The organism is Micromonospora sp. CB01531 (assembly GCF_001905095.1).
Lineage (GTDB): Bacteria > Actinomycetota > Actinomycetes > Mycobacteriales > Micromonosporaceae > Micromonospora.
Genome location: NZ_LWLS01000109.1, coordinates 1 through 40,700, shown reverse-complemented (window position 1 = coordinate 40,700; position 40,700 = coordinate 1). Strand labels below are relative to the sequence as shown.

Annotated in this window: 29 protein-coding genes, 1 tRNA gene and 3 pseudogenes; 24 read left to right on the top strand and 9 right to left on the bottom strand. The window is 72.3% G+C overall.

Annotated elements, in window-relative coordinates; all coding sequences use genetic code 11:
- Positions 1 to 111 precede the first annotated feature (111 nt).
- A complete protein-coding gene (locus tag A6A27_RS33595; RefSeq protein WP_073838683.1) occupies positions 112 to 3,852 on the top strand; it encodes a S8 family serine peptidase in 3,741 nt (1,246 codons plus the stop codon).
- A gap of 44 nt (positions 3,853 to 3,896) precedes the next feature.
- Here A6A27_RS33595 and A6A27_RS33590 read toward each other — a convergent pair whose 3' ends face one another.
- A complete protein-coding gene (locus A6A27_RS33590; protein ID WP_083673087.1) occupies positions 3,897 to 4,883 on the bottom strand; it encodes a helix-turn-helix domain-containing protein in 987 nt (328 codons plus the stop codon).
- A 90-nt stretch (positions 4,884 to 4,973) separates the two neighbouring features.
- Here A6A27_RS33590 and recN point away from each other — a divergent pair, with 90 nt between their 5' ends.
- The 9 genes from recN (at position 4,974) to A6A27_RS33545 (ending at position 17,721) form a co-directional block, all read left to right on the top strand.
- Complete coding sequence (recN, locus tag A6A27_RS33585) at positions 4,974 to 6,731, top strand: DNA repair protein RecN (protein ID WP_073838681.1); 1,758 nt, start codon at positions 4,974 to 4,976, stop codon at positions 6,729 to 6,731.
- Between the two features lie 118 nt (positions 6,732 to 6,849).
- A complete protein-coding gene (gene steA / locus A6A27_RS33580) occupies positions 6,850 to 8,028 on the top strand; it encodes a putative cytokinetic ring protein SteA (protein ID WP_073838680.1) in 1,179 nt (392 codons plus the stop codon).
- 27 nt (positions 8,029 to 8,055) lie between these two features.
- Entirely contained in the window at positions 8,056 to 9,009 is a 954-nt protein-coding gene (locus A6A27_RS33575; RefSeq protein ID WP_073838679.1) for a copper transporter, read from the top strand.
- Positions 9,010 to 9,067: 58 nt separating this feature from the next.
- Positions 9,068 to 9,931, top strand: coding sequence for a hypothetical protein (locus tag A6A27_RS33570; protein WP_073838678.1), 864 nt, complete (start codon positions 9,068 to 9,070; stop codon positions 9,929 to 9,931).
- Position 9,932: 1 nt separating this feature from the next.
- The gene (gene murJ / locus A6A27_RS33565) at positions 9,933 to 11,618 is read left to right on the top strand and encodes a murein biosynthesis integral membrane protein MurJ (protein WP_073838677.1); all 1,686 of its coding nucleotides are present in this window, start codon (positions 9,933 to 9,935) and stop codon (positions 11,616 to 11,618) included.
- A gap of 55 nt (positions 11,619 to 11,673) precedes the next feature.
- Positions 11,674 to 12,807 carry a glycosyltransferase family 4 protein gene (locus A6A27_RS33560; protein WP_073838676.1) on the top strand — a complete coding sequence of 378 codons (1,134 nt, stop codon included), beginning with the start codon at positions 11,674 to 11,676 and terminating at the stop codon, positions 12,805 to 12,807.
- Positions 12,807 to 15,134, top strand: a complete 2,328-nt coding sequence (locus A6A27_RS33555; RefSeq protein ID WP_073838687.1) for a hypothetical protein — start codon at positions 12,807 to 12,809, stop codon at positions 15,132 to 15,134. The genes A6A27_RS33560 and A6A27_RS33555 overlap by 1 nt, the downstream gene beginning before the upstream one ends.
- Before the next feature lie 150 nt (positions 15,135 to 15,284).
- Entirely contained in the window at positions 15,285 to 17,039 is a 1,755-nt protein-coding gene (locus A6A27_RS33550) for a CTP synthase (RefSeq protein ID WP_073838675.1), read from the top strand.
- Between the two features lie 76 nt (positions 17,040 to 17,115).
- On the top strand, positions 17,116 to 17,721 hold the full coding sequence (locus A6A27_RS33545) for an NUDIX domain-containing protein (protein ID WP_073838674.1): 606 nt from the start codon (positions 17,116 to 17,118) through the stop codon (positions 17,719 to 17,721).
- A gap of 69 nt (positions 17,722 to 17,790) precedes the next feature.
- On the opposite strand, the gene A6A27_RS33540 is transcribed toward A6A27_RS33545, so the two are convergent.
- Positions 17,791 to 18,045, bottom strand: coding sequence for a TM2 domain-containing protein (locus A6A27_RS33540; protein WP_083673085.1), 255 nt, complete (start codon positions 18,043 to 18,045; stop codon positions 17,791 to 17,793).
- 288 nt (positions 18,046 to 18,333) lie between these two features.
- Between A6A27_RS33540 and ald the strand changes: the two genes are divergently transcribed.
- The 9 genes from ald (at position 18,334) to A6A27_RS33495 (ending at position 27,084) form a co-directional block, all read left to right on the top strand.
- On the top strand, positions 18,334 to 19,449 hold the full coding sequence (ald, locus tag A6A27_RS33535) for an alanine dehydrogenase (protein ID WP_073838673.1): 1,116 nt from the start codon (positions 18,334 to 18,336) through the stop codon (positions 19,447 to 19,449).
- Entirely contained in the window at positions 19,446 to 20,453 is a 1,008-nt protein-coding gene (locus A6A27_RS33530) for a site-specific tyrosine recombinase XerD (protein WP_241825582.1), read from the top strand. Before ald ends, A6A27_RS33530 begins: the two co-directional genes overlap by 4 nt.
- 190 nt (positions 20,454 to 20,643) lie before the next feature.
- The gene (locus A6A27_RS33525) at positions 20,644 to 21,567 is read left to right on the top strand and encodes a ParA family protein (protein WP_073838671.1); all 924 of its coding nucleotides are present in this window, start codon (positions 20,644 to 20,646) and stop codon (positions 21,565 to 21,567) included.
- Between the two features lie 41 nt (positions 21,568 to 21,608).
- Positions 21,609 to 22,586: a segregation and condensation protein A gene (locus A6A27_RS33520; protein ID WP_073838685.1), complete on the top strand. Its 978-nt coding sequence runs from the start codon at positions 21,609 to 21,611 to the stop codon at positions 22,584 to 22,586.
- A 31-nt stretch (positions 22,587 to 22,617) separates the two neighbouring features.
- Positions 22,618 to 23,703 (top strand): SMC-Scp complex subunit ScpB, encoded by a 1,086-nt coding sequence (gene scpB / locus A6A27_RS33515; protein ID WP_073838670.1) that lies wholly within the window; start codon positions 22,618 to 22,620, stop codon positions 23,701 to 23,703.
- Positions 23,690 to 24,460, top strand: coding sequence for a pseudouridine synthase (locus A6A27_RS33510; RefSeq protein WP_073838669.1), 771 nt, complete (start codon positions 23,690 to 23,692; stop codon positions 24,458 to 24,460). The genes scpB and A6A27_RS33510 overlap by 14 nt, the downstream gene beginning before the upstream one ends.
- 297 nt (positions 24,461 to 24,757) lie before the next feature.
- A complete protein-coding gene (gene cmk / locus A6A27_RS33505; protein ID WP_073838668.1) occupies positions 24,758 to 25,438 on the top strand; it encodes a (d)CMP kinase in 681 nt (226 codons plus the stop codon).
- Complete coding sequence (gene der, locus A6A27_RS33500) at positions 25,435 to 26,841, top strand: ribosome biogenesis GTPase Der (RefSeq protein ID WP_073838667.1); 1,407 nt, start codon at positions 25,435 to 25,437, stop codon at positions 26,839 to 26,841. Before cmk ends, der begins: the two co-directional genes overlap by 4 nt.
- A gap of 169 nt (positions 26,842 to 27,010) precedes the next feature.
- Positions 27,011 to 27,084: transfer RNA gene (locus A6A27_RS33495), tRNA-Pro, on the top strand.
- A gap of 84 nt (positions 27,085 to 27,168) precedes the next feature.
- On the opposite strand, the pseudogene A6A27_RS47230 reads toward A6A27_RS33495, so the two are convergent.
- Positions 27,169 to 27,971 (bottom strand): annotated as a pseudogene (locus A6A27_RS47230) (tyrosine-type recombinase/integrase); the annotation flags it as partial.
- On the opposite strand from A6A27_RS47230, the gene A6A27_RS33485 reads away from it, so the two are divergent.
- Positions 27,906 to 28,823: an IS701 family transposase gene (locus A6A27_RS33485; RefSeq protein ID WP_083673084.1), complete on the top strand. Its 918-nt coding sequence runs from the start codon at positions 27,906 to 27,908 to the stop codon at positions 28,821 to 28,823. The pseudogene A6A27_RS47230 and the gene A6A27_RS33485 overlap by 66 nt on opposite strands.
- Before the next feature lie 4 nt (positions 28,824 to 28,827).
- On the opposite strand, the gene A6A27_RS33475 is transcribed toward A6A27_RS33485, so the two are convergent.
- The 3 genes from A6A27_RS33475 to A6A27_RS33465 all read right to left on the bottom strand — a co-directional run bounded on the left by A6A27_RS33475 (position 28,828) and on the right by A6A27_RS33465 (position 31,385).
- Positions 28,828 to 29,556 (bottom strand): DJ-1/PfpI family protein, encoded by a 729-nt coding sequence (locus tag A6A27_RS33475; RefSeq protein WP_073838665.1) that lies wholly within the window; start codon positions 29,554 to 29,556, stop codon positions 28,828 to 28,830.
- Positions 29,543 to 29,938, bottom strand: coding sequence for a hotdog domain-containing protein (locus A6A27_RS46445; RefSeq protein ID WP_241825579.1), 396 nt, complete (start codon positions 29,936 to 29,938; stop codon positions 29,543 to 29,545). Before A6A27_RS46445 ends, A6A27_RS33475 begins: the two co-directional genes overlap by 14 nt.
- 490 nt (positions 29,939 to 30,428) lie before the next feature.
- Positions 30,429 to 31,385, bottom strand: coding sequence for a helix-turn-helix transcriptional regulator (locus A6A27_RS33465; RefSeq protein ID WP_073838664.1), 957 nt, complete (start codon positions 31,383 to 31,385; stop codon positions 30,429 to 30,431).
- A 91-nt stretch (positions 31,386 to 31,476) separates the two neighbouring features.
- Between A6A27_RS33465 and A6A27_RS33460 the strand changes: the two genes are divergently transcribed.
- On the top strand, positions 31,477 to 32,466 hold the full coding sequence (locus A6A27_RS33460) for an MDR family NADP-dependent oxidoreductase (RefSeq protein ID WP_073838663.1): 990 nt from the start codon (positions 31,477 to 31,479) through the stop codon (positions 32,464 to 32,466).
- A gap of 35 nt (positions 32,467 to 32,501) precedes the next feature.
- Positions 32,502 to 33,587, top strand: coding sequence for a winged helix DNA-binding domain-containing protein (locus tag A6A27_RS33455; protein ID WP_241825578.1), 1,086 nt, complete (start codon positions 32,502 to 32,504; stop codon positions 33,585 to 33,587).
- A gap of 54 nt (positions 33,588 to 33,641) precedes the next feature.
- Here the strand turns inward: A6A27_RS33455 and A6A27_RS33450 are convergent, their stop codons facing one another.
- Both A6A27_RS33450 and A6A27_RS33445 read right to left on the bottom strand, forming a co-directional pair.
- Complete coding sequence (locus A6A27_RS33450; protein WP_073838661.1) at positions 33,642 to 33,893, bottom strand: hypothetical protein; 252 nt, start codon at positions 33,891 to 33,893, stop codon at positions 33,642 to 33,644.
- 44 nt (positions 33,894 to 33,937) lie between these two features.
- A pseudogene (locus A6A27_RS33445) lies at positions 33,938 to 34,489 on the bottom strand (site-specific integrase); the annotation flags it as partial.
- A gap of 223 nt (positions 34,490 to 34,712) precedes the next feature.
- Here A6A27_RS33445 and A6A27_RS47810 point away from each other — a divergent pair.
- Positions 34,713 to 34,824 (top strand): annotated as a pseudogene (locus A6A27_RS47810) (winged helix-turn-helix domain-containing protein); the annotation flags it as partial.
- A 208-nt stretch (positions 34,825 to 35,032) separates the two neighbouring features.
- Positions 35,033 to 37,951, top strand: a complete 2,919-nt coding sequence (locus A6A27_RS33435; protein WP_073838659.1) for a M20/M25/M40 family metallo-hydrolase — start codon at positions 35,033 to 35,035, stop codon at positions 37,949 to 37,951.
- Positions 37,952 to 38,654: 703 nt separating this feature from the next.
- On the opposite strand, the gene A6A27_RS33430 is transcribed toward A6A27_RS33435, so the two are convergent.
- Entirely contained in the window at positions 38,655 to 40,124 is a 1,470-nt protein-coding gene (locus A6A27_RS33430) for a HEAT repeat domain-containing protein (protein WP_073838658.1), read from the bottom strand.
- Positions 40,125 to 40,700 lie beyond the last annotated feature (576 nt).

Genomic DNA, 40,700 nt, shown 5'->3' with positions numbered 1-40,700 from the left:
ACAACAACACAACATAACAAAGCACTACTAGTGACCTTCCGATAATCTCCGTCGCAGACTCCGAGCGGTCGGTCTCCTGGGACCGGCCCTCGAAGTAGAGGAGCGCATCGCATGCACTGGCCCCCACGCTGGCTCGCCGCTGGCGCGGTCGGCGCGCTGGTGGTCGGGTTCGCCGCACCGGCGTCCGCCGACCCGCCCGCCCGGACCACCGCCCCGGCACCGGCCGCGTCCATCCCGGGTGCCGCGCCCGCCCGCATCACCCTCATCACCGGCGACCGGGTCGAGCTGGCCCAGGCGGCCCCCGGCCGGGTCGCCGCCACCGTCCACCCCGGCCCCGGCCGCGAGCGGATCACCTTCCAGACCGTGTCGGCCGACGGCGGGCTGCGCGTCCTGCCCAGCGACGTCGTGCCGTACGTCTCCGCCGGGGTGCTCGACGCCGACCTGTTCGACGTGCAGAAGCTGGCCGCCGAGGGGTACGGCGACGCCGCGCAGGGGGCACTGCCGCTGATCGTCCGCTACCAGGAGCCGGCGGCCGGCCGGCTCCGACCGCTGGCCGGGGCCACCGCCGCCCGGCCGCTCGAGAGCATCAACGGCGCGGCGCTGCGCGTCGCCAAGGGCGACCTCGGCCAGCTGTGGAGCACGCTGAAGGTCGCGCCGGCCGCGCGGACCGCCGCGAACGGGCCGGTCCGGCTCGGCGCCGGCATCGCCCGGGTCTGGCTGGACGGGCGGGTCCACCCGGCGCTGGAGCACAGCGTGCCGCAGATCGGGGCCCCCGCCGCCTGGGCGGCCGGCCGGGACGGCGCGGGCGTCCGGGTCGCGGTCCTCGACACCGGAGTCGACGCCACCCACCCCGACCTGGCCGGCCGGATCGCCGAGACGCAGGACTTCACCGGCGGCGGCAGCGCCCGTGACGGGCACGGCCACGGCACCCACGTGGCGGCCACCATCGCCGGCAGCGGCGCCGCGTCCGACGGGCTGCGCAAGGGCGTCGCGCCCGGCGCGAAGCTGCTGATCGGCAAGGTGCTCGACGACGGCGGCAGCGGCTACGACTCGGGGATCATCGCGGGTATGGAGTGGGCCGCCCACTCCGGCGCGAAGGTGATCAGCATGAGCCTCGGCGGCCCGGCCACCGACGGCACCGACCCGATGAGCCAGGCGGTCAACGACCTCACCGCCGAGACCGGCGCGCTGTTCGTGATCGCCGCCGGGAACGATGGCGCGGCGGGCACCGTCGGGACGCCGGGCGCGGCTGCCGCGGCGCTCACCGTCGGTGCGGTGGACCGCGACGACAACCTGGCCGACTTCTCCAGCCGTGGTCCGCGCCTGGGCGACAACGGCCTGAAGCCGGAGATCACCGCGCCGGGCGTCGGTATCGTCGCCGCCCGCGCCGCCGGCACCGCCATGGGTACGCCGGTGGACGACGCGTACACGCGGGCGTCGGGGACGTCGATGGCGACCCCGCACGTCGCCGGGGCAGCGGCGATCCTCGCCCAGGAACACCCGGACTGGACCGCCGGGAAGCTCAAGGACGCGCTGGTCAGCACGACGAAGGCGAACCCCGCGCTGACCGTCTTCGAGCAGGGCGGCGGCCGGGTCGACGTGGTCCGCGCGCTGGGCCAGCGGGTGTACGGGTCAGCCACCGCCGACTTCGGCCGGTTGAACACCGGCGGTGTGGCGGTGGAGCGGACCGTGACGTACACCAACGGCACCGGCGCGGCGCAGACCCTGCGGCTGGCGCTGCAGCTGCGCAACCTGGACACCGGTGCGGCCGAGCCGGACGGGGTGTCGCTCGCCGGCGCGGAGGTGACGGTGCCGGCCGGCGGCAGCGTGAACGTCCCGCTGCACGCCGACCCGGCGAAGCTGGACCGCGGGGTGTACGGCGGGTGGCTGGTGGCGACCGGTGCGGACGGTGTCGCGGTGCGGACCGCCATCGGCCTGACCCTCAGCGGCCCGCTGCACTCCGTCACCATCAAGGCGCTGGACATGCAGGGGCAGCCGGGCGGCGCATCGGTGGTGACGCTGTTCGGCGAGCACCGGGAGTCCGACCGGCTCGGCTACCTCTTCCGCGGGATGGAGTGGCAGGTGCAGGTCGAGGAGGGCCCGTACCTGCTTCAGGGGCTGATCGAGCACGGCGTCCCGCTGGACGAGCAGCTCACCCTGGTCACCGACCCCGAGCTGACCGTCGACCGGGACCTGACCCTGGTGCTCGACCCGCGCGAGGGCACGCCGGTGCGCATCGAGACGCCGAAGCCCAGCGAGCAGCGGGACACGCTCAGCTTCTACGAGCATCGCGTCTTCGGCAACGGCCGGCAGGTCGACCACGGTGTGATGGCGTTCAGCACGGTCCAGCAGGTGAACGTCACGCCGACCCGGCCGGTGCGCCAGGGCGAGTTCGAGTTCGCCTCCCGCTGGCAGTTGGTCGCCCCCATGGTGGACGCCCGGGTCAGCAACGTCTCCGGTCCGCTGGACATCAACCTGTTGGGTCGGTCGCCGGCCCCGGCCGGCCGGCGGAAGCTGCCGCTGGTCTGGGCGGGTGACGGCACCGCCGCCGAGCTGGCCCGGGCCGGGGTTCGGGGCACGGCCGCGCTGGTCGCCGGTAGCTACGACCGTGCCGAGGGGGACCAGATCGCCGACGCCACGGCGGCCGGCGCCGCGATGGTGCTCATCGTCCGCGTGGCGGACGACAGCGCGTGGACGGTCTGGCGTCCGGACGGGGACCGGCTGCCGATTCCGTCGCTGGTGGTCGCGCACGACGACGGGCAGCCGATGATCGCGGCGGCGAAGAGCGGCCGGGCCACCCTGGACGTGACGCTGACCGTGGACAGCCCCTACCTGTACGACGTGTGGCAGGTGTCGCCGGGGCGGGTCCCGGATCGGATCGTGCACCGGGTCACCGCGGACAACACCGCCGAGGTGACCGCCCGCTACGCCGACACCGGCGGGTTCGACTGGGCCAGCGAGCAGCGGTTCGGGTGGCGTCCCTGGCAGCAGTACTCGTGGAACGACGACCAGCGGATGGTGCGTACCGGCACCGTGCGGCAGGAGTTCGTCAGCGCCGGGGACTCCTGGTGGCAGCAGCGGGTGCTGCACCGGCTGCCCTGGTCCGACTGGGGCCCGCTGGTCGGCGGGCTCGTCCAGCCGCCCCGGCGGTACGCCGCCGACGACCGGGTCACCGAGACGTGGCACGGCGCGGTGGTCCGGCCGGCCGTGCCGGCGGGCGGCGGGGCGCCGGTGCCCGCGCGTACCGGCGACATCCTGAACCTGCGGGTGGCCGAGTTCGTCGATGCGGACGGCCACTCCGGCCCGGCCCGGTTCAGCGAGGAGTGGGACAGGGTGCAGGCCCGGCTGAGCCGGGACGGGGAGCAGATCGCCGACCTCTCCCGCGACTGGGCTCCGGTGCCGACCACCCCGGGTGCGGCCCGCTACCGGCTGGACCTCAGCACCGAGCGGTCGTCGGAGGAGTGGCGCTGGGCCACGCGTACCGACACGGCGTGGCAGTTCACCTCGGCCCGGCCGGCCGGGGACGCCGCCCAGCCGCTGCCGCTGCTGCAGGTGGACTACCAGGTCCCCGCCGACCTGCACGGCGAGGTGCCCGGCGGCCGACCGCACCAGCTCGGGCTGACCGTGCGCCAGCCGGCCGGCGTGCCGGCGCCGACGGGCGTCGGGATTCGAATCGAGGTGTCCTTCGACGGCGGGCGGACCTGGCAGTCGGTGCCGGTCCACGGCTCGGGCACCCGGTTCACCGCCATGGTGCCGGCCGGGCACGGCACGGTGTCGTTGCGGGTGCACGCCGATGACCGCGCCGGCAACAGCGTCGACCAGACCGTGCTCGACGCGTACGGGCTGCGCTGACGGGGACGGGGCGGGGCGGCTCCCGGCCGCCCCGCCCCGTCGCCTCAGATCCAGCCCCGGCGTGCGGCCTGGAATGCAAGCCCCGGCCGGGTGTCCACGCCGGCGACGGTCATCAGGTCGGCCAGCCGCCGCTGCACGGTACGCCGGCTCACCCCCAGCTGGGAGGCGATGGACTTGTCCGGGACGCCGGCCACGAACAGGGCGAGCAGCCGAACCTCGTCGGGGTCCGGCCGGTAGCCGTCGACGGCCTGCCCGTCGACCGGCGGGGCGGACGAGCGCAGCGGCGTTGATATCCGCCAGTAACTCTCGAAGAGGGCGATCAGCGCGTCGAGCAGTTGGCTGCGGCCGATCACCGCGGCGCTCGGTTCGCCGCTCTCCCGGTCCGGCACCAGCGGGCAGATCGCCGTCCGGCCGTCCACGATGGCCAGCCGCACCGGCAGCCGGTCCAGCACCCGGGCCTGCTCTCCGGCGCGTACGCCCCGCTCGATGTCCTCGAGCCCGCCCGGTTCGAGGAGCATCTCGCGCTCGTAGATGGCCCGGTAGCGCACCCCGCGGGCCAGCGCGTCGAACTCTTCGACGTTGTCCTGGCCGGGCATGGCCAGCGGGTTGGCCCGGCAGAACCAGAGCACCTCGTCCCGGGCGCCGTTCTGCGCGTCCCGCAGGCGCTCGCGGAGCACCCGCGCCCCGGTGATCACCTCCACCAGGTGGTCGGCGTCGTGCCGCCGCATCCCGGCGCGGTACTCCTCGGTCAGCTGGGTGACCGCCGCGCGGGCCGCCTCCAGCGCCTCCTGCCGGCGCAGCAGCGCCTCACCGAGCGGGACGTCGGGGGCCAGCGGCCGCAGCGGCCCGTCCGGCTCCGGCCCGATCGGCAGCACCAGCCCCTTGCCGCGCAGGGCCTCGAGCTGCGCGACGACCTCCGCGCGCGGCCGGCGGAGCCGTTCGACGAGCTCCTCGACCCGGGCCGTGGTGAGCTGGACGAGGGAGCGGTACAGCTCCTCCTCGCCGGGGGTCAGGCCGATCACGTCCAACACGGGGCAGAACTGTACGACGTCAAGCGCCATGCCCCGATGCGGCGTCGCCGGCTGGTCAACTGTCGGGGGCCGCGTCTACTGTCAGGTGCTGTGCTGGAAGAGCTGCGCATCACCGGACTGGGCGTCATCGAGGACACCACGCTGCCGTTGACCGGCGGGATGAACGTCATCACCGGGGAGACCGGTGCGGGCAAGACCATGGTGGTCACCGGCCTCGGCCTGCTCTTCGGCGGTCGGGCCGACGCCGGTCGGGTGCGCGCCGAACCGGGCCGCGCGGTGGTCGAGGGGCGGCTGCGCCTGCTCGGCCGGGTGGCCGAGACGGTGCACGCCCGGGTCACCGACGCCGGCGGCGAGCCCGACGAGGACGGGTCGCTGCTGCTGAGCCGTACGGTCACCGTGGAGGGCCGCTCGCGGGCGCATCTGGGCGGCCGGAGCATGCCGGTGTCGATGCTCGGCGAGGTGGGCGAGCAGGTGGTGGCGGTGCACGGCCAGTCCGACCAGCTCCGGCTGCTGCGCCCGGCCGAGCAGCGGGCCGCGCTGGACCGGTTCGCCGGCCCGGAGCACGAGAAGCTGCTCGACGCGCTGCGCGAGGCGTACACCCGGTGGCGGGCGGTGGTCGACGACCTGGCCGACCGGCGGCGCAACGCCCGCGAGCGCAACCAGGAGGCCGACCTGCTCCGCCTCGGCCTCGACGAGATCACCCGGGTGGACCCGCAGCCCGGCGAGGACGACGAGCTGAAGGCGGAGGCGCAGCGCCTGGAGCACGCCGAGGGGCTGCGTACCGCGGCCCAGCTCGCCCAGCAGTGCGTGGCCGGCGGGGTCGAGGCGGCCGACGACACTCCCGACGCCACCGCGCTGCTCGGCACCGCCCGGCGCACCCTGGAGGCGCAGGCCGGCACCGACCCGGCGCTCGGCGAGCTGGCCGTCCGGCTGGAGGAGGCGGCCACCCTGGTCGCCGACGTCGCCGCGGAGCTCTCCGCGTACCTGGCCGCGCTGGACGCCGACCCGGCCCGCCTGCAGGCCGTCTACGAGCGGCGGGCCGCACTGCGCGGGCTGACCCGCAAGTACGCCGACGACGTCGACGGGGTGATCGCCTGGGCCGAGCGGGCCCGCACCCGACTGTCCGACCTGGACACCTCAGACGAGCTGCTCGACGAGCTGGAGAAGGAGTCGTCCCGGCTGGCCGGGGAGGTGGCCGAGCTGGCCGGGCGGGTCGCCGGCTCGCGTCAGGAGGCGGCGGTCCGCTTCGCCGAGCAGGTCACCGTCGAGCTGGCCGGGCTGGCCATGCCGCACGCCCGGATCGAGGTGGCGGTGCTGCCGCGCCCGGTGGGGCGGGCCGAGCCGAGCCTGTCGGTCAACGGGGTGGAGGCCGGCGTCGGCCCGGACGGCGCCGACGAGGTGGAGTTGCGCCTGCTGGCCCACCCGGGCGCGCCCGCGCTGCCGTTGCAGCGGGGCGCCTCCGGCGGTGAGCTGTCCCGGGTGATGCTCGCCATCGAGGTGGTCTTCGCCGGTTCCGGTGGCCCGCCCACCCTGGTCTTCGACGAGGTCGACGCGGGCGTCGGCGGCCAGGCCGCGGTGGAGATCGGCCGGCGGCTCGCCCGGCTGGCCCGCAGTCACCAGGTCCTCGTGGTCACCCACCTGCCGCAGGTCGCCGCGTTCGCCAACCGGCACCTCGTGGTGGCCAAGGACACCGGGGGAGCGGTGACCACCAGTGGGGTACGTGTGGTGGAGGACACCGAGCGGGCCCGGGAGTTGGCCCGGATGCTCGCGGGTTTGCCCGATTCCGATCTGGGTATCGCCCATGCCGAGGAACTCCTGGCCGTGGCGGCCAAGGAAAGGCGCCCGTGATCCCCGGATTGTGAGCGCAAGCACACCAGCGTGCGCCGTGGTGTGCTTCCCTGGGTAGGCGGCCCTGCTCAGGCATGTCGCGACAGCAATACCTGCCTCACATGCCAGGATGGTCACGATGCGTCTACCCACGTTGCGCCGGACCCGGAACGCGGAACCGGGCTCAGTCCGCGGCACCGCGCGCCTCGACCGCCGGACGAAGCGGCTGGTCGGCCGGCTCCGGCCCGGGGACATCGCGGTCATCGACCACGTCGACCTGGACCGGGTGGCGGCCGACTCGCTGGTCGCCGTCGGGGTCGCCGCCGTGCTCAACGCCAAGCCCTCGGTCTCCGGGCGGTACCCGAACCTGGGCCCCGAGGTGCTGATCTCCGCCGGTATCCCGCTCCTGGACGACCTCGGCGAGTGCGTCTTCGAGCAGATCCGCGAGGGCGATCAGGTCCGGATCGAGGGGAACACGGTCTACGTCGGCGAGGAGCCGGTGGCGCACGGCGCGCTCCAGGACGCCGAGACGGTGGCCAAGTCGATGGCCGACGCCCGGGAGGGGCTGTCGGTGCAGTTGGAGGCGTTCGCCGCCAACACGATGGACTACCTCAAGCAGGAACGCGACCTGCTGCTCGACGGCGTCGGCGTACCGGACATCGAGACCCAGGTCCAGGGCCGGCACTGCCTGATCGTGGTCCGCGGGTACGACTACAAGGCCGACCTGGACGTGCTGCGCCCGTACATCCGGGAGTTCAAGCCGGTGCTGATCGGCGTGGACGGCGGCGCCGACGCGCTGGTCGAGGCGGGCTACACCCCCGACATGATCATCGGTGACATGGACTCGGTCACCGACGACGTGCTGCGCTGCGGCGCCGAGGTGGTCGTGCACGCCTACCCGGACGGCCGGGCGCCCGGCCTCGCCCGGGTGACCGCCCTCGGTGTGCCGGCGATCACCTTCCCGGCCGCGGCCACCAGCGAGGACCTGGCCATGCTGCTGGCCGACGAGAAGGGCGCGTCGCTGCTGGTGGCCGTCGGCACCCACGCCACCCTGGTGGAGTTCCTCGACAAGGGCCGGGGCGGCATGGCCTCGACCTTCCTGACCCGGTTGAAGGTGGGCGGCAAGCTGGTCGACGCCAAGGGCGTGAGCCGGCTCTACCGCCAGGGCATCTCCGGCTCCTCCCTGCTGCTGCTGGTCCTGTCGGCGGTGGCCGCGATGGCCTCCGCGGTGGCGGTCTCCACGGTCGGGAAGGCGTATTTGGGCGTGGTCTCCGAATGGTGGGACAATTTTGTGTTCCAACTCGGCCAGCTCTTCTAGCCCCCGACCGATCAAGAGGCTGCAAGCGTGATCAATTTCCGCTACCACGTGGTGTCCCTGACCGCGGTCTTCCTGGCGTTGGCGATCGGCCTGGTGGTCGGCACGGCCGCCCTGAACGGGCCGGTCGCCGACTCGCTCAAGGAGAACGTCAACGCGCTGCGCAAGGACAACCAGCAGATGCGCCAGACGGTCAACAGCCTCCAGAAGGAACTGGACATGGAGGAGGACTTCGCCGCCGAGACGGCGCCGCTCATCCTCCCCGGCAAGCTGACCGGCCGCCGGGTGCTGGTGGTCAGCCTGTCCACCGGCCGGGAGCACACCGAGGGCGTGGTGAAGATGCTCCAGCTCGCCGGGGCCAATGTCACCGGCCGGATCGACATCCAGGACAAGTTCATCAGCCCGGACAGCGCGACCAACAACAACCTGCTGGAGCTGGCCGTCACCGCCGCCCGCCCCAACAGCGTGCCCACCGGCAACCTGCCGGGCAACGGGCACGGCGTGGAGACCTCCAGCGCCCTGCTGGCCAGCGTCCTGCTGGACCGGCCGGCGGGCAGCCCGCCGGTCACCGACGCCGATCGGAAGGTGGTTCTGCAGACGTACGCGACCGCCGGGTACCTCACCTCGGAGAACAACAAGGTCGCGGGGCCGGCCGAGGCGGTCGTGCTGGTCACCGGGCAGCCGTACGTCGACAAGGACTCGGCGAAGAAGGACGAGTCGGTGGTGAAGATCGCCGAGCAGTTCGACCACAACGGGGCGCTCGTGGTCGGCGGCATGGGCTCGGCCGGCGGCAACGTGGTCGCCGTGGTCCGGGGCGACCCGGTGCTCTCGCAGACCATCTCGACCGTCGACAACGCCAACACCGTGCAGGGTCAGGTCGTCACCGCGCTCGCCCTGGTGCAGCAGCTGACCGAGAAGAAGGCCGGCCAGTACGGTGTCGGTGACAACGCCGCGGGCGGGCTGTTGCCTAAACTGCCGCAGTGACCGAGCGGGCGTCCGCTCTGCACCGCGTCGCGCTGGATATCCGGATCGGAGGAGTCGCGTGAGACTGGGTCGGCTGCTGGCCGTCGGCGCGGGGGCGGTAGCCGCCCGCTACGTGCTGCGGGCGGTGCGTATATCGCCGGGCGCGCCGGCGCTCGAGCGCACCAACTTCCGCGGTCGCACAGTCACCCTGGCCGCCGGTCCGGCCCTGGCCGTCGGGGCCGCCACCGCGGGCGCACTCGGCGCGGGCAGCGCCCCTGCCGGCGCCGCCGCCCTCGTCGCCGGCGTGGGCGCCGGCACGGTCGGGCTGTACGACGACGTCGTCGGCGCGCGGCCCGAGCAGAAGGCGGCCAAGGGCTTCGCCGGGCACCTGGCCGCGCTGCGCGAGGGCCGGATCACCGCCGGACTCGTGAAGATCGTCGGGGTGGGGGCCGCCGGCCTCGGCGCGGCCGCGCTGCTGGCCGCCGACCGCCGGGTCGCCGCCCATCCCCGCCGGCAGCGCGCCGGCACCTTCGGCCGCGGGCTGGACGTGCTGCTCGGCGCCGGCGTGGTGGCCGGCACCGCCAACCTGGTCAACCTGCTCGACCTGCGCCCCGGCCGGGCGCTCAAGTCGGGGATGCTGCTCGGCGCGCCGCTGTCCACCGGCCCGTACGGCGGCATCGCCGCGGGCGCGGTCGGGGCCGCCGCCGGGCTGATCCGGGAGGATCTCGACGAGCGGGTGATGCTGGGCGACAGCGGCGCGAACGCGCTCGGCGCGCTGCTCGGGGTCAGCCTGGCCGCGCGTACCGGGCCGCTGGGCCGGGCCGGCGTCCTCGCCGTGCTCGCCGCCCTCACCGCCGCCAGCGAGAAGGTCAGCTTCACCCAGGTGATCCAGCAGACCCCGGGGCTGCGGGAACTCGACGCGCTGGGCCGGCTCGAAAACTGACGTGACGAAACCGGCCCCCCTCGCCGGCACCGGCCGGGTGGCCGGAGCGGCCGCACTCATCGCCGTCCTCACCGTGGTCAGCCGGCTCGCCGGCTTCGGCCGGACCGCCGTCTTCACCTGGACGCTCGCCCCCACCGACCTCGGTGGCGCGTACGTGGTGGCGAACAACCTGCCGAACTTCATCTTCGAGATCGTGGCGGGCGGGGCGCTGGCCAGCCTCGTCGTGCCGCTGCTGGCCGCGGCGGCCGACCGGGGCGACCGGCGGGCCGTGGCCGCCACCACCGGCGCCCTGCTCACCTGGGTGCTCGCCCTGCTGGTGCCGCTGGCCGGGCTGGTCGCGCTGCTCGCCGACCCGCTGGTCGCGCTGCAGGGCTCCGGCCTCAGCGAGGTGCAGCAGCAGGCCGGGGCGCGGATGCTGCGGCTGTTCGCCCCCCAGCTGCCGCTGTACGGCGTCGGCATCGTGCTGACCGGGGTGCTCCAGGCGCACCGGCGGTTCGCCTGGCCGGTGATCGCCCCGCTGCTGTCCAGCGTCACCGTCATCGCGGTCTATTTCGGCTTCACCGCCGCGGAGGGGCGACTGGCCACCGTGGCAACGGTGGGCGGGGGTGGTGAGCTGCTGCTCGCCGGCGGCACGACGCTCGGCGTGGTGGTGCTCTCGCTCTCCCTGCTCGTCCCGCTGCGCCGGCTGCGGCTGCCGCTGCGGCCCGGCTTCCGGTTCCCCGCCGAGGCCCGGGCCCGGGTCGGTGCGTTGGCCGTCGCCGGGCTGGTGACCGTCGCCGCCCAGCAGGTCGCCCTGATCGTGGTGCTCAACCAGGTCTCCTACGGGTCGAAGGCCAACCCGGGCATCTACAACATCGCGCAGACCATCTACTTCCTGCCCTGGGCGGTGCTGGCCGTGCCGCTCGCCGTGGCCGCGTACCCGACCCTGGCGGCGGCCCGGGCGGCCGGCGACGAGCGGACCTACCGAGCCACCCTGGCCACGCCGGTGCGTGGGGTGGTGCTGTTCAGCCTGCTCGGCGCCGCCGCGCTGGTCGGCACGGCGATCCCCGTCGGGCACTTCTTCTTCGCGCCCGAGGCCGCCCGTACGGCCGCGGCCGGGATCGCCGGTTTCGCCCCCGGTCTGCTCGGCTACGGGCTGTTCGCCGTCCTCACCCGGGCCCTCTACGCCCGGGGGGAGACCCGCTCGGCGACCGCCGCCACCGCGGTCGGCTGGCTGACCGTGCCGGTCCTGGCGGTCCTGCTCGGGCACCTGATGCCGTTGGCCGACCGGGTGCTGGCGGTGGCCCTCGCCACCTCCGCGGGCATGCTGCTGCTCGGCGGCCTGCTGATCGCCGCCGTGGTCCGCTCCGCCGGCCGGGCCGCCCTGGCCGGCGTCGGTCGGGCCGGGGCCGCCGGCCTGCTCGCCGCTGCGGTCGCGGGGCTCGGCGGGGCCGCCACCGCCCGCTGGCTCGCCGGCCTCGGGACCCCGACGGCATCCGGGGCGCTCGTGCAGGGCATGCTGTCCGGGGCCGTGGTCGGCGCCCTGTTCCTCGCCGTAGCCTGGCTGACCGACGCGCGGGACGTGCGGCCGCTGCTCGCGGCCGTGACCCGCCGGCTCGGGCGGCGACGACCGCGGGCCGCCGCCGACACGCCGGAGGAGCAACGCCCCCCGGAGCGGGGCGACGGGAAGGAGACTCTTACCCGGTGAGCGCGAGGAGTGAGCCGGGTTTGCGAGCCCCGCAGTCGCGAACGGAGGGGAAGCAATGACGGACGCCTCGTCGGCGCCGCGGTGGCCCGGCTCGGTCGCCCTGGTGCTCGCCTCCAGCACCGGCGGGGTGGGCCAGCACATCCGCTCGGTGGCCCGCGGCCTGACCGCCGCCGGCACGTCCGTGCTGGTCTGCGGCCCGGCCGCCACCCAGGACCAGTTCGACTTCACCGGGGTGGGTGCCCGGTTCGCGCCGGTGGAGATCCCGGCCAGCCCCACGCCGGCCGACGCACGGGCGGTCGCCGCGCTGCGCCGGGCGCTGTCCGGCGCCGAGGTCGACGTCGTGCACGCGCACGGGCTGCGGGCCGGCCTGGTCGCCGTCCTCGCCCGGCCGGCCGCCCCGCTGGTGGTCACCTGGCACAACGCCGTCCTCGCCGGCGGGCTGCGCGGCCGGCTGTCCCGGCTCGCCGAGCGGATCGTCGCCCGCTCCGTGCGGGTCGCCCTGGGCGCCTCCGACGACCTGGTGGCGCGGGCCGCCGCCCTGGGCGCCGCCGACGCCCGCCTCGCCCCGGTCGCCGCGCCGACGCTGCCCCCGCCGCGCCGCCGCCGGGCCGCCGTCCGCGCCGAGTTCGGGGTCGCCGCCGACCGCCCGCTCATCCTCTCCGTGGGCCGGCTGCACCCGCAGAAGCGGTACGACATCCTGGTCGACGCCGCCGCCCGGTGGCGTACCCGGAACCCGGCGCCGGTGGTGGTGATCGCCGGCAGCGGGCCCGCGTACCTCCAACTCGCCGCGCGGATCTCGACCGCCCGGGCCCCGGTGACCCTGCTCGGGCACCGCACCGACGTGGCCGACCTGCTCGCCGGCGCCGACCTCGCCGTGGTGACCAGCGACTGGGAGGCCCGGCAGCTGTTCGCCCAGGAGGCGTTGCGCGCCGGCGTACCGCTGGTGGCGACCGCCGTCGGTGGCCTGCCGGAGCTGGTCGGCGACGGCGCGGTGCTGATCCCGCCGGGCGACGTCGACGCGGTGGACACGGCGGTCCGCGCCCTGCTTGACGACGAGGCCGGGCGGGCCGACCTGGCCCGCCGCGGCGCCGCCCGGGCGGCGACCTGGCCGACCGAGGCGGACACGGTGGCCACCCTGGCCGCCCTCTACGCCGAACTGGCGCCCGAGCTGTCGACGGGGGCCCGGTGATGCTGCGTCGACTGGCCCCGGTCCTGCTGACCCTGCTGGTGGTGGTGCTCGGCGTCACCGCGCTGACCGCCCGGCCGCAGCACGGCAGCCCCGGCCGCAGCGCCGACTTCGTGGTGCTGGCCGGGGTGGCCGGGCTGCGCTGGGACGACATGGACCCGGAGACCACCCCCACCCTGTGGCGGATGGCGGAGGAGGGCTCCATCGGCTCCCTCTCGGTACGCTCCGCGCACCGGCCCACCTGCCCGGTCGACGGCTGGCTCACCCTCGGCGCGGGCAACTTCGCCGCCTGGAACGGCAGCCGCCCGGCAGGTGGCTGCCCGGCCGCCGGAGTGACCGTCGAGCGGCCCGACAGCATCGGCGCCAACCTGCCCGACCAGGAGAGCGTCGTCGCGTACAACCAGGACAAGCTCGCCTGGGGGGCCACCCCGGGCGCGCTGCCCGAGTCCGTGCGCTGTTCGGTGGCGGTCGGGCCGGGCGCCGCGGTGGCCGCCGCCCGCCCGTTCGGCCGGGTCGACCGGTACGAGCCGGTCCTGCCCGCCGATCCGGCGCGGCTGCTCGGCTCGTGCGTGCTGAGCATCGTCGACCTGGGCAGCGTCGACGGTGAGAACCCGGCGACCCGGGCCGCCCAGGCCCGGCAGGTGGACGCCCAGCTCACCCGGGTGCTCGCCGCCCGACCGCCCCGCTCAGCGGTGCTGGTCGCCGGCGTCGGCGACACCGAGGCGCCGTCGCGGCTGCAGGTGGCCATCGCCCACGGTCCGGGCTGGGAGCGGGGCTGGCTGACCTCGCCGAGCACCGGCCGGGAGGGCTACCTGCAACTGGTCGACCTGGCCCCGACCGCCCTGGCCGCGCTGGGCCGGCCGATGCCCGAGCGGCTCTTCCTCGGCCGGCCCGCCGTCTCGGTCGGCGGCCGGCCGGACGACCTGCGCAGCGCGATCGACGCGCCGGCCGACGCGGACCGCGAGGCGGCCGCCCAGCGCGGCGTCGCCGGCTGGTTCTTCGGCCTGCTCGCCGCCGCCCAGGTGGCCCTCGCCGTCGCGGTGCTGCCCCTGCTGCGCCGGGCCCGCCGGCATGCCGGCCCGCACGGACCCGAACCGGTGTCCCGGCGGGTGGTGGCGGTCGTGGAACTGCTGCTGATCGCCGCCGCGCTCGCCGTGCCGGCCGCCCTGCTCGCCGATGCGGCGCCGTGGTGGCGGGGGGAGTACGCCGGCTGGTGGTTCGGCCTGGTGACCGTCCTGCTGATCGTCGGTGGCACGGCCGCCGTCCGGTTCAGCCCGGGCTACGAGCGCACCCTCGGCCCGCTCGGCGCGGTGGCCGGCCTGGCCGCGCTGGTGGTCGGGGTGGACGTGCTCACCGGCTCCCGGTTGCAGCTCAACGGCGTGGTCGGATACTCCGCCCTGGAGGGCGGCCGGTACACCGGGCTGGGCACCGTCGGGCTCGGCGTGTTCGTCGCCGCCTCGCTGCTCTGCGGGGGCTGGCTGGCACAGCGCGTGCCCCGGGCCTGGCGGCTGATGGTGATGGTCGCGGTCGGCGGCGCCGCCGTGGTCGTCGTGGGCAGCCCGTACCTGGGGGCGGACTCGATCGGCGCGATCGCGCTCACCGCCGGGGTGAGCGTCGCCGCCGCGATCTGCACCGGTGGCTGGCTGACCGTGAGCCGGCTGGCCTGGGCCACCATGGCCGCGCTGGCGCTGACCATCGGCTACGCGGTCGTCGACCTGCGCCGCCCGGCGGTCGAGCGGGGCAGCGTCGGCCGGTTCCTGGCCGCGCTCGGCGACGGCACCGGCGGGCTCACCGTGCACCGCTCCAGCGCCGCCAACCTGCAGACCCTGGTGGACAGCCCGCTCACCATGCTGGCCCTGGCCGGCGCCGCGCTGGTCTGGCTGGCCCTGCTCCAGCCCTGGGGCGGGCTGATGCGGCTGTTCGGCATCTACCCGGCGATCCGGGCGGCGATGGCCGGCACCGGCGTGGCCGCCGGCATCGGCGGGGTGCTGGGCGGCTCGGCGCTGGACGTGGCCGGGGCGGCAGGTGCCCTGGTGGTGCCGATCGCGGCCCTGGCGGCCCTGCGGGTGCTCGACCATTCCACCGACCGCACCCAGCCCGGCAGCGGCCGGCCGGGCGACGAGAGCGGGCTGCGGCCGGCCGGCCCCGGTGACGACGGGGACCACTCCAGGAGCGGACACCCGCCCCGAACCGCCGATCCGGGCGCCGACGACGGCGGCGGTTCCGACGCCTCGGAAACCGACGAGGGCACGCGGGCCCGGGCCGACGCGCGCCCGGCCCGGGTGCCCGCCCCGGCCCGTCCGGCATCGACGGAGGTCCCCACGGCGTGAGCCGGACCCGGCTTCACGTGCGCCGACGCCGGGTGCCACGCCGGTCCGGGCAGGGAAACGTGTTACCGTGGAATCCCGTGGATCGCGTGATCACTTCGGTGATCGGCACGGCGGTTCGCACGACCGCTACGGACGACACGGGAGCAGGCCTTGGCCCCTTCAGCACGGACGACCAGGCACATTTTCGTCACCGGGGGCGTCGCCTCCTCGCTGGGTAAGGGCCTCACCGCCTCCAGCCTCGGCAACCTGCTGACCGCGCGCGGGCTGCGCGTGGTGATGCAGAAGCTCGACCCGTACCTCAACGTCGACCCGGGAACGATGAACCCGTTCCAGCACGGCGAGGTCTTCGTCACCGAGGACGGCGCCGAGACCGACCTCGACGTCGGCCACTACGAGCGGTTCCTCGACCGGGACCTGTCCGGCAAGGCGAACGTCACCACCGGGCAGATCTACTCGGCCGTGATCGCCAAGGAGCGGCGCGGCGAGTACCTCGGCGACACCGTCCAGGTCATCCCGCACATCACCAACGAGATCAAGTCGCGGATCCTCGGCATGGGTGAGCCGGACGCCGACGGCCAGGTGCCCGACATCGTGATCACCGAGGTCGGCGGCACGGTCGGCGACATCGAGTCGCTGCCGTTCCTCGAGGCGATCCGTCAGGTCCGCCACGACCTGGGCCGGGACAACTGCTTCTACCTGCACGTCTCGCTGGTGCCCTACCTGGCGCCGTCCGGCGAGCTGAAGACCAAGCCGACCCAGCACTCGGTCGCGCAGCTGCGCAGCATCGGTATCCAGCCGGACGCCCTGGTGCTGCGCTGCGACCGGGACATCCCGGACAAGGTCAAGGAGAAGCTCTCCCTCTACTGCGACGTGGACCGGGAAGCGGTCACCGCCGCCCCGGACGCGCCGAGCATCTACGACATCCCCAAGGTGCTGCACCGTGAGGGCCTCGACGCGTACGTGGTGCGCCGGCTCGGCGTCTCGTTCCGTGACGTCGACTGGTCCCGCTGGGACGACCTGCTGGACCGGGTGCACCAGCCGCAGCACACGGTGACCGTGGCGCTGGTCGGCAAGTACGTCGACCTGCCCGACGCGTACCTGTCGGTGAGCGAGGCGATCCGGGCCGCCGGTTTCGGCCACCGGGCCCGGGTGCAGCTGCGCTGGGTGCCGAGCGACGACTGCGTCACCCCGGCCGGGGCGGCCGCCGCGCTGGCCGGCGTGGACGGCATCGTCATCCCGGGCGGGTTCGGCGTCCGCGGCATCGAGGGCAAGATCGGCACTGCCCGGTACGCCCGGGAGAACGGCGTCCCGCTGCTCGGCCTCTGCCTCGGCCTGCAGTGCATGACCATCGAGGCGGCCCGCCACCTGGCCGGTCTGGACGGGGCGAACTCGCTGGAGTTCGACGAGGAGGCCCGGCACCCGGTCATCGCTACCATGGCCGACCAGGAGGACATCGTCGCCGGCAAGGGCGACCTGGGCGGCACCATGCGGCTCGGGGCGTACCCGGCGAAGTTGGCCGACGGCTCGCTGGTCGCCGAGGCCTACGGCAGCACCGAGGTCAGCGAGCGGCACCGGCACCGCTACGAGGTGAACAACGCCTACCGCGACCAGCTCACCAAGGCCGGCCTGCAGATCTCGGGCACCTCGCCGGACGGGCGGCTGGTCGAGTTCATCGAGCTGGACCGGAAGCTGCACCCGTTCTTCGTGGCCACCCAGGCGCACCCGGAGCTGAAGAGCCGGCCGACCCGGCCGCACCCGCTGTTCGCCGCGTTCGTCAAGGCCGCCGTCGCGTACTCCCAGGCCGACCAGCTTCCGGTCGACCTGGCGACCGCCCCGCCGGAGGCCGCGGCCGCGAAGGCGAGCCGCAACGGCGCCGCCGCGGCGAAGGCGACCTCCGCGTCGTGAGCGAGCGGAGCGAGCGAGCCATCAAGCTCAGTAGCGTGGCGCCTCGCGCCGCCGTCGCCTGCAGCGAGGCGGCGGCGTGAGCGCGGTCGAGCACCGGTACGAGGTGACCGCGCATCGGGAGATCTGGTCCGGCCGGATCTTCCAGGTGGTCAGCGACGACGTCACCATGCCGGGCGGCGGCACCGCGGCCCGCGACTACGTCACCCACGTCGGCGCGGTGGCCGTGGTGGCGCTCGACGACGCCGGCCAGGTGGTGCTGATCCGGCAGTACCGCCACCCGGTCGGCCGGCACCTGTGGGAGCTGCCGGCCGGGCTGATGGACGTCAGCGGCGAGGACCTGGCCGCCGCGGCGGCCCGGGAACTGGCCGAGGAGGCCGACCTGACCGCCGGGACCATCGACGTCCTGGTCGACCTGCACAGCTCGCCCGGCTTCTCCAACGAGGTGGTCCGGGTCTTCCTGGCCCGCGATCTGGCCGACGTGCCCGCCGATCAGCGGCACGACCGGCGCGACGAGGAGGCCGACCTGCAGGTGGTCCGGGTCGGGCTCGACGAGGCGGTGCGGATGGTGCTGGCCGGCGAGATCACCAACGTGGCCTGCGTGGCCGGGGTGCTCGCCGCCGCCCGGGCCCGGGAGACCGGCTTCACCGAGCTGCGCCGGCCGGGGGCGCCGCTGCCCCGCTGAGCCGGATCGGACAGACAGCGGGGCCGCGCGGTGGTGACACCGCGCGGCCCCGCTCGTCGATGCCGGCGCTCAGTCGCGCAGCGGGCGTCCCTGGCCGTCGACGCCGCCGTTGACCAGGATCAGGATGCCGTCGACGAGGCCCCAGATCGCACCGAAGCCGCAGGTCACCAGGGTCACCACGAGCTGGATCACGCCGATCTTGACATCGCCCATGTAGAACCGGCCGATACCGAAACCGCCAAGGAGGATCTGCAGGATGCCGGCGACGATCTTGCTCTTGTCCGAGACACCCTGCGGGGGGTACTGCTGGTAAGGAGTGGTCATGAGCGGACACCCTAGTGATCCACAGGCGTCCTGTCCGCACTGGCACTCCAACGGTGGGACGATGTTTATCCAATAGTGTCCTGACGGCTGAGGCGGTCTCCACCGCCCAGCCCGGTTCACGCCTGACACATCGTCAGGACCACCGGGCACCGGATGTCACTGTGCTGCCCTCCGCGGAGTTCGCACGGGCCTAGACTGCCGCCGGCGGGACCGGTGGACTGCGTCGGCAAAGGGGCCGCCGCGGCGCCGCAGCCGGGGTGAGCAGCCCCGAAAGAAGGTGTCTGCATCGTGAAGGTCGGAATCCCCCGCGAGGTCAAGAACCACGAGTACCGGGTGGCGATCACGCCCGCGGGCGTCAACGAGTTCACCCGCCACGGCCACGAGGTGTTCGTCGAGTCCGGCGCGGGCGTCGGTTCCAGCATCACCGACGACGAGTTCACCGCCGCCGGCGCGAAGATCCTGCCCACCGCCGACGAGGTCTGGGACGCCGCCGAACTGGTGCTCAAGGTCAAGGAGCCGATCGCCGAGGAATACCACCGGATGCGCGAGGGGCAGGTGCTCTTCACCTACCTGCACCTGGCCGCCTCCCGGGAGTGCACCGACGCGCTGCTCGACCGAAAGGTCACCGGCATCGCGTACGAGACCGTCGAGCTGCCCGACCGCTCGCTGCCGCTGCTCGCCCCGATGTCCGAGGTGGCCGGTCGGCTCGCCCCGCAGGTCGGCGCCTTCTACATGATGCGCACCGGCGGTGGCCGGGGCGTGCTGCCCGGCGGCGTCTCCGGCGTGTACGCGGCCAAGACCGTGGTCATCGGCGCCGGCGTCTCCGGCATGAACGCCGCCGCCATCGCGCTCGGCCTGCAGTCCGAGGTGCTGCTGCTGGACAAGAACGTGGCCCGACTGCGCCAGGCCGACGCCATCTACCGCGGCCACCTGCAGACCGTCGCCTCCAACGCGTACGAGATCGAGCGGGCCGTGCTCGACGCGGACCTGGTCATCGGCGCGGTGCTGGTCCCCGGCGCGAAGGCGCCGAAGCTCATCTCGAACGAGCTGGTCTCCCGGATGAAGCCGGGCAGCGTGCTCGTCGACATCGCCATCGACCAGGGCGGCTGCTTCGAGGACTCACGTCCCACCACGCACGCCGACCCGGTCTACAAGGTGCACGAGTCGATCTTCTACTGTGTGGCGAACATGCCCGGCGCGGTGCCGAACACCAGCACCCACGCGCTGACCAACGTCACCCTGCCGTACGCCCTGGAGTTGGCCAACCGCGGCTGGCGGGAGGCGCTGCGGGTCGACCCGGCGCTGGCGCTGGGGCTGAACACCCACGCCGGTCACGTGGTCTACGGCCCGGTCGCCGAGGCGCACGACATGGACGTCCTCCCGCTGGCCGACGTCATCGGTTGAGAGACGACAGCCTGACCAGCACAGTGGACGGGGCCGGCCCGGGCGAGCAGCCCGGGCCGGCCCTGCGCCGTGCCGTCCGGGGCTACCTGGACCATCTCACCGTCGAGCGGGGACTGTCCGCGAACACCCTCACGTCCTACCGCCGCGACCTGGAGCGCTACCTGACGACCCTGGCCGCCGCCGGGGTGACCGACCTGGCCGCCGTCGGCGCCGCCGAGGTGGAGAGCCATCTGGCCCGGCTGCGGGCCGGTGACGCCGAGCACCCGCCGCTGGCCGTGTCCTCCGCCGCCCGCGCCGCCAGCGCCGTCCGCGGCCTGCACCGCTTCGCGCTGCGCGAGGGGCTGGCCGGCGCCGATCCCAGCCGCGACGTCCGCCCGCCCACCCCGCCCCGCCGGCTGCCCCGCGCCCTGCCGGTCGAGGACATGCTCCGGCTGCTGGAGACCGCCGGCCCGGTCACCGCCGCCGGCGACGCGGCGCCCCGCGCGCTGCGAGACCGGGCCCTGCTGGAGTTCCTGTACGGCACCGGGGCCCGGATCTCCGAGGCGGTCGGCGCCGCGGTGGACGACCTGGACCTTGACGAGGGCACGGTGCTGCTGCGCGGCAAGGGCGGGCGCACCCGCCTGGTCCCGATCGGCGGGTACGCCGTCGAGGCGCTGCGCGCCTGGCTGGTCCGGGGCCGTCCGGCGCTGCTCGCCGCCGGGCGGGGCACCCCGGCCGTCTTCGTCAACGCCCGCGGCGGACCGCTGACCCGGCAGGGCGCCTGGGCCGTGCTGCGCCGCTCGGCCGAGCGGGCCGGCCTGCCGGTGGACGGCCCCGGCGCGGTATCCCCGCACACCCTGCGCCACTCCTACGCCACCCACCTGCTCGACGGCGGCGCCGATGTCCGGGTGGTGCAGGAACTGCTCGGTCACGCCTCGGTGACCACCACCCAGGTCTACACGTTGGTCACTGTGGACCGGCTGCGTGAGGTGTACGCGACCGCCCACCCGCGGGCGCGTGGCTGACCGCTGACGGGCGGCCCGGAGCCGCCGGCCGGCCGACACGCCGACCCGGTACCGAACGCGCTGCTGGCGGGTGGCGTACAGTCGGCATCGGCGCGGACCTCATGGGGCGACACCGGGGTGCGCAGCGGCGCCGCGAAGGACGTCGGACGGCTCCGACACCGGGTGGTCGTCGGGAGGGGGCAACGAGGACATGGCTGGCAACGAGAACCGTGCCGAGACCTGGACGTCGGAGCTCCGCGAGCAGCAGGCGACGCTCGGCTCCGACCTCGGCCCCGCCGACCCGGCCGCGTACACCATGCGCAAGCCGATCCCGGAGCCGATGCCGACCGACCGGCACGGGCCCGCGCGGATCATCGCGATGGCCAACCAGAAGGGTGGCGTCGGCAAGACCACCACCACCATCAACCTGGGCGCCGCGTTGGCCGAGTACGGCCGCAAGGTGCTGCTGGTCGACTTCGACCCGCAGGGCGCTCTCTCCGTCGGCCTCGGCGTCAACCCGCACAACCTCGACCTGTCGGTCTACAACCTGCTCATGCAGGACGACGTCACCGCGGACGACGTGCTGATCAAGACCGACGTGGCCGGGCTGCACCTGCTCCCCGCCAACATCGACCTCTCCGCCGCCGAGATCCAGCTGGTCAACGAGGTCGCCCGCGAGATGGCCCTGGCCCGGGTGCTCAAGACGATCCGCAAGGAATACGACTACATCCTGATCGACTGCCAGCCCTCGCTGGGCCTGCTGGCGATCAACGCGCTGACCGTGGCGCACGGCGTGCTCATCCCGCTGGAGTGCGAGTTCTTCAGCCTGCGCGGCGTCGCGCTGCTGCTGGACACCATCGACAAGGTGCGCGAGCGGCTCAACTTCGATCTGGAGCTCGAAGGCATCCTCGCCACCATGTACGACAGCCGCACCACCCACTGCCGGCAGGTGCTCCAGCGGGTGGTGGAGGCGTTCGGCGACAAGGTCTACCAGACCGTGATCACCAAGACCGTGAAGTTCCCCGAGTCGACCGTGGCCGGCGCGCCGATCACCACCCTCGACCCGGCCTCCTCCGGCGCCCGCAACTACCGGCAACTGGCCCGTGAGGTGATCGCCGCCCAGGCGGAGCGGTAGGCCGAACGCCGGGTGTCCGGACCGTGGACTACGGTTTTCCGGTGACCGCACCGCCCCTCGACCCGCCGGCGCCACCCGACGCCGGCGATTCCGTGGCCGCCGCCGAGCTGGCCGCCGAGGTCGACAGCGTGCTGCCCGCCGAACCGGCCACCGTCGAGGCGGCCGCCGCCGGGGAGGGCAGCGGCTTCACCGTCCGGCTGGCCAACTTCACCGGCCCGTTCGACCTGCTGCTCCAGCTGATCAGCAAGCACAAGCTCGACGTCACCGAGGTGGCCCTGCACAAGGTCACCGACGAGTTCATCGCGTACATCCGGGCCATGGGCGACCAGTGGGACCTGGACGAGACCAGCGAGTTCCTGCTGATCGCCGCCACCCTGCTCGACCTGAAGGCGGCCCGGCTGCTGCCCGCCGCCGAGGTGGAGGACGAGGAGGACCTGGCCCTACTGGAGGCCCGGGACCTGCTCTTCGCCCGGCTGCTGCAGTACAAGGCGTACAAGGAGGCGGCGGCGCACCTCGCCGAGCTGGAGGCGGTCGGCGGCCGCCGCTATCCCCGGGCGGTCACCCTGGAACCCCGGTACGCCGACGCGCTGCCGGACCTGGTGCTCGGCATCGGCCCGGAGCGGCTGCTCAAGCTGGCGCTCAAGGCGATGACCCCGAAGCCGGTGCCCGAGGTGTCGATCGCGCACGTGCACATGGTCCGGGTCAGCGTCCGGGAGCACGCGGAGATCATTTCGGCGCGGCTGCGCCGGGCCGGCACGGCCACCTTCTCGTTGCTCTGCGCCGACTGTGAGATCACCCTGGAGGTGGTGGCCCGCTTCCTGGCCCTGCTGGAGCTATACCGGCAGGGGCTGGTCGCCTTCGTCCAGGAGCAGGCCCTGGAGGAGCTGACCGTCCGCTGGACCGGCTCCGCCGACGGCGACACCGAGCTGACCATCGACGAGTACGCCGGCTCCCCGGAGCCGGCCGCCCCGGCGGCGCCCGCGACCGCCGGCGACGACCCGGCAACGACGCAGGAGTGACCCCGATGAGCGAGCGAAGCGGAGTGCCGGCATGAGCGACGAGGAGTCCCGCGACTCCCTGGCCGACCAGGCCGCCGCCTGGGTCCCGCCCTGGGAGCGCCCCGCGCCCGCGAGATCCGCCCCCGCCGAGCCCACCGCCGAGGCAGATCCGGAGTACGCCGCGGCCGAGCCTGCCGCGACCGCAGCGCCGGCGGCGGCCGAGCCCCCCACCCCGGAGCCCAAGCCCACCGCGACCGCAGCGCCAGCGGCGGCCGAGCCCGCCACCCCGGAGCCCGAGCCCGCCGCAGAGCCCACGCCCACCACCGCCGAGCCCGAGCCCGCCGCAGATCTCCGCAGGGACGAATCCCCGGAGTATCCGACCCCTGCCAATATCTCCACGCCGTCCGAGCCGGCCGCCGATCCTGGTGCATCGGTGCCCCTAGAGGGGCCGGGCGGTACCAAGATCTCCGAGGCGCCGACGGAGGCGGCCGGCGGGGAGTTGGCGGGGGAGAGCGGCAGCGCCGGCGTACCGCCGAAGCCGGCGGCGGGGCGGCGGCGGGTGACGGCGGCGCCGGAGCCCGCGCCCGAGCTGAGCGACGCCGAGCTGCGCGGCGCGCTGGAGGCGATCCTGCTGGTGGTGGACCAGCCGGTCAGCGAGCTGACCCTGGCCCAGGTGCTGGAACAGTCCCCGGAGCGGATCGGGCCGATGCTCGACGACATCGCCGCCGGCTACACGGCCGCCGGGCACGGCTTCGAGCTGCGCCGGGCCGCCGGTGGCTGGCGTCTCTACACCCGCCCGGAATACGCCACCTACGTGGAGCGGTTCGTTCTGGACGGGCAGTCCGTGCGGCTCACCCAGGCCGCACTGGAAACCCTGGCGGTGGTCGCCTACAAGCAGCCGGTGACCCGGTCGCGGATCTCCGCCATCCGGGGCGTCAACTGCGACGGGGTGATCCGTACCCTGGTCTCGCGCGGCCTGGTCGAGGAGTGCGGCACCGAACCGGACAGCGGTGCCTTCCTCTACCGGACCACCACCATGTTCCTGGAGAAGCTGGGGTTGAACTCGGTGGACGACCTGCCGCCCCTGGCCCCCTTCCTCCCCGACGACGTAGAAGAGCTTGCCGATGCGACGCGATGACCGTGCCCCCAAGCCCGACGCCCCCGTGTACGAGGGCGCCGAGCGCCTGCAAAAGGTGCTCGCCGCCGCCGGGGTGGGCTCGCGGCGCGCCTGCGAGGACCTGATCTTCCGGCGCCGGGTCACCGTCAACGGCCGGGTCGCGCAGCTCGGCGACAAGGCCGACCCGGCGCACGACGTCATCCACGTCGACGGGGAGCGGCTCCAGGCCGACACCCGGCTGGTCTACCTGGCCATGAACAAGCCCCGCGGGGTGGTTTCCACCATGGCGGACGAAAAGGGACGCGCGGCGCTGTCGGACTTCCTCGGCAACCGGGTGGAACAGCGGGTATACCACGTGGGGCGGCTCGACGCGGACAGCGAAGGACTGCTGCTGCTTACCAACGACGGCACCCTCGCCCACCGGCTCATGCACCCGTCGTACGGGGTGCAGAAGACCTACCTGTGCGAGGTCACCGGTCCGATCCCGCGCAACCTGGGCAAGCGGCTGGCCGCCGGGATCGAGCTGGAGGACGGGCCGGTGAAGGTCGACTCGTTCAAGGTGGTGGACACCCTGGGCAAGACCGCCCAGGTGGAGGTGAGCCTGCACGAAGGGCGCAAGCACATCGTCCGGCGGCTGCTGGCCGAGGTGGGGCACCCGGTGAGCCGGCTGGTGCGGACCGCGATGGGGCCGATCCGGCTGGGTGACCTGCGCGCCGGGCGGACCCGGCGGCTGACCAACGCCGAGGTGGCCGCCCTGTTCAAAGCGGTAGGCGACTGACCCCGGACGTTCCGGGTACCGCTGACGGTAGGCTTCGTCCCGGCCCGCGACGGCTCCAGGTCGTGGCGCGGCGTCAGACGCACCGAGCTGGAATTGTCGGACGACGGCTCCAGGTCGTGGCGCGGTGTCAGACGCGCCGAGCTGGAGTTGTCGTAGCGGGCTGTCGTGGCGCGGATCGCGCCCGGCGGCGCCGTGCGCGGGCCGTCCCGCGACGGCGGGCATCATTGACGATGGACAACCGCTCAACGGCGCCGGAGGAACCGGCGACCGGCGAGATACGGGCTGAGGAGGAACACGGTGGGGCAGAACGAACGGACCGGACGGTGCGTGGTCGCGGTGGATGGGCCATCCGGTTCGGGTAAGTCCACCGTCTCGCGGCGGCTCGCCGTCAGCCTCGGCGCCCGCTACCTCGACACCGGCGCCATGTACCGGGCGGTCACCTGGGCGGTGCTGCGCTCCGGCGTCGACCTGACCGACGTCGAGTCGGTGGCCAAGGTCGCCGGCGAGGTCGACCTGCGCATCGGCACCGACCCCCAGGGGTACGGCGTGATCGCCGACGGTGTGCACGTGGAGAAGGAGATCCGGGGCCCGGAGGTGACCGCCGCGGTGTCCGCGGTGGCCGCCGTGCCGGCCGTCCGCGAGCAGCTCGTCGCCCGGCAGCGGGAGATGATCACCAACTCCGACCGGATCGTGGTCGAGGGCCGCGACATCGGCTCGGTGGTCGCCCCGGACGCCGACCTGAAGGTCTACCTGACCGCCTCGGAGTCGGCCCGCGCCCAGCGACGCAGCGCCGAGGACGCCGCCGACGTCGCGGCGACCGCCGCCGACCTGGCCCGCCGCGACCGGCTCGACTCGACCCGCGAGGTCAACCCGCTGCAGCAGGCCCCCGACGCGGTCGCGCTGGACACCACCGAGCTGGGCATCGACGAGGTCGTCGCCCGGCTGCGGGCGCTGCTCACCGAGCGGGGTGTGGCGTGACCGAGGAACTTGGCGGCTGGGTCGAGTTGCGCGACCCCGAACTCGAGGCCGGCGAACCGTCCGGCCCGCAGCCCGTGGTGGCCGTGGTCGGCCGGCCCAACGTGGGCAAGTCGACGCTGGTCAACCGGATCATCGGCCGCCGCCAGGCGGTCGTCGAGGACATTCCCGGCGTCACCCGCGACCGCGTCCCGTACGACGCGCAGTGGAACGGCCGGGCGTTCACCGTGGTGGACACCGGCGGCTGGGAGCCGGACGCGAAGGACCGGGCCGCCGCGATTGCCGCGCAGGCCGAGGCCGCCGTCGCCACCGCCGACGTGGTGCTCTTCGTGGTGGACGCGACGGTCGGCGCGACCGATGTGGACGAGGCCGCGGTGAAGATGCTGCGGCGCAGCGCCAAGCCGGTGATCCTGGTGGGCAACAAGGCCGACAACACCGCCGTCGAGATGGAGGCGACCGCGCTGTGGTCGCTCGGCCTCGGTGAGCCGTACCCGGTCTCCGCGCTGCACGGCCGCGGCTCCGGCGACCTGCTCGACGCAATCATGGAGGCGCTGCCCGAAGCCCCGAAGGTGGTGGAGCATCGCCCCCGCGGCCCGCGCCGGGTCGCCCTGGTCGGCCGCCCCAACGTCGGCAAGTCCAGCCTGCTCAACCGCTTCTCAGGCGAGGAGCGGGCGGTGGTCGACTCGGTCGCCGGCACCACCGTCGACCCGGTCGACAGCCTGGTGGAGATCGGCGGGGAGACCTGGCAGTTGGTGGACACCGCCGGCCTTCGCAAGCGGGTCGGCAAGGCCAGCGGCACCGAGTACTACGCCAGCCTGCGGACCGCCTCCGCGATCGAGGCGGCCGAGGTGGCGGTGGTGCTGCTCGACGCCAGCGAGGTGATCAGCGAGCAGGACCAGCGGATCCTGTCCATGGTCGTCGAGGCCGGGCGGGCCCTGGTCATCGCGTTCAACAAGTGGGACATGGTCGACGCCGACCGCCGCTACTACCTGGACAAGGAGATCGACCGGGAGCTGCGCCGCATCCCCTGGGCGATCCGGCTCAACCTGTCCGCGAAGACCGGCCGGGCGGTCGACAAACTCGCCCCGGCGCTGCGCAAGGCCCTGGCCAGCTGGGAGACCCGCATCCCCACCGCACAGCTCAACCAGTGGCTCACCGCCCTGGTCCAGGCCACCCCGCACCCGGTGCGCGGCGGTCGCGCGCCGCGCATCCTGTTCGCCACCCAGGCCGGGGTGGCCCCACCGCGGTTCGTGCTCTTCACCACCGGTCCGCTGGACGCCGGCTACCAGCGGTTCGTCGAGCGCAAGCTCCGCGAGGAGTTCGGCTACGAGGGCACCCCGATCGAGATCTCGGTACGCCCGCGCAAGAAGGTCGGACCGGGTGGACGCGGCAAGGCCCACGGCTGAGTCTCCGCCCGTCGAGAAGCCGCCGGGGCCTCCCCGGCGGCTTCTCCTTTCCCGGGACGCGTTAGGGGAGTGGGACCGGGCACCCGCGACGCGGGAGGGGCCTCTGCGCAACCGCGAAGATCCTGCGCTAAGCTGTACCGGCTGCCGCAGGCACGACCAGCGGGAGCATCGGGACGTGGCGCAGTTTGGTAGCGCACTTGACTGGGGGTCAAGGGGTCGTCGGTTCAAATCCGGCCGTCCCGACAGCATGAAGAAAGGCCGCTGACGAGGGCATATGCCCAGGTCAGCGGCCTTTCTCTTGTGCTGAAACAGTCGTGAGTCTGCGATCTAGACCGCGCGTAGCTGGGGACCATCTGGGGACCGGCGGGCCTTCAGGTGAGCGCTCAATGCCGCTCCCGCATCCGTGATCGACTGCCGGTCCGGGTGTAGGTACCGCTGGGTTGTGGTCAGTGACCCGTGGCCGGCGATCTTCCGTAGGACATGCACCGGCACGCCTGCGTCGGCCACCCAGGTGAGCCCGGTGTGCCGTAGGTCGTGCCGGCGCAGGTGTTCGTATCCCAGTTTCGTGACCACCTCGTCCCAGTGCGTCGCGTCGCGCAGCACGGCTGTGCTGATGCGGCCGCCGCGCGGCCCGGTGAACAGCCGTGTCTCGGGCGTGGCCACTGCGTCCAGGCGGTGCGCCACGATCGGCCTTACCTCTTCGATCAGCGGCACCGTGCGTGCCCGCTTGCCCTTGGTGCCCTTGTCGATCAGGCCACCAGGACTGGGTGTGGTCTGCCGGCGTACCGTCCACATCCAGGATTCCCGGTCGATGTCCTCGGCTCGTACGCCGGAGACTTCCCCAGCGCGCCGGCAAGCGTGGTCAGCGATTCCCAGTCAGGCAACGCCAGCGAGCGGGGATCGTCCAATTCGTCTGCGGCTCGCTGGTACTCGCGTTGCCACCCGGTGACCTGCGACGGGTTGCGCTGGATGATGCCGTCGCGTACGGCCTGCTGCATCACGCGGACCAGCACGGCAAGGCTGTTCTTCACCGTAGATCGGCTGCATTCGTCGGCAATCCAGGAATGAACAGCCCGGTCAACCGCGCCGTTGGTAATCATGCGAACGGGAATGTGACCGAGCGTCGGAACTCGCTACTACTACCCGCGTTCGGGGATGCGGATCTGCCGGCGGAGGCGACGGCGATGCTGGAGGCCGCATTGACGAGTTGCGGCGCCGGGTCGCGGGCCGGTGAACTCGCCGAATGGTTGCTGGAGGATCCGGAGGACTGGCCGCACTGGCGTCAGCAAGGCGATGGTGCTCTCGTCTGTGATGATCGGTACAGCCGGCGCAACCCCGAGGCCGCCGACTCCGGCTACGGCGACTGCACCCTGTTCCGGCTCGGCCTGGCCGAACGCGGCCTGCGCTACGCGGTGCAGGTCGACCCCACTGCCACCGCCCACCACGGCGACGCCGTCCCGGTCACCCCGCCCTACACCGGCCGGGGACGCCCGCCCAAGCCCGCCTACCCCGACCCGCCGGCCACGTTCAAGGACCTCGTCCTGGCCGCCGGCCAAGCCAGCGCACGGCAGGTGACCTGGCGACAGGGCAGCCGCCGCACCAAAACCAACCCGACCGCGGCGATGCGCTCACACTTCCTGCGCCTGCGTATCCGACCGGCCAACCGCGACATCCCCCGCAACAGCGACGGCACCCTACCCGACGTGTGGCTGATCGCCGAATGGCCACCCAACGCCGCCGAACCCGTCAAGTACTGGCTGTCCAACCTGGGCGCCCGCACCTCACTGAAAGCCCTGGTCCGGCTGGCGAAGCTCCGCTGGCGGGTCGAACACGACTACCGCGAACTCAAAACCGGTCTCGGCATCGACCACTTCGAAGGCCGCAGCTTCACCGGCTGGCACCGCCACGTCACCCTCACCGTCCTCGCCCAAGCCTTCTGCACCCTGCTACGCCTCGACCCAAAAGCGGATGCGCCGGCCTGACCCTCTACGCCGTGCTCCGTGAGCTGCAACAACTGCTCACCGTCATGGCCGGCGCATGCCACACCTGCAACCGCCCATACAACAACACAACATAACAAAGCACTACTAGGTGCAAGGCCATGTCGATGCCTGCGGACACCCCGGCTGCGGTGATGATTTTGCCGGATTCCACGAACCGGCCTGGGGTGTAGATCGCGCCGAAGGTGGACTCCATGTAGGAGCGTGATGCCCAGTACGTCGTGGCCGGCACCCCGTGCAACAAGCCGGCCGCGCCCAGGATCAACGCACCTGTGCACACCGATGTCGTCCAGGTCGTGCGCTCGTGCAGGCGTCGCACCCAGTCGATTGTTTCGGCATCCTGCATCGCCGCGATGACGCCCCGGTTGCCCGCACCTGGCACCAACAGCACATCCGCGTGCCGCACCTGGTGCAGCGCGCGGTCGGCGACCAACCCCAATACGCCGGTATCCGTGCGCACGGGACCGACCCGTTTCGCCACCGTCACCACCGATGCCTCCGGCACCCGGCACAACACCTCGTATGGGCCGACGGCGTCCAGTGCCGTCAAACCGTCGTAGAGCAGGATCGCAATGTGCGGTCCGCGACCGCTTGGCGTGGCTTCGCCGGGCGCTGCACCGGCCGGCGCCGCCAGGCCTGTCGCGGCCAGCCCTGTGCCGACTCCGCCAGCAACGGCTGCTCGTAGGATCGCGCGCCGTCCACTATCCACACCCATGACCCTCGGCTCCTCCCCAAAACCCGTCCACGGGTAGTCGGGCCAGCATGCGGTCCGGTTCCCGGACAACGGGTGTCGTCGCCACCGGAGAAGCCTTTGGCACCGGCCGGCGAAACAGCGCGGGGGATGGCCTCTGGATCTGGCAGGCTAGGGTCCAGGCCTCGTCCGTCAACCCTTGGGCGCCGATATCGCCAGGCGCGACGGGCGCTGGGCTGTGCCGGTGTCGGGCCGCGACGACACCGGCGACGGAGTCGATGAGGTTGAGGATCCGGCCGCCGTGCACGGTGCCCATCAGGTTGGTGTGGTGTTGGTCCATGATCTGCGACAGGGTCAGGTGGGATGCCGACGGCGGCCGGCCGGCGAGGGTGGTGGTGTCGCGCACTGTGGTTCGTCCTTCTCGGGAAGCGGACCGCCGGCCGTCGGGGGTGCGCACGTCGAGGCCACGCCGACGACTGGCGTGCGGCGTGTCACCCGCCCGACCCAAAACCGGATCCCGCGATGGCCGTCTCCTACACCACCAGCGCGGACGCGACCGGCGATCAACGAGCCTCGCCGACCGCTGCCGTTGGAGTGGGATGCCGCCGAACCGTGAGACCAGCGGTTTCCTGCCGTCGCGTTCGATGCGGCCTTCGAAGCAGGTGCGTGGCCCGTTCGGGGTGTCGGCCCGGCAGCAAAGCAGGCACAGGTCTTGGCACTCATGGAATTGTGACGTGCTGTGATCATCGGTGAGGCCTATCCCTGTCCGTACTTCATGGCTGACCGAACCGCTGTACGGACTGATTTTCAAGCCCTCCGACGCCTGGCAGAACGCTGTCCACCGCCTCGCCCGCTGCCACGAACGTCGCACCGGTGCGGTGCCATGGCGAGGAAAATCATGCGGGTGCGCGGGTGGCCCGGATGAAGCGGGTGCCCCACTCCTGGACGTGCGCGGCGAACTCTGGCGGCCCCAGGACCTCGAACTCGGCGCCCACGTTGCCCAGGGCCTGGGTCGGCCAGTCGAGGGAGGTCGAGGTCATGGTGAGCCGGCAGCTGTCCTGATCGAGCGGTTCGATCGTGCCCCAGCGGCCGACCACCTGCTGCACCAGCGAGGAGGGCGCGTGCACAAGGACCTCGACCGTGTACGGAGCCCGGGCCCCGCTCGCTGCCCGGACGAAGGCCACGGCGTTCTCGGCCGGGAGCAGGCGTGGCCGGAAGCGCGTGCCGGTCGCCGTCGGCTCGGTCAGCCGGTCGAGGCGGAAACTACGCCAGTCGTGTCGGCCCAGGTCGTAGGCCACCAGGTACCAGCGTCCGCCGAGTGCGACGACGCGGTGCGGCTCGACCTCGCGCTCAGTGGGTGCGGAACCCCTGGCCGTGTAGCCGAACCGCAGCCGCTCCTCGTCCCGGCAAGCCTGGGCGACCGCGGTGAGCACTCCCGCCGCGACGACCGGCCCGGACACGACAGCGGAGAGAGTCATCGCCCGCAGGGCGTCCACCCTGGCCCGCAGCCGGGGCGGCAGGACCCGCACCACCTTGGTGAGTGCGCGCAGCGACGCCTCCTCCATCCCCGCGATCCCGCTCTGCGCAGCGTCGCCGACGCCCACCGCGAGGGCCACCGCCTCCTCGTCGTCCAACAGCAGCGGCGGCAGGACGGCGCCGGGCGCGAGCTGGTAGCCGCCGTCGGTGCCCCGGGCCGCGCCGACCGGGTAGCCGAGCTCGCGCAGCCGCTCGACATCACGGCGCAGCGTCCGCTCGGAGACCCCGAGCCGCTCGGCCAGTTCCAGACCCGACCAGTGCCGGTGGGTCTGCAGCAGCGAGAGCAGTCTGAGGGTCCGTGAGCTGGTGTTCGCCATGCCGACATCCTGCCTCGACTTCCGGTCAAAAACTGGCCGGAAGCCTCCCTAGAGTCGATCTCGACGGCCACACCCGAGGTAAGGACGGAAAATGATCACCCGTGAGATCCATCTGACCGCCCAGATCACCGGCACCCCCGCACTCGACCATTTCACCGTCGCCAAGACCGAGGTGGACGGCGAGGTCCTGGTACGCACCGACCAGATCGGGCTCGCCGCGACCTACCTGGAGCTGATGCGGGCCGACTGCACCATCCCGGTCCCGGCCTGGCAGCCGGGGCAGCGGGTAGGGATGGCCGCCCTCGGCACCGTGCTCCGATCCGACAGCCCCGAACTCGAGGTCGGCGACCTGGTCCAGTCGATGACCGGCTGGAGCGAGTACTCGGCCGGCCCGGCCGGCTCGTACCTCAAGCTCAGTCGTGAGCTCTTCGCCGACCCCGGTTACTACCTCGGCCAGGGACCGACCGCCTACTACGGGATGGCCGAGGTAGCGGCCGTCGGCGAAGGCGACGTGGTGTTCGTCTCCGGCGCGGCGGGCGGAGTTGGCTCGCTGGCCGGACAGATCGCCAAGTGCCGTGGCGCCGCGCGGGTGATCGGCAGCGCCGGCAGCCCGGGGAAGGTCGACTACTTGGTGAACGAGCTCGGCTACGACGCCGCCTTCGACTACCACGACGGCGCGACGGCCGACCGGCTGCGGGAGCTCGCGCCCGAGGGCATCTCGGTCTTCTTCGACGTCGTGGGCGGTGAGCAGTACCAGGGCGCGCTGGAGGTGGCCCGGCCCGGAGCGCGCTTCGCGCTCTGCGGCTCACTGTCCAGCCAGCTCGGTGACGCGGCGCAGCGCTTTCCGCAGCCCGATCGCGCGGCGGCCGAGGTCAGGGGCGTCGAGCTGCTGCCGTTCTCCTGCTACCACACACCCGATCAGATCGCGGCCTGGCGCGAGCACTTCAGCAGGTGGCTCGGCGAGGGCCGCTTCGTTTACCCGCAGACAGTGGTCCAGGGCGGGATCGAGGACGTGCCGCAGGCGTTCCTCTCCCTGCTGCAGGGTTCCTACCGGGGCAATGTGGCGGTGCGGCTGTCGTGACCACACTCTCCCTCCGGGCCCTGAACCGGGCGCTGATGGACCGCCAGTTCCTGTTGCGGCGCACCGATCGCACCCCGCTGGAGGTGATCGGGCGACTGGTTGCGGTGCAGGCACAGGAGCCCAACTGGGCCTATGTCGGGCTGTGGAGCAGAATCCAGGCCTTCATGCAGTCCAAGCTCACCGCCCTGCTGGAGGACCGGCAGGTGGTTCGCTCCGCTCTGCTCCGCAGTACCCAGCACCTCGCCGCGGCCGACGACTTCCGTCGGCTGCGGCCGCTGCTGCAGCCCGTGCTCGACCGCACGGCCGGCTCGCCCCACTTCACCCGGAACAGCGCAGGCCTGGACGCGGCGTCCTTGGTGACCGAAGGACTCGGCCTGCTCGCGGGAGGGACGCTGTCGCGCAAGGAGTTGGCCCGGCGGCTGGCCGAACGCCATCCGGGACGCGACGGCCGGATTCTGGCCGGGCAGGTGGAATTGCGCACGCCCCTCGTCCACGGCGCGGCCACCGGCGCATGGGGCTCCTGGGGCAACCGGTCGGCGGTCTTGGTCACGCCCGCTGAGGTCTGGCTGGGACAGCCGATGGCGACGGCAGCGACGGCGACTGCCGCCAAGGATTTGGCCAAGGAGCTGATCCGTCGTTATCTGGCCGCCTTCGGCCCAGCCGGGGTAGAGGACGTCCAGGCCTGGTGCGGGCTGACCCGCCTGCGCGAGGTCGTCGCGGAGATGCGCGCCGAACTGCGCCGCTACTCCGGCCCCGACGGCAGGGATTTGATCGATCTGGCCGACGCTGAGCTGCCCGACCCCGAGACGCTCGCTCCAGTGCGGCTGCTGCCCGCCTTCGACAACGCCCTGCTCGGGCACGCAGACCGGACCCGGATCATCAGCGGCGAGGACCGGAAGTGGGTGATGCCCGGCCAGGCACGGGTACGGCCAACCTTCCTGGTGGACGGCTGGGTGCAGGGAACGTGGTCCCTCGACGCCGGAACGCTGCGGCTCACCCCGTTCCGACCGCTCTGCGCAGCCGATCGGGCGGCCCTGGAACAGGAAGCCAACCTGCTGCTGCAATTCGTGGGAGGGAGGATGGTGTCCTACAGCGATCCTGTCGCGGCCGAGTCGTCTTGATGACGGGCCGAACAAGCGGATCTGTCTGCTGACGACGTCGATCTAGAGGATGTGTCAGCGGCACAGCTCCGTGCCTTCGTTGCGAAGGCCGTCGAGTCGACGATACACCTCGGCCGCGGCCTCCCTGCCGGGCCGGGATCTGCGAGCATTGGTGGTGATCATCTGGAGTTCGCGAAGCTGGCACAGTTGAGCGGGAAGACGATCGATGAGCAGGCCCGCGCTCAGATCCTCAAGCCGGTCCAACAACCGGTCGCGGTCTCGGGCGCCAAGCATCGCGGCGCTCTGGCAGGAGTGGTTGAGTGACACAGCCGCGGTTCCGTTACCACCCCGATCCGTGTCTAACTGAGTGACTATGCCTCAGCGCCGAAGATCCGATCCATGGCCACCGCACCGGACAGGAGCACCGGCCGCAGTTGGTGCCGGTAGACGCTCTCGGTGACGGTCGTGCCGGAGTGGCCGCAGAGATCGGCAATCTGCTCGATGCTCATGCCGCTGTCGGACAGCAGGGACACGAAGCTGTGCCGAAGCTCGCGGGGAGTCCAGTCGCGCGGGTCAAGGTCCGCTTTGGCGACGACCGGGCGGAAGGCCCGAAGCATGTTGTGCCGGTCGAGGGCCGTGCCGGCAGTGGAGGGGAAGACGAGGCGGTCGGCGGCAGGCCGGCCCTGGCGCTCGCGGTGGGTGGTGAGCGCGGTGACGCACCGGGCCGGCAGGGCCAGGGTGCGACGCGACTTCTTGGTCTTGGTGTCCCCGTCGGCGCGGACCGAGCGCCAGACCTGGATGGACGGTAGCACGAGTGGGTCGCTGTCCGGCTTCCGGGTGAGGTCGACGTGTGCCCAGGTAAGGGCGCGCAGTTCTTCGGTGCGCGCGCCGGTCGGCAGTGAGGCCACGATGTAGGCGACCAGGACCGGGTGGCGGGGCTTCGCGCGGGCGCCGACGACTACGTGGTGAAGCCGTTCTCCGTGGCGGAACTGCAGGCCCGGATCGAGGCGGTGCTGCGCCGGACCGCCCCCGCCGCGGGTCGAGGCGGCGCTGCAGGTCGGCGACCTGCGGGTCGACCTCAACGCCCGGCAGGTCTGGCTCCCCGGCCGGGAGGTGAACCTGACCCGCAAGGAGTTCGACCTGCTGATGGCGTTGGCCCGGCAGGCGGACACGGTCGCGTCTCGCGAACGGTTGCTGATGGACGTATGGCCAGACAACCCGGAAGGCCGGACACACCCTCGACGTCCACGTCGCGGCCCTGCGCGGCAAGCTCGACGACGCCGGCCTGGTGGAGACCGCACGCGGGGTGGGCTACCGGGTGCCGCCGAGCTGGCGGCACCAGCCGATTCTCAGATTATCCTCAAGAAATCCCGCCCCGTCGGCCGCTGGCGGCACGGCTGGCGTGTGCTGTCGCCACCGTGTCATCCCCCTGTTCTGGAGCTTCTATGAGAGACCGACGGACGACCATGTTCTCCGTCCTGCTCGCCGCGACCCTCACCGCGACCGTTGCGCCCGCGCCCAACGCGTCCGCGAGCACCGTCGGCGAGGAGCGCTTCCAGCCGAGTGTCACCTACGATCTGTCGGTGACCGACGCCGAGCGCGACGCGATCCACGCGGAAGTCGAGGCGTTGGCCGGACGCGTCCAGAGCGCGCGGGCGGGGGACGGCACCTACGACCCGCTCAGTCTGGTCGGGGCAATGCTGGACGGGTCGAGCTACGACTCCATCTCCCGAGGCGGCACGGCCGCGACGGCGTACCCCTTCCCGGTCAGCAACACCGAAGCCAACCAGAACGAGTACGACCGCAAGGTCGCCAAGCTCGCCTGGGTGGTCAAGCTGGCCACCGACCTGGGTTTCCCGGTGGTCGTCCAACGCCAACCCGACAAGTACGTCTACGCAGAGATCGGTGACCCGGACGCCCCGGAGATGGTCATGGCGTTGAGCCACCTCGACTCGCCGACGGCTTCCGTTTCGTCAGCCCAGCTGGCGCGCTGGCGCGACGCCGATGGCAATCTCGGCACTCCTGGTGCGTACCACTCGCCCTATGTCCAGGACGGCTGGGTCTATGGGGCGGGCATTCAGGACGACAGCGGCCCGACGCTGGCGACGCTGCTCGCGGCCAAGGCGCTGCTCGAGGCGGGGCTGCCCCTCGACCGACGCATCCGCATCGTCATGGGAATCTACGAAGACGGCGGTCCCGGCACGCCCTCGACGACGAACACCGCCACCTTCCAGTCCATCCCGTACAACTCGAACCCGAGCTTCTACGACAACTGGGCCTACAAGAACCTCAACCGGGAAGAGATCCCGATCGCGGCCTACACCTCCGACTCGCGGTTCCCGGTCATCGTCGGCAACTCCGGATCGGTGACCCCGCCGGTGTCGATGAGCTTGGCCGCAGACAGCACCAAGGCCTTCCGGCTAACGAATGCCACAGCTGGCGTCACCCTGCGTGAAGGCGACCCGACGCTCAAGGACATCGCCTACGGCAGCACCACGCAGATCGCCTCGCGGGCCATTTTCACCCTCGACGTGGCGGGGGCCGGCTCCGTCGAGCGCGACCGATTCGTAGCGGCGATCACCGCTGCCGCGACCACGAAGGGTTGGCTCCCGGCTGCTCCCCGTACCACGCCCAAGGTGCAGACCACGATCACCGGCGATTCGCTCACGCTGGAGATCAACACCGATGTGGCGATGGAGATGCCGACCCCGCAGTACGGCAAGAATGCCGTCGTGTGGGGAATGTTCCTCCTCTCCAAGGGACTCGGCGCATTGGGAACCACGGCCGCCGACATGCAGTTGAAGAAAGCCGCCGACGGCATCGCCGACCTGTTCTTCCGCGACGGTGTCGAAGGCGAAGCCTATATCGGTAAGTACATGGGCATCCCGGCGAACCTGTTGCGCAACCCGAGCAACGGCACCCCGAACCTGACCTTTGCCCTCATGGGAGGCATCAATTCGGAGACCCCGACGAGCTTTTACACGGACGCCTCCGGCATCCTCAGCATGCCGATGTATGTGCGCAGCATGCACGTCACCGCGGCTGACTCCGGCCAGGCAACGACGGCGGTCACGGCCGCCTTCCAGGCGAAGGGGTTCACCATCGGCAACCTTGGCTCGCCCGTCGGCGCCGGGTTGTACGTCACTCACGACAACCCGCTGACGGCACTTCAGTTCGGGAGCTACCAAGCCTCGATCGACCGCAACCCGAAGGAGTTTGCGGATCCATACTCCCTCCGGGACGTGGTCTATCCGCAGGGCACGACCGGTGGCACCCTGGCCAGCAGCTTCCGCAACAAGATGACCGCCTTCGGCGCCGTCATCCCGGGTAACGAGCGCTGGTGGCACACGGCCAACGAGCGGATGAAGGTCGACTCGGCAGTGCAGATGACCAAGATCATGGCCGATGGCATGCTGGAGATGGCCCGGTACTCCGGGCCCGCCGGTGCCAAGTTCATGTGGGCAAGCATCCCGGGGCTGAACGCCGACCGGGCGGACCTCGACCTGCTCGACGTCACGATCGGAACCTACAAGGACGCGTCGGCCGCTGTCGGCACGAGCCAGTTGGGCACCCAGGCCCTGCTCGGCGCCACCTCGTTCAACATCCCGATGTGGAACGGGCGCGGCAACTCGACCCCGACGGCGTCGGCTTTCGAACTGGGGCACGCCCCGGGAGGGGTCTACTTGCCCCTGACCGACACCGAGTACCTGAACAGCACGTACGTGGCGCCGATGCGTCTGGAGTTTAAGGTGGAGCGCGCCGACTACATGTCGGACGCGGCTTGGGCGAAGTTCGTCGCCGGCGGCTACGGCGACTTCCAGTTCAACATTCTCGTCGGCGACAAGGTTGTGCCGCTGGCCGTTCCTGCCGGGCAGAGTGCGGACAAGTACTTCTCCTCGCGCATCTCGGCCAACAACCCCAACGCCATCTACCTGTCGGTCAACCTCGCGGTCACCGATGCCCCGTACACCGGGGTGCAGGCCGTCCTCGCGGATTCCAAGACGGACCTGTACACGGTCAATCCGACGTACTTGGCCTCAAACCCGGATCCGTTCCCCGGGCGCGGGGCCATCGAACAGCGGGGTTTCTTCGTGTTCGGTGATGGGCAGAAGAACGCGGAGTTCTCTTCGCCCGACGCGGTCTACGTGACAGTCGCCAACGCGGTCATCGATGCGAAGCCGTCGGCAGTGGTGAAGAAGCTGACGGGCAACACGAACGAGTTGACCATCACGGTGAAGCAGACCCATGTCGACGGCAGCGAGTCTCCGGTGACGGCCACGTTCACCATCGACAACAACGCTGCTGGCACCTACACCGTCGGCGATTACAAGGTATACGTCGACACCAAGGGCAACACCCAGGTGCGGTCGATCTCCATCGTGTGACGCGTGTGAACCGGGAGTTCAGCGCGCGCACGAGAGGGCATGCGCGGTGGCAGGATGCCTCGACTCGGGGTCAGCGGCCGCCGGGGTGCGAGGCACATTGACAACGGAGTGGAGCCATTACCGTCGGTAGTGGCTCCACTCCGTTGTGCGCCATTGGGCGTGGCTGTTCCTGTGGGTTGCTAAGCACTTTGCACATGCCGCAGGCAGACCGTTCCGGAGGACACCGCCGAGGCCACGGATCTGATGGCCTGGCGTGGGAGCCATGCGCGGGAGCCACCGGAGCGAGCGGACCCGGACGAGCCCGGACCGATCCAACTACAGAGCGCGCGGCGGCCAGGGCGACGCGGAGGTTGCCGAACGGCTGCGGAGTGGTCTTGGGAACCCACGGATCAGATGGCGATGGTGGGCCAGCCACGTGCCAGTAGCCAGTGTCCCGGACGGGCACGAGTGCATGAGTGCTGCGGTCGCCGAGCGAGTCAGAGTCCGGGGACCAGGTGGGGGCCATACGTCGTGCGCGATGGTGGCCGGTATGCCGCCGACCGCACGGCCTGATCTTGGGGATAGCGCGCGTGACGTGCGTCGACGTGAGGCGAATCGTCGTGGGGGTCAAGGGGTCTTGACAACTAATGACAAGCGCCGAAGGTCGATGCTCGACAAGAGGTTGTCGTGGGTTCAAGTCCCCTCGTGCTGGTGCTTTCCGCGGTCAGACACCGGCGAGGGTGAGCAGCCGGTCCATCTCGGCCACGGGCAGTGTCGCCGCCGCAGCTGCTGCGTGCGCCACCCATTCGCTCGGATCCGCGAGCAGGGCGCGACGTGCGTGGACCGGAAGGTTCGGATGGCCGGCGGCTGCGTGGCGAACTGTGCTGTCGGGGTCGGTGGCCAGACGTTCGGCCATCTCGACGGGCAGGTCGGGGTCCCGGGGCGCCAGGCATCGCATCCGCGGATCCGGATCGGTGGCCAACCGGCGCAGGGCCTGCGGCGGGAACGTGAATAGGTCGGCCGGACGCCAGCGCGTTTTCTTATCCGGCCGGAACTCACGGTCGATGCGCTCGGCCGTAGTCAGGTCGACCAGGTGCGGGGCGTGCTTGGCCATGGTTGTACGTACGCCACTGTCGTTGTCGTTGAGCAACCGGATGACCGCATCGGCCGGCAGCGTCCGGCTCCGTGCCGCGGAGCGCCGGAAGCAGATGTAGGGCGAGGACACGTACGGCAACGGGTCGGCGGTGACCCAGTCCAGCCGCAGGTAGCGCAGCTCGGCAACGGCCATGCGGTCCTCGAACTGCTGCAGCAGCGCATCGTCGTCGAGTTCATCATTAAGCAGGTCGGTCAGCGGACGTTCGCCCTGCTGGATCTCCCTGTAGATCCGGTGGCGTACCGGCTTGGGTGTGTCCCGGCGGATGAAGACGCCCATGCGCACGTTCGCGCTGGGATCCTCGGCGAGCAGGTCCCGTACGGGTGGGGGAAGCTGCGGGTGTTCGGCGACCTGGCGGCGAACCTGGTGGTCGGGGTCACCGGCCAGCCGTGCGGCCAGTTTCGGGGTCAGGACTGCGTGGCGTACGGCTCCGGCGCGGGAGACCGGGTCGGCGAGCAGTCCCGCCATGAGGTCGGGCGGCGGCACCGGATGCGGCAGCCGCGCGTAGTAGGTCGAGCAGGCAGCCGCACGGACCTCGTCGACGGGGTCGGTGAGCAGGATCCGCCGGACCGCTTCGGGGGACTGCGTCCACCACCGCGCCAGCGTGGCCCGGACCTTCGGGTCAGGGTCCCTGGCGAGACGGGCGAGCAGATCGGCCGGTACGTCGTCGCGTTCGGCGAGGTGTTCCCGTACCCGCGTGTCGGGATCGTCGACGAGGCGCTCGTACAACTCGCGGGGCGCGTCACAGGCGCCCACAACCAGGGCAGCCCGGATGCCGGGATCGGTGTGGGCGGCCAGCGGCATCCGGACGGCGTGCGACAACTGGCGGTTGAGCGCGAGCGAGTGCAGCAGCCAGTGGTGGCCCGAGGCGAGGATTTCCTCAATCATGTCCGGGGTCAGGTCGGCGCGCGTGGCGACGTGGCCGAAACCGCACCGGTAGCGCACCAGCCGGCGGACCAGCCCGGACGGCAGCGCCGGGTTCTCGGCGAGACCGTCCAGTACCTTCGTCAGGTGGACCGGCGTCGGTGCGTCATCACCCATCCGCCACCTCCTCGCATCCGTGGCGCCGTCACGAGTCTGGCATGTTCGGCACCGGCGGGACTGCCCCGGGTTGATTGACTCCGCCGCCACCAAGCCAGTCGAGTCTGCGGACGAACGCGAGTTTGTAGACCTGGGAGGACTGTCCGACATCGCCCCCGGGCATCGACAGAGTGATGGTCGCCGGGCTCGGGATCGAGGACTGCGGTGACGCGGTCGCCGCCGGCGTGAAGCCGTGCAGGCGCAAGGCGTGCGCCGCGAAGCGGATCGGGTAACCGCCGGGTGTGGTGCCACCCGTTGTGGGGGAATCTGGCGGCGCCCGGCACCGGGCCGCGTCCCGGACCAAGGTTTGGACGGAAGGCCGGGGTCGTTGCCCTCGGCGGTTCACTGTCTGGGGCGGCCCGGTGCAGAAGTCCATCGGACCGCGATCCTCCGCGCGGTGAAGCGTATCGGCGACCGCTGACACCCGGGTGCCGGTTATGGCGGATCATGCCGTTCTGCGTCACCGTCGACTTCGGCTCGCTCGAGGACGACGCCGTGAGGGTGTGCGACCGCGACTCGATGGGGTAGGAGCGTACG

What these genes read in the sequence shown, in the direction of transcription:
- A6A27_RS33595 (WP_073838683.1), top strand. Translation starts at nt 112, where the DNA reads ATGCACTGGCCCCCACGCTGGCTCGCCGCTGGCGCGGTCGGCGCGCTG.
- steA (WP_073838680.1), top strand. Translation starts at nt 6,850, where the DNA reads ATGCGTCTACCCACGTTGCGCCGGACCCGGAACGCGGAACCGGGCTCA.
- A6A27_RS33560 (WP_073838676.1), top strand. Translation starts at nt 11,674, where the DNA reads ATGACGGACGCCTCGTCGGCGCCGCGGTGGCCCGGCTCGGTCGCCCTG.
- A6A27_RS33555 (WP_073838687.1), top strand. Translation starts at nt 12,807, where the DNA reads ATGCTGCGTCGACTGGCCCCGGTCCTGCTGACCCTGCTGGTGGTGGTG.
- A6A27_RS33540 (WP_083673085.1), bottom strand. Translation starts at nt 18,045, where the DNA reads ATGACCACTCCTTACCAGCAGTACCCCCCGCAGGGTGTCTCGGACAAG.
- A6A27_RS33525 (WP_073838671.1), top strand. Translation starts at nt 20,644, where the DNA reads ATGGCTGGCAACGAGAACCGTGCCGAGACCTGGACGTCGGAGCTCCGC.
- scpB (WP_073838670.1), top strand. Translation starts at nt 22,618, where the DNA reads ATGAGCGACGAGGAGTCCCGCGACTCCCTGGCCGACCAGGCCGCCGCC.
- A6A27_RS33510 (WP_073838669.1), top strand. Translation starts at nt 23,690, where the DNA reads ATGCGACGCGATGACCGTGCCCCCAAGCCCGACGCCCCCGTGTACGAG.
- A6A27_RS33485 (WP_083673084.1), top strand. Translation starts at nt 27,906, where the DNA reads ATGAACAGCCCGGTCAACCGCGCCGTTGGTAATCATGCGAACGGGAAT.
- A6A27_RS33475 (WP_073838665.1), bottom strand. Translation starts at nt 29,556, where the DNA reads ATGGGTGTGGATAGTGGACGGCGCGCGATCCTACGAGCAGCCGTTGCT.
- A6A27_RS33465 (WP_073838664.1), bottom strand. Translation starts at nt 31,385, where the DNA reads ATGGCGAACACCAGCTCACGGACCCTCAGACTGCTCTCGCTGCTGCAG.
- A6A27_RS33460 (WP_073838663.1), top strand. Translation starts at nt 31,477, where the DNA reads ATGATCACCCGTGAGATCCATCTGACCGCCCAGATCACCGGCACCCCC.
- A6A27_RS33455 (WP_241825578.1), top strand. Translation starts at nt 32,502, where the DNA reads ATGGACCGCCAGTTCCTGTTGCGGCGCACCGATCGCACCCCGCTGGAG.
- A6A27_RS33435 (WP_073838659.1), top strand. Translation starts at nt 35,033, where the DNA reads ATGTTCTCCGTCCTGCTCGCCGCGACCCTCACCGCGACCGTTGCGCCC.
- A6A27_RS33430 (WP_073838658.1), bottom strand. Translation starts at nt 40,124, where the DNA reads ATGGGTGATGACGCACCGACGCCGGTCCACCTGACGAAGGTACTGGAC.